A 57,671-nucleotide genomic window follows, 5' to 3' on the forward strand; every position below is an offset into this window, starting at 1 on the left:
GCGATCATTCGTTATGGTAAATCCAAAGCCAATGTACTGGGTATTCAAAATCCGGACGAAAAAACCATTCGGGATTTAGGCGTCGCTGTAGTCTCTGAAAAATATGGAAACCTGTTTGAAATGTATGAAAAAATCACAGGTGAAGATCCTTACGTTTATCCAATGAAAATTTATCCAGCCGTTCATTATACCATGGGAGGCTTGTGGGTCGATTACAATCTTGAAACCAATATTCCTGGGCTGTTTGCCATCGGTGAAGCCAATTTTTCTGACCACGGTGCCAACCGGCTGGGAGCCTCCGCTTTGATGCAGGGATTGGCAGATGGCTATTTTGTTCTTCCTTACACCATTGGCGCCTTCCTGTCCAATGAAATCCGAACGCCGATGATTTCAACTGCTCATCAGGCATTTGAAGACGCTGAAAAACAACTTCAAAACAATTTGAACAAACTGGTCAGCATCCGGGGAAACCAATCAGTAGAATCCATGCACCGCAGATTGGGAAAAATTATGTGGGATTATTGTGGAATGGCCCGAAATGAGGAAGGTCTGAAAAAAGCCAGAGATCTCATCCGCAGCCTACGCAAAGAATTCTGGACTGATGTTTTTGTACCTGGAACCGTTGATGAATTTAACCCTGAACTGGAAAAAGCCATGCGGGTAGCGGATTTTATCGAACTCGGCGAACTGATGGTGGTGGATGCGCTCAACAGAAACGAATCGTGTGGAGGCCATTTTAGGGAGGAGTACCAAACTGAAGAAGGGGAAACGTTGAGAGATGACATCAACTATTCTTATGTAGCTGCTTGGCAATGGATGGATCTGAATACGGAACCACAAATGCATAAAGAGCCTTTGATTTATGAAGAAATCAAAATTGCCTCAAGGTCTTACAAATAATCTCTAAATAATTCCAACAGCTGTTCAGAATTGGAGTTTTATTGCATTGTCATCAACTGGGATATACACCATGAATTGGAAACATGGTTACCAAAAGCGATCATAGCACGTTGCAGTCCTCAAGGAGAATTGCTTTATTACGATCGGGAATACAATCAACATACCAAAGATTCAGATGTGCATTGGATAAAGAATACCCACTCTGATGAAATCCTTGCGCTTTGCTCAGAACTCAATCCCGATGAAATCTTATTAAAATTTTCAAAAAAAACAAAGGCAAAAATCTCATTGAAAAAATTGATCAATGATGAAAATCAAAAATCATTGATCCTAAAATACATTGAACAAAAAAGAGCTCATTTTCTGCAGAAGTGTCAAGTAACAAATTTTCCGGCTGTTATTCAGATGGAAAGAAAAGTTCATTTGCAAAAAAACCAACTTTACTATGGCCAAATAGTTCCGGATCTTTTATTGAGCTTTTACAAAACCGAATCAGGACTGAATTATAAACTTCAGCTTAAATTTGAAACGGAAGTGATGGCTCCTTGTAAAGTGAACATTATAATCGTCAACAACAAACCAGGATGGATTATTCTAAACAAAATCTTTTATCCGATTTATAAACTGAATGCCAACAAACTAAGTCCTTTTTTCCAAAAAGAAGTGATTAGCATTCCCAGAAATTTAACGCGCACTTATTTTGAAAAATTTGTATCGGATCTGCTGACCATTGCCGAAATAGAAGTGGAGGGGTATGAGATTATTTATATCAAAGATTACCAAAAAGCCATTCTGAGAACAAATTTTGATTTTATAGAAAACAAGTGGATGCTGGAGCTGAGCTTTGATTATGGTTTGATCCAATTCAATTACTCTGACCTTAGAAAAGGAAAAAATTTTATTCGGCCCACTTCTGAGGAAGATGTAGAAGTGACAAGGGTAGAGAGAAATCAAAAAACTGAAAACCAAAAGGCAAATGTCTTGCAGATGCTTGGTTTGTTGTGCTCAGGCAATCAAAGATTTTATTCCAAAGAAGAAGACCCATTGGCCATTTTCCAGTTTATCCGGCAAAATAAAACATTGCTGGAATCTGAATTCGAATGTTCTGAATTTACGGTAGAAGGAAAAGAAATTCTATTTGAAATTCCAAGCATCTCTCTGCAAAATCGAACTGGTGCAGATTGGTTTGATGTGTATGGTGAAATTTCGATCGGATCTCATCGCTTGCCATTTACTTCCTTGGTACGACATCTCAAATCCAATCAAAGATGCTATGAATTGTCAGACGGCCGAATTTTTATCATTCCATTGGAGTGGTTTGCCCGTTTTGACCAGATCATCAAATTTGGTGAGGAGCACGAGGACCAAATCAGGATGCCCAAATCACATCTTGAAAGATTGAGGCAAGCGGAACCAAGCTTTGAGCATGAATCGCTTCAAATAGAAACCAAAAAACCGAAAGGATCTTTTCAGCTGCCATCCGGACTGCTCGCTAGCCTTAGACCTTATCAACTCGCAGGTTTTGAATGGCTCGCCAATCACCACGCCGACGGCTTGGGAGCTTGTCTGGCTGATGACATGGGACTTGGCAAGACCCTCCAAACCATTGCAGTACTCTTGCATGCAAAAAATGAAAAGGAATTGCTTTCAGAATTTACCGTAAAGAGATCCGGCTTGCCCAGAGATTTATTTGCCCTGGATCAGGCAGAAGAAAAATCAGATTTTTGCGCCTTGATTGTACTTCCTTCATCGCTCGTTTACAATTGGGCTGCAGAATTGGAGAAATTTGCTCCTTCTCTCAAGGTGCTGCAACATGTAGGAGCGATGAGGGATCAAAAACGCATTCCGTTTGAACAATCCGATGTGGTTTTGACCAGCTACTCAATCATTTTAAGAGATTATCCGCTTTTTCAACAAAAGAAATTTGATTATATTATTTTAGATGAAAGCCAACAAATCAAAAACAAAGATTCCAAAACATTCAGATTACTGCACGCATTGCAGTCTGTAAATCGGATTTCTCTGAGCGGAACACCGATTGAAAACAGTCTGGCAGATCTCTGGTCACAGATGGAATTCATCAACCCAAAAATTTTAGGAAGCTTCAACTTCTTTAACAACCATTTTATTAAACCCATTAAAAATCTAAAAGATGATTCCGTATTGGGTGAATTAAAACAAATCATCTCTCCTTATCTGCTCAGACGTACCAAAGAGCAGGTGGCTCAAGATCTGCCAATACTCACTGAGCAGGTGTTTTATTGCGCGATGACGGATGCACAATTAAAATTGTACGAAGAAGAAAAATCCGCTGCAAGAAACTCCATTTTGCAAATCGATTGGAAGAATCAGAAAAATCAATTTGTCGTATTAAATTCACTACTTCGATTGCGCCAGATCGCAAATCATCCCTCCTTGATAAAAGACAAAGATTGGGTTTCAGGATCGGGTAAATTTGATGATGTGAGTTCACAAATGAGGGTGTTGTACCACTCGAAGCATAAGACACTGGTTTTTTCATCATTTACCAGCCAGTTGGATTTGTATGAAAAATGGCTAAAAGAAGAAAAAATTGCTTTTGTCAAATTGACGGGTGATACTCCAGGCACCGAGCGACAAAAAATCATTCAAAGGTTTCAGGAAGATTCCGAGATCCTATTTTTTCTGATTTCCATCAAAGCGGGTGGGACAGGTTTGAATTTAACTGCAGCGGAATACGTATTTATTTTAGATCCATGGTGGAATCCATTTGTTGAAAAACAAGCGGTAGCACGTGCCCACAGAATTGGACAGGAGAAAGCCATCCAGGTCATTCGATTTATTACAAAAGACAGCATTGAAGAAAAAATCCATCGTTTGCAAAAAGATAAATTGCAACTTTCAGGAGAAATCATTGAAGATATGGAAATGCCGGCCTGGCTTTCTGATAACTTAAGTCAACTATTTGATTAATTGGTATTCAGGAAAGTTTCATGTACTGATCGATCACATCAGGATCTACATAATGGGTATATTCACCAAGGTCATTTCTTACTATAACAAATGGTTGATGATTTCTAAAATACTGAATCACTACCGCCAAAGGTGCAGCTGGATGCATCAAGCCATATTCCTGAATCAATAAATCTTTGATTTTGATCTCAGGATCTTGTTTATTGGCGAGTACTATTTTTTGTCCGGAGACAAAGCCAATCACAGAACCGTTCAGGTCAATCACTGGAAGGCTGCTTTGTCCTGAGGAAATGAGAAGATTCATTGCCTCTCTGGCAGTATGGTATTCCGGGAGATAATCGGTTATTTTTCTTGCCACCATTCCCAGCGTTCTGTTTTTTATCATACTTTCCATGACGACTGATCTGTATTCCTGACCGGCGCTTAGAAAGATGAAAACTCCGATCAGAGCCATTGTCCAGGCATTTTGCCAGATACCAACGATGACCAGAAGAACACAAATAAATTGACCGATTCTTGTTGCCCATTTGGTGGCATTTAATTTTCCAAGCCACATGGCCAGCAAGGCCCTGAGTACCCTACCTCCATCCATCGGAAAAGCAGGAATCATATTGAAAACCAAAAGTGCAATGTTGGTGACCATCAGGATAGGAAAAAAGTGATCCCAGCTCATCGTCAGACCTTCAGACTCTACAATATTGTTCCAATATTCAATTCCTGAATTCATGGTAATGGCTGTAAATATGAATAGGGCGATGATCAGATTAACCATGGGTCCCATCACAGCGACCAGCAATTCTTGTGTGGGTTTATCGGGCATGTTTCTCAGTCTTGCCACACCCCCGATGGGGAGGAGTATGATATCTTCTGTTTTGATATTAAATCTCCGGGCTGTGAGTGCGTGACCGAATTCATGAAGTACAACGCATCCAAAAATGGTCAAAACAAAAACCACTTCAACCATTATCATTTCCCAACTATGTCCTGCTACCAATCCAGATATCACGAAATAGGCAATAATCAATAAAAAGGTCCAATGGATTCTTACCGGGATTCCAGCAAAGGTTCCGATTTTTAATGCTTGTTCGATCATGCCTGTATTTTCCACATGGGTTGGTAAAGCTGACCTTGTAGAATCGCTCGGGATACTACCATGCGTTGCACTTCTGAAGTACCTTCATAGATCTGAGTGATTTTGGCATCCCGCATCAGTCGCTCGACATGATATTCCTTGACATATCCATAGCCTCCATGGATCTGAACTGCCTCTACCGTTTGCCTCATTGCTACATCTGAAGCAAAAAGTTTTGCCATACTGGCAGCCACTCCAAAATCAAGATTTTGATCCTTCATCCACGCTGCTCTCAAAACCATCAATCTTGCTGCTTCGATTTCTGTGGCCATATCCGCCAACTTGAAGGCAATGGCCTGGTGCTGCGAAATTGGTTTGCCAAAGGTCTTTCTTTCTTTGGCATAATTCAAAGCCAGATCGTAAGCTCCCGATGCAATGCCAAGGGCCTGAGATGCAATGCCAATGCGACCACCTGTAAGGGTTTGCATGGCAAACTTAAAACCGCCACCTGCCGGGCCCAGGAGATTTTCTTTGGGTACTTTGACATCGTTGTACATGATCGTATGGGTATCAGAAGCGCGAATACCCAATTTGTCTTCTCTAGCCCCAACGACCACACCCGGCCAGGATGTCTCAACAATAAAAGTGCAAATGCCTTTATGTCCGAGTGTCGGATCAGTTTGAGCCATGACCAGATGCAATGAGGAGCTCCCTCCATTGGTTATCCAGTTTTTGGTACCATTCAAAACATAGTGATCTCCATGGTCAATGGCCGTGGTTTTTTGTTGGGTTGCATCACTTCCAGCTTCTGGTTCTGACAAACAAAATGATCCAATCCATTCGCCAGTTGCAAGCAGGGGAAGATATTTCCTTTTTTGTTCTTCTGTCCCCATTTTTTCGATTCCCCAGCACACCAGACTGTTGTTGACGGACATGATGACAGAACAAGAATTGTCTACTTTGGAGATCTCCTCCATGGCCAGTACATAGGAAATGGTATCCATTCCTCCACCCCCATATTCTGGAGATACCATCATGCCAAGGAAACCCATTTCACCCATCTTTTTACTTCTTCTTTGGGAAATTTCATTTCTGAATCCCTTTTTATGACCCCGGGTAACAATTCTTGCTGGGCAAAATCTCTGGCTGCCTGCTTCACCGCATCGTGTTCCTCTGTTAAATGAAAATACATATCAGTTTTGTTTTAGTGTGCGAAGATAGAAGGAATATATGATTCTTATTTCAAATCCTTCCATTAACAGCTCAATTGCCCAATGTGTTGGCATTTGAACCAAACAAGCTGATTTGCAATGATGATAATCAACCCGGTTTCTAATGGATATCAATGAATATACACGTTCAAAGCAATTACCTTGCTACAAAATTTGTAGTAAAATGATAAAAGAAGTGGAAGGAGATATCCTCCTCAGCAAAGCAGAAGCCATCGCTCATGGTGTGGCTCCAATGGACCATTTTGACAGCGGATTGGCATTGTCGTTGCGCCAGGATTACCCATCGCTGTACAAGGATTTTAGACATTACTGCCAAACCTATCATCCAAAAACAGGAGATGTTTGGCTTTGGCAAGCTTCGGATAGAAAAAAAATATTTAACTTGCTCACGCAAGACCCTCCACCGTCAGACCATAGTCATCCTGGGAGGGCAAGCCTTAGCGCTGTAAGGCATTGCCTCAGATCATTGGCCAATCAGATGATAAAAGAAAACATTCAAAGTTTGGCCTTGCCAAAACTTGCAACAGGTGTAGGGGCATTGGACTGGGACAAAGTAAAACCCATCATTCTGGAGCAGCTTGGAAGTCTTCATATCCCTGTCTACGTGTATGCAAAATTTATTAAAGGGCAAAAAGCGGTTGAATAAACATTGTATTCAGAGTTTTTTGTTTGTTGGCACATCTTGTTTATCATCTGATTTTAAATGAGATGTGCTTTTTTTTATTGGGATGTAGTGAAAGACTTTTATATTAGCCGTTGATTTAAATGAATTGTATAAATGCACAAACCACAAGAATTTTATGAGAAGTTGGCATACCTGTTTTACTCTGTGGCAGGTATTGATGGCAAAGTAGATCACGCTGAAATAAAAAAACTACATGAAGAAGTTTTATTGATATGGAGCAAAACCGATAATGATCTCCATGAATTTGGTACGAATGGCGGTATTGAAATTGAGGCAATATTTGAATGGCTGGAAGAGGAGGGTTACGAAAGCAGAGATGCTTTGAATGATTTTAAGGATTATGCCATTGCAAATTCATATTTGTTTGATTTGAAAACCAAACAATACATCATTCACACCTGCAAAGAAATTGCCGCCATCTATTACCACATCAATAAAAATGAAGAAATATTACTGGAAAAAATCAAGTTATTTTTGGACGAATTAAAATAAAGCGAGGGAATGATTTATTGGTATTATTCTGTGAAAATTAATTTAAACAGCAAATGCCATTGAATGAATTATCACTTCAAGCAAACGGAATTGTATTTTGCTATATGAATTGATACATCAATATTCTCAATAAGCTTTAGTGCTCTGAATGATAGCGGTACTTATTCCTGTATTGACTTCTCGCGAAAAATCCTGCCACTACACCAAAAACAAATCCTCCGATGTGAGCCCACCAGGCTACGCCGGTTGACTCTTCTGTCAGACTACCAAGAGACCCAACTCCAGCCAACATTTGCTGAACTATCCAAATGCCAAGAAAAAAAATGGCCGGCACATACACTACTGTAAAAAAAATGAGGATAAGAACTTTTATTCTGGAAGCAGGAAACATAATCAAATACGCACCCATCACCGCTGATATCGCTCCACTTGCTCCAACCATTGGAACCTCACTGTATGGGTTAAAAAAAATATGGACTGCGCTTGCGGCCAATCCTCCCATCAAATAAAAAAGAATAAAATTAAATGTCCCGATGACGGCCTCAATATTGTCCGCAAAGACCCACAAGAATAACATGTTGCCTATCAAATGCATCCAACCACCATGCAAAAACATGCAGGTGAGCATTGTGTACAAATCCGTACCAGATAAAACCTCGAATGGTATTGCTCCATATTCATACACAAAAATCTGGTTCAACTCAGGTCCAAGACTCAGTTCATAAAAAAAGATAAGTACGTTGAACACGATCAATGAATAAGAAAACAAAGGCTTGTGTCCTCCTTTTACCTGATCATCTCCAATGGGGAAAAACATCTCTTTTAATTTTTGATTTATACAATACCTTCCTTGATCAGGTCATGGATGTGCACCATGCCTAAGTATTTATTTTCATTGCTCACGATTAATTGTGAGATTGAATGATCCTGCATCAAGCGAAATGCCTGTACTGCCAATTCATCAGGTTCGATGCATTTAGGATGATGATTCATCAGATCTGAGGCTTTTGATCTCAAAATATCTCCTGATTTTTCAAAAAATCTTCTCAAATCTCCATCTGTAATTATTCCCATCAAAAGTCCATCGTGATCGACGACGGCCGTGGCACCCATTCTCCCTGAACTGATTGTGATTAATACTTTTTGAACTGTGTCATCGGGAGAAACTTTCGGTGTTTTGTGCTGCAAATAAAAATCACTCACCCTGAGATAAAGTTGTTTGCCCAAAGCTCCTCCGGGATGATATTTTGCAAAATCTTCCGGGCTGAATCCCCGCAAGGACAAAAGACCAACAGCCAATGCATCTCCCATTGCCATTTGAGCCGTTGTGCTGGCAGTTGGTGCTAAATTATTGGGTTCTGCCTCCTGACTTATGGGAGTCAATAAACAATGGTCAGATTGTAAAGCCAAATAAGAATTAGAATGTGCGGTAATTGAAATTAGCTGGATATTCCTCGCTTTAATCAATGGTACCAGGGCTTTGATTTCAGTGGTTTCTCCACTTTTTGACAAACAAATTACCACATCCTCTGATTGAATCATTCCCAGATCTCCGTGAATGGCGTCAGCGGCATGCATAAAAAGGGAAGGAGTTCCAGTTGAATTCATGGTGGCAACAATTTTTTGTCCAACGATGGCACTTTTTCCTATTCCTGTAATCACCAATCTTCCTTTGGATTGAAAAATCAAATGGACGGCACCAACAAATGCATCATTCAGTTGATCCAATAAATCATGTACAGCCTTGCTCTCAATTCTTATGCAATCGCTTGCCAGACGAATGATTTCTTCCTTTTGATCATTGGATAGCATGGCCCAAAGTTAGACAAAACTGCCTAAACCCGCTCAGAAGAGAATCTCAATCGTGTGGTATCCAGGCTTGGAGCGATGTTTTTCTTTTTTGGTTTTAATCCAGTTCCCTCGTTATGAACGATTGGACTTTTACCTTAGGGTTTAGAAATTATTGAAAACATTCATCCAAAAGATTGGTGTTCATAATGCACGCAATAGTCCAGATCATTTAAAAGCTTATCCGGCTAAGTGGAATCAATACCATTTTTCAGTTCCAAAGGAAGATCTATTAACTGCATAAATTCTCCTTCCTACTATTGATCAAATCAATTTTCTACAAAAGAATTTGAATGTGAAATATAATCTTATCCTCTAAATCGGCTTAATTGCTACATGATGCTTTAAATGCAGTGATTTGGGCTCAATCCTTGGTGGCTATTCGATACAAGGTGTAAGCCATTCCAACAAAAAAGCATACTCCCAATAAATAATATCCTCCTGTCCCAAGGGCCTGAGTCAATCCATGTTCTGCGCTGTATCGGGCGATGGCAGCTGCAATGCCTTCGTCCACGGTCAACAATGCAACCACAACTCCGGCCAGAGCGCCTCCAGCCACCAATCCAGTGGCAAATAAGCTGCCCTTTCCCAATTCGGAATCCTCTTCTTTCTTATTTTTTTTCTTGGCTCTCCAGTCCACAATACCTTTGATCACTCCTCCAATAAAAATCGGGAGGGTGGTGGAAAGAGGTAGGTACAAACCTACCGCAAAGGACAGCGCTTTGACCTGACAAAGTTCCAATACGATGGCAATAAAAACACCACACAATACGAACACCCAGTCCAAATTAAAAGACAACAATCCTTTGATCAGGGTAGCCATCAAAGTAGCCTGAGGTGCTGCATATTTCTCGCCAATGGCATGGTTAATTCCTTTGGACACCATATCAGCGGTGGGTGTATCCAGGTATTTGACGGTAAAACCAATTACAAGTGAAGAAAAAATTGCCCCAATAAACAAGGCCAATTGCTGGTATTTGGGAGTGGCACCAACGAGATAACCGGTTTTCAAATCCTGTGAAGTTGCTCCTGCGTTGGCGGCGGCAATACAGATCATTCCACCGATGACCAGGGCCATGGGTTCGTACACTTGTCCGGTCCATCCCACTGCAATAAAAACAAGGGCAGTACCCATGATGGTTGCGATTGTCATGCCAGATATGGGGTTGTTGCTGGATCCGATAATCCCTACAATCCTACTGGAAACGGTCACAAAAAAGAATCCGAATACAATCACAAGTACACCCAGCAATAATTTACTGACGATAGAAGTACCCGGTACCTGGGGTAGAATGGCCAACAACAATATAAGGGCCAAGGAACCAAATAAAACTACTTTAAATGATAAATCCTGCTCTGTACGACTCACCGCAGCCGTTGATTTTTCTTTCATGGATCCAAGACTGTCTTTGAAGGAAGACACAATGGTAGGAATGGTCTTTATTAAGGTAATGAAACCACCAGCGGCCACTGCACCTGCCCCTATTTGACGGATATAGGCTCTGTACACCGCATCGGCAGTTTCTCCAAAGGTATGGGTCACAGGATCCCAACCAAATCTCGCACTTGGCAAGGCAGGATCCAGCAAATTAAGTTTGGCCAATTGTGCCGCAATAATGTCTGGATGAACCAGATAGGCCAGTAGGGGAATTAATCCCAAGGAAGCCAAAACTCCTCCGGCCACCAAAACTCCCGCTATCCTTGGTCCGATGATGTAACCAACTCCCATGTATTCTGGGGTGATTTCACTGCTTACCACCGCTGATGGAAAAAATTTATTGACCTGTTCCGTGCCCCATTTTGGCAACTCAGCAATCACATGAAAAATCTTTTGGAGAATGGCATACAACATCGCAAAACCGAGGCCATAGTATGCACTTTTGGCAAAATCACCTCCCTTTTCTCCTGCTATCAATACTTGTCCGCAGGCGGTACCTTCCGGATAAGGAAGAGTGTCGTGTTCTTTTACAATCAGAGATCGACGGAGAGGGATCATCATCAATGTACCCAGGATTCCACCGAAAGTGGCAAGGGTAAATATTGTCCAATAATTAAAATAGGAATCACCCACTTCTTTATCGGTCAGAAAAAGAAAAGCAGGTAAGGTAAAGACAACACCCGCAGCAATGGATTCTCCAGCAGAACCAGTGGTTTGGATAATATTATTTTCAAGAATGGTGGTACCTAAAAACCGCTTTCCCAATGAAATAGCCAATACAGCAATTGGAATTGATGCCGACACAGTGAGCCCCGCTTTAAGTGCCAGATACACGGTGGACGCACCAAAGAGTATTCCAAAGAGAATACCCAGGATGATGGCTTTTATCGTAAACTCAGGAACGGATACATTGGGATCCACATAAGGCTTGAATGTGGAAGCTGGTTGATTTTCCATAAAGCTTTGTTTGTTTGTTTAAAGCTTAAAGGTAAACCAAAGCTGAAATTTTGTATAAAAATCATGGATTGAATCAGAAAAGGATGTATAAACTCCTTTATATCAATTTGCTAGCAATTCTTTCACCATTGCAGACATCACTTTTCCATCCGCCCTACCGGCCAATTGCTTGGAAGCAGTGCCCATTACTTTGCCCATGTCCGCCGGCCCTTTTGCACCAACTTCTGAGATGATTTTTTCAATGGCTTGACGAAGCTCTGACTCAGACATTTGGGTCGGCAAATACCTTGATAACACTTCAATTTCTTCTCTTTCTGTTTGAGCCAGATCTTCCCGACCCTGCTTTTCATATATTTCGAGAGATTCCTTGCGCTGTTTGACGAGTTTGGTGACGATCTGCAGACCCCGCTCTTCATTCATTTCATGACCGCTGCCATCTGTATTTGCCAACAATATTGCAGCTTTGATGGCACGGATAGACCTCAATGCTTTTTCATCTTTAGCCTTCATGGCCTCCTTGAGGTCATTGTTTATTTGATCCTGAAAACCCATGTTTTGATTTGAATTTATGGCAGAATAACTAATTATAATCAGAATTGGTTTAATCCGGATAAAAGAGAGCAGCAAGTCTAAGGTATTCTTCTGGACTGATTTGTTCCGGTCTCTGGTTGTAATAGTCGTTTTTCAGCAATTCTGAACTTCCCGGTATCGACTTTAAATTATTTCTTAAAGTCTTTCTTCTAAACTGGAAAGCTGTTTTTACCAATCGATGTACTTTGCGAAAGATCAAATGTTCGGGTAACAAATCTTTTCTGACCATCTGAATAAATGAAGACATCACCTTGGGGGGCGGATTGAAAGAGGTTGGAGCAATATCAAATAATATTTCACTTTTATAATTTAGAGAAGAAAGTACAGATAGAATTCCATAGTCTTTGGTTCCTTCAGTTGCCACGATCCGCATGGCCATTTCTTTTTGAAACATACCGAGTAAAATAGGTACTCTCTCCCTGCATTCGAGCATTTTAAAAACAATCTGTGAAGAAATATTGTATGGAAAATTTCCAAAAATTACAAATTGATTTGCTGAAAAAAGTGGATTCAAATCCATTTTCAAAAAATCAGAATGGATAAATACATCTTTGTGATTGGGATATTTTCTAACAAGAAATTCGAACATATCCCTGTCAGAGTCTACAGCCCTGAAATCAGAAATTTTATCCAACAAATGTTTTGTAATCGCGGCCTTGCCCGGACCAATTTCCAATACACTTTCGTTTCCACAATTGAGAACCAAATTTGCAATTTTCAGAATTACCTCCTGATCTGTCAGAAAATGCTGTCCGTATGATTTTTTGGCTTTCAATGCTGGAATATAAACTGAGTCCTTTCAGATCTTAAGTCCTTGTTAAAACGCCAAAAGTAGGTTTAGTTTTCAAAAGAATGACATACCTTGTGATAAAATTAAATATTCCCTTATGAAAAGATTTTTACTGCTTTCAATGTTGTGCTGCGCTTATGGTTTGATGGCTCAGCCTATTTACATCTCCCATCCTGAAATAGGTCAAAGGTTAATTTCAAGGATTTTGGACGAAGATTACATCACCCCGATTGACATGGAGTCTGTGGGTACAGATTTAAATTGGAACATTACCCCCTCAGACATCATCATTCAAACTCCTGATACTGCCTGGGTGGTCAGTCTGGATAATATGCCCAAAAAAGAATTTTATCCGGCGGGAACATTGGCCATCCGTTATGGCAGTGACAGCTCTGCATATTTTGAAGTTTTCAGACACTCTTCTGCAAGATTAGAATTATTGGGTGAATCAAATTATTTTGATGAAGCTCCAACTGTGCTCAACAGTCCACTCACCCAGGTGGAATACCCTTTGATGTATGGCGATTCATTTGGAGATACCTGCACGTACCATTTTAAAATCGAAGAAGACTTATTCCGCGGAGAAATCGAAATTTTTTGCAGAGCAGAAGCCTGGGGTAGAATGAAAACCACCAATGGCACATACGACTGCATCAAACTGGCATACAGGTCCACGATCCAGTTTTATGTCAACAATGTGCCTGAAGGCAGCGTAACCCTGCACGAATTTAGATTTCTTTCTCCCGGATATAGCGCTCCGGTAGTGGTTTACAGTGCATCTGAGCTTGAATTTGGCGGTGATATCACCAACGACACCACCGCATATTATCTGACTGCGCCTCCCATAGCTGCCACCAATGAAACTGCAGGTATTGAGATTGGTATAAGTCCAAATCCTGTAACCGACTTGTTATATATTTCTATTCCTGAAGAACTTACTATGGGATCAACAATGGCCATCATAAGTCCTGAAGGTAAGAAGATGGTCGAAAAACAAATGACCCAAGCCCATCAAACCTTCACTGTACAGAATTGGCCTTCAGGTGTTTACCTTGTTCAAATTGTATCCAAAGAAAAAAGATGGGGAATGAAATCTTTTGTATTAAAGTAGGTAAACAAAGCATCCTAGAAAAAAATTAAAGGATTTAGGACCCAACTTTTCAAGAGGTTTATATCTTTGCACACCATTTCTCGATACGCCTCTTTAGCTCAGTTGGTTAGAGCGTCGGACTGTTAATCCGCAGGTCCTTGGTTCGAGCCCAAGAAGGGGCGCAACATATACTTTAAGCCTTGCTTTCGAGCAAGGCTTTTTTAATGCAAAAACCTTATCATGAGCATTTTAACCGTAGGCACCATGGCCTTTGACAGCATCGAAACACCTTTTGGAAAAGCGGATAAAGTCATTGGTGGAGCCTGTACTTACATTAGTTGGGCAGCATCTTACTGGTATTCACCCATTCATCTGGTATCCATTGTTGGAAGGGATTTTCCGGAACACGAGGTGGTTGCATTGGAACAAAGGGGTATTTCTATGGAAGGTTTGGTCAGAAGAACAGATATGGATTCCTTTTTCTGGGCAGGGAAGTACCATGCTGATATGAACAACCGGGATACTTTGGTGACCGATCTGAATGTGTTGGCAGAATTTAATCCTGTGCTTCCAGTCTCTTATGTTTCCAGTCAGTATATCATGTTGGGTAACCTAACCCCGGCGGTTCAAATGTCAGTTCTCAATCAACTCGATGGCAGCCAGAAAGTAATTATTCTGGACACGATGAATTTTTGGATGGACATCGCCATGCCTGAATTATTGGAGGTCTTAAAGAAGGTGAATGTCCTGACCATCAATGATGAAGAAGCTCGTCAGCTTTCCGGAGAAAGGTCATTGGTCAGGGCTGCGCAAAAGATTCATGAAATGGGTCCTGAATACCTTGTCATTAAAAAGGGAGAACATGGTGCTTTGTTGTTTTACAAGGATCAGGTCTTTTTTGCCCCTGGTATGCCAATGGCCGATGTTGTAGATCCTACAGGAGCCGGTGATAGTTTTGCGGGAGGTATGATTGGTTATCTCGCCCGAACCGGAGAAATCAGTTTTAAAAATTTGAAAACCTCACTCATCTATGGTTCCACCATGGCTTCTTTCTGTGTGGAAGATTTTAGTCTGCAGAAATTGAGGAATTTGAGTCAGGAGGAAATTCACCAAAGAATTCGACAATTTGAAATGCTCAGTTCTTTTGATGTAAATGAGCTACCAATTAATAAGGTCTAGCATTATCTGATTTATTTAAAAATACTGTGTCTGAAATTTTCTCTAATTTTCAGCCATCATGACAAAAAGCATTCTTTCCTACAACGTGAATGGCTTGAGGTCTGCCACCCAAAAAGGTCTCAACGAATTTTTGAAATTGCATTCTTTTGATTTGGTTTGTTTTCAGGAAACTAAGATGGATCAGTCTTATGCTGATCCAGATATGTATTTTTCTTTGGGCTACAAGGCGTATTGGCATTGTGCCGAGAAAAAAGGCTATAGCGGTGTTCTTATTTTGAGCAAAGAAACTCCTGATAAAGTGATTGCAGGTTGTGGCATGGAAGAATACGACCGCGAAGGAAGGATATTGAGATTGGATTTTGGTGAATGGACGATACTCAATTGCTATTTTCCTTCCGGCTCGGTCAGCGAAGAACGGCATGCTTTCAAAATGAAGTTTCTTCAGGATTTTTATCCGTGGATCAAAACATTACTTTATGAAAGGAAAAAACTCATTTTGGTAGGTGATTACAACATTGTGCATCTTGCACTGGACATTCACAATCCCACGCGCAAAGACAATCCCAGCGGATACCGACCAGAGGAAAGAGCCTGGCTGGACGCCTGGTACAATGAACTTTTTGAGGACTCTTTCAGATGTAAGTATCCAGACAGTCAGGAATTTTCATGGTGGTCCTATCGAGCGGGTTCCTATCAAAAAAACAAGGGATGGCGCATCGATTATCAATCTATCAGCAAACCACACGGACAATTGGTCAAAGATTACAAACATTACCGTGACATCCGATTTTCAGACCATTGCCCGATAGAAGGCCTGTACAATTTTTCCTTCTAGATATGTTTTATGGCATTTAATGCGTCTTTTATTTCTTTCTACTATTTCCCTATTGGATAATGATTTTTTGTTGAAAAATTCCCTTGTTGGTGTTGATTCTTGCAGCATATACACCACAAGGAGCATTGGTTTGGATGTCAAATCGAGCGCTACCCAAAAGTTGCCGATTGAAAATTTGCTTTCTTCCATTTAGGTCGATCAATTCAAAACTTGATGCACTTACATCTTGTGGCAACTCAATATTGAAATCACCATTCCCTGGTACGGGGTAAATTTTGAAATCTGTCCTTACCTGGTCTTTGGTACTAACAGCTGAATATAAATTAGAACTCCAAACTCCTCGACCGTATGTGCCAGCCCATATTTTTTTGTCCTGATAGGAAATATCCAAATCAGCGACTATCACATTGGGCAATCCATTTTGGAAAGGCTCCCAATCGTTTTTGGAACCATCGGTATAAAAGACTCCAATGTCTGTACCAACATAAAGTCCTTCATTGGAACCTTTTTCGTAGATAATGCAATTGACCGGTACGTTGGGTAATCCAAATGTATAATTGACCCAGTTTCTGCCTCCGTCGGGAGTAACAAACACTTTTTCACTGGCGTTGTATCCACCAAGAGCGATATAAACTCTGTTGGGATCAGAAGGATCCACTGCAATATAATTGATAGGAGAATTGGGCGATTGTGCAATCAGAGTCCAGTTTTGACCTGCATTGGTGGTAGCAACCAAGGCATCTCTTGTTGCTACATAAATGAAATTTGGATTGGAGGGGGCAATAGCCATTGCAGTCAAAGGAACTCCACCTGTCAAATTAAAAGAGATCCGAAACCAGGAGTCTCCACGGTCTGTCGAAGCCCAAACATCGTCATAGGCAGCATAAATGATATTGGGTCGCTGTGGATCAATCGCAATCGGGGTCAACCATGCCCCGTTTTTTTGTCCGGGAATATTATTACTGATCACTTTTACAGCATCCTGATTCGACCAGCTATCGTCGGTCCTGTAAATAACTCCATTCACATAACATCCATATTGAATATTGGGATTGGTATAATCAACTGCGCAGTCCATTCCATCACCACCTGTAGCAAAGTACCATTGATTGTTGTTGTGACCTCGTGAGCCGTTGTCCTGCATCCCAATGATCAAATGGTTATTGCGTGTCTGGGATACTGCAATTCTGTAGATCTGACTAATGCCCAAACCATTGGATTTATCCACCCATCTGTCTCCGGCATTGGTAGATGAGTACAAACCACCATCATTGCATTCAAAGACCAGATTGTTAACCCTTGGATGATAAGCAATAAAATGTTTGTCGGCGTGGACCACTTGAACATTATTTGGATTACCGCCTGCATCGGGACTCCAATGACTGTTGAGAAACCAAGTAGATCCTGCATCCGTTGATTTCCAGGTATTGACTCCACCCAATAAGATTTCATCCGGATTGTTGGGATTGATGGCATAAGCCAGATCATAATTGCCCTGACCTCCTTCGCCAGATGCGTTGTGGGAAGGGTGCAATAGGTTGCTACTCGCGTCAGAAGTGAAATATCTTTGCCAGGTTTCACCGCTGTTTTCTGAATAATACAAGCCATCCATTCCATCATCGACGTTGACTCCAATCGCATCCACCAAATTGGGGAGACTCTTGGAAACAGCCAGTTTGATTCTGCTGACACCCGGTACAGTAGCTTTATTGATCCAGGTGATCCCTCCGTTGCTTGACACCCAAATGCCAGCTCCTCCTTTGGGCTCATAAGTGGTGGCATATAGTATGGTGGATACATTTGGCTTTTGCTCAATGTCCATAAAATGACCAGTTTGCGTTCTCGTCCAGTTGGCTCCTGCATTGGTCGTGCGCCAAATGCCATCCGAACTGGCGGCTACTAGGGTTCTAGGGTCATTGGGATTAATCCACAACCTTCGAATGGTTTTTCTTTCACTCACGGTCCAGGTCAATCCGGTAAAGGACCAGTTTTGACCACCGTTGGTGGTTTTCAAAACCCCAATGCTTTTGGTATCTCCTCCCCCATCAAAATCACTGTTTGGACCAGAAGCTAAATCACCATCTCCAGTTGCAATATAAAGAATGTCCGGATTGGTTGGATCAACAGCGATGTCGCTAACCCCAATAACAGGTAGATAATCCGTGTTGGTGGTCCATGTCTGTCCGTTGTTGGTGGTCTTCCACAATCCACCCGCAGGTGATCCTACCCAATAGGTATTGTTGTTGGTAGGGTGAAATGCAATGCAATTTAATCTGCCCAAACCCTCATATCCTCCCGGAGTGGAGGTTGGTCCAAAAAATCTCCAATTGGCGGGGGCTGGATTTTCTTTGCTTGTTTGGTGATATCTTTCATAGAAATTTTTTGTCTCTTCATGAGCTTTGAGCGGAGACATGGGCCTCCTGTTTTCATCCAAACGGGTGGACCAATAATATTCCCATCTTTTAAACTGTTTGTAACCTTTGCCTTTTTCTTTGGGTCTGTCTTTCCAATATTCATCAAATGCTTTCACTACTTCATCATAGCTTGCATTTTCGGGAAGATTGGCTGCCCATTTCTGACCTGATAAGGTCCAGAAGCTTATCACAGCTAAAATAAATAAGGTAAATTTAATTTTCATCTCTGTATGGTTTTGTTTGTATGAAAAAAATTACTGCATGTTTTTTTGAATGGATTTTATGGCGAGATATTTCCTCTTGTTCTTGTAATAGTAGGACAAAACAGCCTCTGCATCGGCTTTAATCGGAAAGGCCGCCATTTTGGCTTCATCGTTTTTTTGAAGATGACTCGCTCTGACCGTAATCGTGTCTCCTTTACCAAATTGAACGGGATTGTCCGACACCGCAGCTTTCGTTCTGGCTACATGGGTGGCGAGTTTTACTTTGTTCACCCACAAAGAATCAAATCGCAAATCATTGTGCTGCACCAGAATTTTAAAAAAATATTCATGGGCCACCGGCAGATTGGGTTGCCCCGGTGTAAGTTTTTTCTGATAAGATTCCAACACTTTAAAACCCTTGGGTTTGTTCTTCGAATTGCAACAGAAGTGGTTTAAACCAGACATGAGCTGGCTCATCGAAACCAGAATTCCCAGACCAATTGTCAAAAATCCAAGTTTGCTAACTCTGATAGATTCAAATATTCTATGTTTTAAATTCATATATGAGGCTTGTAGCTATTGTTTAAATCGATCCAGGGATTTGATGATTTGGATTAAATCGGGGGCTAAGTTAATAATCTTGCCAAAAATCTTACGAATATTTGAAAAGAATTTTCCAATTTTTTATTCTGAGGGGTTCAGATCAATCCATGCTCAAAAGAAAAATGATGGCTGGATGCCTTTATTTTTGAGCTTAGTCATCCTTGGCTTTCTGTTTTTTGAGGAAATGAAAGGGGTGCCTTCACATTCATTTATTTGCGATTAAAAAGTGAATGGTTGATTTCTTCAAGCACATTTGGAGTGCGATATATATTACTATAAAAGGTAAATCTTATTTCAGGATCCCTATGGCTGGGTCAATCGGCGAAACCAGCGGATTGAAAAAACAACAAATAACAAGGCAATTGTATTTCCCAGCAGTAAATTCATCCGGAGATTGCCAAAATAATCGCTTAAAAAAAACCATGACATGCCTCCTGCAAATGCCAGGCTTAAAAACATGGGCAACAATCTGTAAGGAATGGGATAATGTTTCTGACCTTGAAAATAGGACCAGGCACACATCCAAAAATACACCAGGCACATGATCCAGGCTGAAGCATCTAATCCATAGATGGGCAACCATAGGAAATACAAAATAGTATTTAATATCAAACCTGAAAATGAAATTCCGGCTGCTAAGAGGGTTTGGTCCGTTAACTTATTCCAGGCAGAAAGATTGTAATACATCCCCGAAAAGATATTGGCCATCAATAAAATGGGTACCAGATGCAGTGCATTTCTGTAATTGGGTCCCAACAATTGGGAAACCAAACTCAAATTGGCAGTGGTAAATAAGTAAATTACACAACAACTGAATACAAAAGCCAGGGACAAATCGGCAAAATGCTTTTTTCCATCTTGCTTCTTAGCTTGTCTGAAAAAGAAGGGTTCTGCTGCATAATTAAAAGCTGTTAAAAACAAATTCATGATTACAGCCAAACGAAAAGCTGCATTGAGCGAATCACTTGCCACCAAATTTGATTTTGCATCATCAGAAAGTAAATATTTGAGATAACTGGTGTACCCACTTTGAATGATGATGAATGAAAAGGTGACCACGACAAGCGGCCATGCAAATTGTATCAAGGTTTTCACCAAACTCCATTCCCTCACTGGAGCAAAGGCTTCTGAAATTTCTTTATATAGTAAAATCAATGTCATCAACGAGGCCAACAAATTGGCAAATAAAACGTAAAATAATTTTTGCTCGCTTGATAAATGATGAAGATTAAATTCTTCATTCAGCAGAGGTATTCCTTCAAAGAAAATTAAAACCAGAACAACATTGATCATTAAGCCTGTCAATTTAATCCAAGCATATCGGAGTGGTCTCTTATCATATCTTATTTTTGCAAATGGCAAGGAAATTAAAACATCCATCACAAGAATGAAGGAGGCTATCATCAGATGTGCATCAAGATTATCTTCATACTTCATCCATGCCAAAATCTGATTTTTCGCCAAAAAAACAATCAGTAAAAAAATTGCTGAACAAAGCCAAACCAATCTGGAGGCGATTGGATAAATAATCTCACTGTAGCGATCATCCGTAACAAATCGAAAATAGCTGGTTTCCATTCGAAGGGTCAGCAATCCCAAAAAAAGTCCCACGTAAAAATAAAGTTCCTGGTAAATGGAAAAGTAACCATCCTCCGATACAAATACCCGATAGGTCAAATAGGAAGTAATCAATAAAAAATTGATGACTCTACCCAATGAATAACTCAAACCGTAGATGAGCGTTTCCTTGGCCAATGATCGGATAACTGACAATTGTTTGATTTCTTAAAAGCGTAAATATCATCATTTTAAATGGCTTGATTCTTCAAAATTTTAAATTCTAAGCCAATGCTCAAACTCAATTTTGAAAGGATCAAATCAGTTTGTCAATTACCTTTGTACAAGATAGTTGATCCATGGAAGGAATAGAAACTCTGCGTAAGATTTGCGCACTCCCCGGTGTCCCCGGCTACGAGTCGGCCATAAGAAATTATATTAAGAGCCAACTTGAGAACATTGCAGACCGGATCGAAATTGACCCAATGGGAAATCTAATTGCTTTTCACCAGGGCAGAAACCATAAAAAACTGATGCTTTCTGCGCACCTGGATGAAATTGGATTTATGGTTCAGCACATTGATGAGGATGGCTTTATCAGATTTGTTCCCCTTGGAGGTTTCGATGCAAAGACTCTGACTGCGCAAAGGGTAACCATCCATGGAAAAAAAGATGTAATTGGCGTAATGGGTTCTAAGCCCATCCATCTGATGACTGCTGAGGAGAGAACGAAAGCACCACAGGTCAAAGATTACTTTATTGATACCGGACTTCCTGCTGAAGAGGTAAAGAAACTCATTCAGGTCGGAGACCCAATCACCAGGGAAAGAGAACTGATCCAAATGGGACCCTGCATCAATGCAAAATCCCTGGACAACCGAATTTCAGTTTTTATTCTTCTCAAGATTTTTCAGGAGATAAAGCGTAGAAATCCAGATTTGAATGTATTGGCTGTTTTCACGGTGCAGGAGGAAGTAGGATTGCGCGGTGCCAAAACAGTGGCTCATAAACTGGCTCCAGACCTTGCTATAAACATCGATACCACCATCGCGTTTGATGTGCCTGGTGCTCAATCCCATGAAATGGTGAGTCGGCTTGGGCAGGGTGTCGGCATCAAAATTATGGACCACAGCGTGCTATGTGATTATCGAATGGTTCGATTGTTGAAAGAAACTGCTACCAAACACAAGATAAAGTGGCAGGCTGAAATTTTGCAGAAGGGTGGCACGGATACTGCCTCCATTCAAATGGCCGGTGGTGGATGCATTGCAGGCGCAGTTTCCATACCTACCAGACACATACACCAGGTCATAGAAATGGTGCATCAGGCCGATGTGCAAGCATCCATCGATCTGGTTCTAGCAGCCATACCTGAAATCGAATCAATGGATTGGAATCACGCTCAACATTAAAAATAAAAACGATGTGGTTAGAAGAAAACAATCGACTTTCCTGCGAATTCATCTTCAAGGATTTTGCAGAAGCCATGGGATTTATCAATGAGATTGCGCTAAAGGCAGAAAGGATGAATCATCACCCCAATTGGTCCAATAGTTTCAATAAAGTGAGCATCCAGCTGTACACCCATGATGCGGGTAATACCATTACTGAAAGGGACCGCAAGCTAGCTGAGCTAATTACCAGAGTTTTCGAAAAATACAAAAAATAGGGTGAGGGATGCTCTGTTTCTATCCTTCCAATTCCATGATTAAGTCATCTACCAGCACCCGACCGCAGTGTTCACAGGCGATTATTTTCTTGCGAAGACCAATCTCGAGTTGTACCTGGGGTGGAATTTGATTAAAACATCCTCCACAGGCATTTCTTTTGACCATGACCACTGAAAGACCATTGCGATATCGATGTCTGATGGTATCATAAGCGTGAAGCAACCTTGTTTCAATTTTTTTTCTGAGCTTATCCGCTTTGTTCCTGAGGGTATTTTCTTCTTTGTCTGTTTTTTCCAATATTTTTTCCAGCTCCGCTTTCTTTTCTTCCAGTTCCTTCTCTTTTTGGTCGAACTTTTCTTTCACCCCATCAATCGCGAGCTTCTTTGCCTTCAGCTGATCCGCAGATTCTTTCATTTTTTTATCAGAGAGCTGTATCTCAAGCCTTTGCAAATTAATTTCTTTGTTCAGGGCTTCGTATTCCCTGTTGTTTTTAACGCTGTCAAGCTGCTTCTCATATTTTTTGATGGCATCTTCGGACGCTTTTACATTGGCTTTATGGTTGGCAACCTCTTTCTCAAGTTCGCTCAAAGAGGAAGACATTTTATTGATTTTTACAGTAAGACCTGAAATTTCGTCTTCCAGATCACTGACAATCATAGGGAGCTCACCTTTTAATATTTTTATTTGATCTATCTCAGAATCAACAATTTGCAACTCAAACAACTGTTTTAATTTGATCCCTATCGGAACTTCGGAGACTGGTGCAGTTTTTGCCATAAATCAGAAGTATTTAATTGGATTTGTAATGACTTTTGTACAATGGGCCGCAAAGTTAGAAAAATTCTCAGAAATCCGATCTTTTAATAATTCAATGGTATATTGCTCACTCTCATAGTGTCCTATGTCAATGAGCACTATTTTTTGGTCTGCATCAAAGAAATCATGGTATTTGAAATCTGCAGAAATCAGCACCTCTGCTGACTGACGAATGGCCTCTTTGGTCAAAAACGAACCCGACCCACCGCACACAGCCACTTTTTCGATGGGTTTGCCCAGATCCCGGGTGTAGCGAATCACCCCTGTCTGAAATTGCAACTTGAGGTGTTTTAATAAATCGAACAACAACACAGGAGTCCTGAAATTTCCCAGAACTCCGGCGCCAATGTCTCCTGTATTTTCAAAACTTGGTTTGAGAATGCGAAGATCTGTAAGACCAATTTTTTGGGCTATTTTTTGATTGACCCCTGATTTCAGCACATTGTCCAGGTTGGTGTGAATCGCGTAGATGGCGATTCCTTTTTGAATGGCTAAAATGATGGTACGCTGCACATAGTCTTCACCCGTCAAAGACTTGATTCCTTTGAATATAACCGGATGATGACAAACCACTACATTGCACTGCATTTTTTCAGCTTCCAGCAGGACCTCTTCGGTGCAATCCAGACTGCACAGCACTCCGGTGACCATCGCTTCACGACTTCCTGTAAGCAATCCGCAGTTGTCGTAGGATTCCTGCAAATGCAGGGGTGCAATGCTTTCTAAAAATTCGCAGAGATCTTTTATCAAAATTGCCTGATTCATTTCTTTTACATTGGATCTGTTATCGTCTGGTCATTTCCCTTCTTCTGTTTCTATTGTAAAAATACATAATAATCAATGCCGTTATACCCAGCACAAGATTGGTGGCAAACTGTGCACAAAAGAATGAAATATTGGCAAATGAAAAAGCATTCACCTGATCAATTTGATAATAGGCAAGACTCAGCATGACCAAATAATGATAACTGCCAATTCCGCCAGGGGTAGGAATCAGCATCCCCAAAGAACCAAAAACATAAACCACAAGGCCTGCCCCAAAGGATAGATGCGATGTGGGTTCGAAAGCCTGCATGGCAGCAAACAGCATCACATAAAACCAAAACCAAATCATAAACGTATAAAAGAAAAATGCCTTTGGCTCTTTGATTTTTTTAACCGACGAGACCCCTTCGTAAAAGCCTTTGACCTTGTGCTTTATATCCCTGATCAGCGGCCAATTTTTCCATTGATGTCTCGTCAAAAATATGAGCAGACTCATCAACAGGCCAAGGATGGGCAAAACCAGTTTTTGATACACCGGAACGGATGCCAAATGAGCGTCATACAGTGATTTGAAGGCTGGTATTTGGGTCAAAACAGTGAGTACAATGATCAGGGCCATGGCAATTAAATCCAGGACCCGGTCAATAAAAACAGTTCCCAGTGATTTGTCGATGGGTATCCGCTCATAACGGCTAATCATGGCAGCCCTTACGAATTCTCCGCTGCGGGGAAAACCAAGATTGGCAAAGTAGGAGACGAGGATGGTCCCAACGGTGTTTATTTTATGTGGTTTATAACCAAGGGGCTCGAAGATAAGCAACCATCTGAGCGCCCTGAAATAGTTGCTTAGATAAAATGCAATAAAAACGACCACCACAAAAACCCATCTGATTTCCACCAGATCGTTCAAGAGCTTTTTCCAAAGGATGCAATCGGCAGAAGCTATATTGTTGAGCTGACAATAGGCTTTGTAGGATTCATCCTGTTTTTGATACAACCACCACAAAATGGCAACGCCAAGTGCCAGAAAAAAAAGAAATTGTACAAATTTTTTAAGAAAAGGGGCCAAAATCAAAGTTCTTTGATCTGGTTCTTGTCATCTACAAAAATAGAAATGGGGTGGAAGTTCTTGGCTTCCTCAGGGGTCATGATGGCATAGGAGATGACGATAATAATGTCTCCTATTTCCGCTTTGCGTGCGGCTGCCCCATTGAGACAAACCATGCCCGAACCCTTTTCACCTTTGATAACATAGGTTTCAAATCGCTCCCCATTGTTGTTGTTTACAATCTGGACTTTTTCGCCTTCGTAAAGATTGGCTGCCTCCATGAGGGTTTCGTCGATGGTGATGCTGCCCACATAATGAAGATTGGCCTGCGTGACAGTCGCTCGGTGAATTTTTGATTTGAAAAACTGCAATAGCATGGCACAAAGTTATTTAATCTGATTGAAACGATTATGTTAAGTCAAAATCCATCCAAAAGGTTCATTGTTCGGGTCCTTTTAGCACAACATTATCGATCAGTCGAATGTCGCCCGCCCAACAGGCTACACAAGCCACAATATAAGAATGTGAATTTGGATCAGACACCTTCTCTAGATTGTAAGCATCGACGATCTCCAAATACTCTACCCTCAAGCCCTTGTCTTCTATCATTTGAATGGCTCTTTTTATTGCATTTGGAAGGTCCTTGGTTCCATTGATTTTCATTAATCTCTTCAATGCCTGAAAAATGACGGGTGCTTTTGCTCTAAATTCTGGTGTAAGTCTCATGTTTCTGGAACTCATCGCCAGACCATCGGATTCTCTTAAAGTGGGGCCTATGATCAGCCGGACCGGCAAATTGAGTTTCTGAATCATGTGCCTGACCAGGGTATGCTGTTGGAAATCCTTTTGACCCATGTAGAGTTCATCCGGTTGCACCAGGTCCAATAATCTTTTGACAACTTGCAACATTCCTTCAAAATGTCCGGGCCTAAATATTCCTTCCATGACCAAATCCAATCCATCCAAATCAAGTCCTGAAAATGGTACAAAATCATCGGGATAAACTTCCTCTACGGAAGGAATAAAAACAAGGGCGCAATTGGATTTGGTCAGCAATTCGATGTCCTGAGAAACCATCCTTGGGTATCTCTGAAAATCCTCTTTGTTGTTAAATTGGCTGGGATTGATAAAAATGCTGACGATCGGAATTCGCCCTGCTGATTTGGCCGCACTGACCAAACTGAGATGGCCTTTGTGGAGTGCTCCCATGGTAGGCACAAATGCAATTCGATGTCCTTCTGCCTTCCAGCCATTGGTCACTTTTTGCAAGTCCTCTGTTGTTTCAGCAATGATCATTCAAATAATCAATTTGTACAGCAATGATTGGCAAAAGAATCGAACTTACCTCATTCTGGGCATCCTTCTTTTGCCGCCGGGTCTAAACATCATTCTCTGGTCCATTTGTCCCATAGACTTTACCTTACCTTGCTGCGACATCACCTGATCAATCATTTTGACCTGATCCTTGAAAAGTTCTTTGGAATAATTTAGTTTTTTGAATTCCCGGTAGGTATTGTTTGCCTGGGTCCACCGATTTTTCTGGATGTGGATATTGATCATCTGTATCAGAATCATGGCTTTCTCATTGTCGGTGGGAAGCTTCAATGCAAGCGCCTGATTAAACCACTGTTCGGCTTCTGCCACGCGGTCTCTTTGCATGTCCATTGACCCTTTGATGAGAAAATAATAGGCGCGATTGGTCACGTACAATAATTTAGGACTGAAGGTCAGATTCAATCTTTTCTCACATGCATCAAAATCCATGGTTTGCATCATCTGAGCAGCAGATTGGATGGTGCCGAGCAGAAGGTAACTGACCAGCAATACCAAACCAATTAAAATCAGAGGAAAGGCATACCAAAAGCCAAGGGTGAAAGCAAGTACAGTCCCTCCGATTAAAAACAAAGCAATCAGAAAAAACTTAAGATAAATATGGATGGTAAACATAATATGGCATCGAAATTGAAAAGCAAAGGTATAAATATTTGGAGACCATTAATTTTATGGGGAAACTTATAACAAAATAAGCCGAGTTCCGTTTGTATCTGTTTATCCACAGTTGCCTTTTGAGGCGTTTCAAAACCTGATGATGAAGAATATTAAATCTACTTTATTTTTAATTTGTAGTCTGTTTGTATTCACCCTGTTTGGGCAAAGCATTCCATCCATCATTCCTAAGCCAAAGTCCATCAAAATGGCGGGCGGACAGGTGACCGTTCGCGACATCCAGACCATTGTGATACCAAAGAAAAATATTGAAATTAAAAATCTGGCCCTTCAATATGCAAGCGCGTTGGGACTTGATAAATACCAGATCACAGAGCAACAAAAACCAGAATTTGCAAAAAACAAATCCCTTGTGTTTCAGCTGGTGAATCAGGAAAATCAAAACGATTATTACTCCTTCACGGTCACAAAAAATGGAATCCTCGTGGCCGCCAATGGACCCAAAGGAGTGTTCTATGCTTTACAAACATTAATCCAGCTGTTGGAGTCTTCCAATCAAACTGAAAAAACACTTCCATTTATTTCGATTGAAGATGAACCAGTTTTCGGATACAGAGGAATGCATCTCGATGTAGCCAGACATTTTTTTCCGGTGGCTGCGGTCAAAAGATATCTGGATTTATTGGCCAGGTACAAAATGAATTACTTCCACTGGCATCTCACCGATGACCAGGGATGGAGGATAGAAATAAAAAAATTTCCTAAATTAACTGAAGTCGGGGCTTACAGAAAGGGTACTGCCTTGGGTCATGCACATGATGCAAAAGATCAAAAAGACCAAGAAGATTACGGCTCGTATTATACCCAGGAAGAAATCAAAGAAATCATCCAATACGCCAAAGAAAGACATATTGAAATCATTCCTGAAATTGAAATGCCGGGACATTCTTCTGCTGCATTGGCTGCCTATCCGGAATTTGGATGTACGGGTGGGCCCTATCATGTGGCATCTCATTGGGGAGTATTCAAAGATGTGTTTTGTACCAAGGATACTGCACTCTGGTTTGTGAAAGAGGTGCTCGGCGAGGTCTGTGATCTTTTTCCGGGTAAATACTTCCATGTAGGTGGAGACGAAGTACCCAAGGATCGTTGGAAAGCTTGTTCCAACTGTCAGTCCATCCGAAAAAGACAGGGACTGAAATCAGAAGACGAACTTCAAAGCTATTTTATAGAGCAGGTGGGTATTTATTTATTCAACCGTGGTAAAAAACTCATCGGATGGGATGAGATCATGGAAGGAGGTTTGGCTCCAAATGCAACGGTCATGTCCTGGAGAGGTACGAAAGGCGGTATTGAGGCCGCAAAACTCAAACACGAGGTGATTATGTGTCCGGGATCCCATTGTTATTTTGACCACTATCAGTCAGAATCTTCCAAAGAACCTCTTGCCATTGGTGGTTATACCAGTCTGGAAAAGGTCTATGGCTTCAAGCCAATCCCGGAAGAATTAAAATCCGATGAGCGGAGATTTGTATTGGGTGCGCAGGGCAATTTATGGACGGAATACATTCCAGGTGAAGAGCATTTACAGTACATGGCCTTTCCAAGAGCGATTGCATTGGCCGAGATTTTGTGGTCAGAATCGAATGCGTTGGACTATAAAAATTTTGTGGAAAGGCTGGCGCAACACAGCAATTGGTTTAAGAAAAATAAATTCGGATTTTGCAACGCCTACCTCGATTTGGCGTATCAGACATCGACGGCTTCCGATGGGGTTAAATTCACTTTTGTCAAACCACCAGTCGATGGTCGCATACTGCTGGAATCTGAAAAACCGGACGAAGGAATCGTACAGGAATATCCTGTTTCAGATTCTTTCCTTTTGGAAAAAGATTTAGAATTTGGGGCTTGGTATCAGTTGCCTGATAAAACCCTGGGCAGGGCTCTGCGGCTTCATTTCCAAAAGCATCTTGCGGCTGGAAAAAGTATCCAATTAAAATACAATCCTTCTGCAAAATATCCGGGATCTGGAGCACAATGTCTGGTCAACGGATTTTCTGCTCCTTCCCATAAATTTGGTGGTTCAGAATGGATGGGCTTTGAAGCTGATGATCTTGAAGCAGATATAGATCTGGGTACGGAAAAAGACATTCAAAATATTTCTATTCAATTTTATCAGGCCAATGATTCCTGGATTTATGCGCCCGAAGAAATCCTTGTTTACAGTTCTCAGGATGGTAAGCAATACGATCAGATCCAAAAAGTGCAAGTCCCTTTAAGTCCTAAAAAAATCATCCTTCAGGAGATTGCATTAAAACAAAAAACTAAATCCAGATACCTCAGGATTGTTGCCAAAAATGCAGGACGCATCGCTGAAGGTCTTCCCGGTGCAGGACACAAGGCCTGGTTGTTTGTGGGGGAGATTAGGGTGGAGTAAGTCTTAATTAAGTTAAAAAGCAATTAGTCATTACTTTAGGATGTCACAATTTACCCAATTTAGCATATAGTTCTTTATACCATCTAAAATATACCATTAGGTATAGGAGATCAATTAAACCATTATATCAAGATATGTTTGTGTATTCGCAGGGATCAAGAATGGCAAATCCATACTGTTAAAAATTTAAATTTTTATAGCTTTAAGAACCGTAAAACTTTATTATTCAGCAATTCATTTTCTACCACTACATAATACATTCCTGCTCCAAAATGACCCACATCTATTCTCCAATCATAGGTTTCCATCACCAATTTTGAAAGTTGATTGTAAATTTTCAATTTTGATTGAACCGGTTTAAGGACATATAGTGCATCAGTTACAGGATTGGGATATAATGAAAACTCAAAATTCATTGAATGATCATTGGTGTCACTTAGCGGGCCTAATCGGTAATTCGGGAAATAAGGCATGGTGAAAGCATTGTATGTGGGTAGTTCAAAATCATGTTGTTTAAACATACATTCTTGTCCTTCTAAATCCGGTTTATGAATGATGTGAAAGTAATTATCACTATTGGTACAATTCATATAAATTTTACCATCAGGTGCTAACTGATGTCTATAAAATGTAGTACCAAAAGGTGATGCAAATCCATCAAATGTATCAATTAATATTCTTGTAGCACCCACATCTTCGGCGCTAAGATCCATTTGCCACAAATGTATGGGACTAGATACATAAAGAAACTTAGAACTAGCTGAGACAGATAATTCTAATAACTGTAAATTATTCACTTGATCGCTTGGTATCCAACTTGGGTAATATTTCTTGTTACTTACCCGACCTTCCTTTCGGTCAAACTCATAGATTGTCAAGCCTGAGCGGATATCCACTCTAATGTACTTACTACCGTCAGGACTGAACACAGAGTTTGATCCCCAGTCATATTCCCCGGTTGGGATATCGATATCTTGATAAAAAGGACCTGTTACCTCTCCCGATCGAAACAAAAACGTAATTAAACTATCTGAATTATAATTGGTCAGTAAAATCCAATAATCCAATCCATTGGCATGCTTAACCACCTCAAATGATCTTCTAAATATAAATTGATCATAAAGCATTTTTCTCAATTCTGTAATTTGCCATTCACCCTGCCTATATTCTAAAGTAGTCATATAAAGTTTATTCGTAAACCATCCTCTTAATCCGGCCATAGTATCACTTAAATGCAAAAGGATTAATCGGTTTTTATCCTTGTAATCCTCCAAAAAGCAACCATTTTTAGGAAAAGAAAACCCAAATTCAGGACAATCTAAATTATAAGTTTGGCCAGGATTTAAAGTATCCCCCATTTTAATTACCCTATTTTTTGAATCGTACAATCTACAGCCTTCGCTAAACATAAGCAATTCTCCCGTGAATGGGTCACTGACTGAGATCGATGCTCTGCCAAATTCTACATTTCTCATAGAATAGGAAGTATCTAAATACCCGCTTGTAAAATTAATAGTGGTATTACCCCACGGTCTTCCATCACATTCTCTGCAATAACCAAGAATCCAAGTATTATCGAATTTCTGTGAAAACAAAGCTTGAGAAAAAATGCAATAGAATAGTATTAACTTTTTCATTATAGGTATTAAAATAAATTGGCCAATCAAACTAGATTGGCCAATCTGGCTGGATAGAATTATAAAATTATCTTCGTAGTATAGCTACTGGTCTTTTCTCTACTTTGCACTTCCAATATATAAACACCTTTAGGAACATCTACAGTATTCAATTCATTGGAATTAACTTTATAGATTATCCTACCTAGCATATCAATGAGAATAATAGAAGAAATTGTTCCATCCTTATCTTCTACTACCACTTTTTCAGGCATATAGCTTATGGCATACTTCTGAGTAGAATCAATTATATCTTTACTTTTAGTGATTGGAAGGGGACAATGATCTTCCAATAGATCCAAAGTTATATCCTCTCTATCCAATAATTGTACCGCCCTGAGTACAGGAGATCCATAAGTATCATAACATAAATAAGCGATGTCCAGAACTTCTGCATAATCTGATGAACTTAATACAAAGTCTGCATCCAACATTTTACTTATAATCCTTTGATTGATCCATTGCTCATACTCATCAAATGTTTCGGTAGTAGAAATTAATTGGTTATAATCCAATGCCTCATTTAACTTATGTTCTCTGTAATTTTCCAGACTATCTGAATGATAAGTGATATTTAACAATATAGAATCATACTCATTTGCAAAAATTAACTTTTGGGTTTCAAGGTCTTGGTTCGGACCAGCTTGAAGTTGTTCATTGATATCTGCTATTAATTCGTGGAGAACTACTAGTTGATCATATAAGCTGTCCAAAAAATATTCAAAAGAAGGATGATTCTTAGATTCATAAATCAATTGGTCTCGCTTAGAAATGTACTCTACGTTGGTTTCAAGTTTTGAATTATAATAATCTTCAACTTCAGGGTCAGATAATAAATCTGGATTTGCATCTATTTTACTCCAAGTCGCTATGGTCTGCAACCAGTTATTTAATTCGGTTGACTGATATTGACCTCCAATTTCCAATACATCGATGTCAGTCAATTCTTCTGCCAAAGCAGGAACAATGGATCGTGGACAAGATCTTACGTTCTGATTTTCAGAAAAAAACCAGCCACTTGTAGGTATTCTTGTCGCTGGCAGGTGGGATGAATTAATAGAGGGATTTACATAAAAAAGCGATTTATCTGGATCACCAATGCATTCAGCACTTGTAGTATTGTTATTCTCCCAAATATTTCCTAAATGATACTGTCTGCCAATATCAGATTTATCAATTAACAATCCTCTGTTAGTCCAGTTTTTAAACGTGTTAATCCCCATTTGAGCAGCATTATTCCCTACTCTAAAGTTTAACCCAATTCGACCATTTGAAATAGTGTTTTGACCATTGAAGACGTTATTGCACAATTTATTATTAAATCCCTGATTTATTCTAAGAGCATATTCAAAATCTGAATTATCTCCTGTAAATGTATTATCATGGATGTCATTTCCACCTTTATTTAAAAGCAGATCAGTACTATATCCTTCAAATTTATTGTCAATAATAAAGTTTCGAGGTTCTTGTGACCTATTAATACATAGACTATTGCATTTAAATTCATTTTTGTCAAGCAATGACAGTCTCATGGTACCGAATGCAAAAAAACCGGTTCCGCTCTTGTTTCTTTCGACAATATTTTTTACTAATTTGGTATTGGATATATCTACTGAAACAAAGTCACTTTGGTTAACAAGATTCTGAGTATAATCAATTGTATTTATATACTTATTTTCATTTAGAGCTATTTCAGAATGAAAAATAGCCCTAACCCCAAAACGACAATCATTAAAATGACTTTTTGAAATCTTAAGCGTATGTTTAAGTACTTCAGCGCCATACAAACATCTATTAAATGAATACTGTGATGGATCATCTATAACCCCTTCATAAAATATTGACCCATTTACATCTTCACCTGAAGCTGTCCTGAAACCATTTCTACAATCTTCAAAAATGGACCTATTGACAAAAAGAATACTCTTATTGGTATAAATGCCATATCTGCAAAATGAAAATAAATTATTATTGAATGAGTAATAACCAATACCTAAGCTTTGACAATTGTAAGCTTCAATCCCTTTTTCCAAATTTTGAAAATAATTTTCTGCAATAAAGCATCGATGCATGCTATTGGAATTAACATTCATTAAGCTTATTCCAGTGATTGTACCTAATGACCCCGTGCTAATAAAATGATTTCCTTGAACTGTAAGATGAAAAGGATTTGTAGACATCAAGGCAGTTGTGAAGTTGCTAAAGTAATTGTTCTTTAATGAAACAAAATTATTGGACCCTGCGAATATTCCGTTCCATGACCCACACCTTAATTCAGAATCGCTTATTGTTAATCCTACTGAAGAATTAACAATAATACTTGCCCCAGATCCAAAACTAAAAAAACAACATCTAAAGGTAGTGCTTTGATCGATGATTAGTTCACCTAAAACTTTTATCGTCTTTCCTTGATAAAAAGTTCCTGAAGAACTAATTTGGTGTCCATCTTGAAAAGTAAAGTCGAATGTCGTGAGGGAGCAAGAATAAGAAGAAGTGTTGCATGGATTTTGGTTGCCCGGATTATTATCGGCTCCCTCAAATCCGGTCTGTCCATTTAAATTAAAGGAATTGAAACAACACATTAAGAAAATCATATATATATATATATATATGATAACCTGTTACTTAGAGAATTAATTCTAAGCCGTCCGGGGAAAGAAATTTTTGAAAACATATTCTTCATTTTTGTTGGTTACAACTTAATTGAGGTAGCAAAAGATCCGTAAAAAAAGCAATGGATTTATAAAAATCGAATGGGAATGATACTTCTCAGAATTTTGAAAATCCAAAAGTACAAGTCAAAGATAACATCATTTTGTCAATTTTGCAACCAATGAGTACACATATTTATTATCATCATGTGCTAGTAATAAATTAGGATTGCCTAAAGTTATATTTTGAATATTATTGCCACTCAATTTATTCAGGCTTATGATTCCTGGATTTATGCGCCCGAAGAAATCCTTGTTTACAGTTCTCAGGATGGTAAGCAATACGATCAGATCCAATAAGTGCAAGTCCCTTTAAGTCCTAAAAAAATCATCCTTCAGGAGATTGCATTAAAACAAAAAACTAAATCCAGATACCTCAGGATTGTTGCCAAAAATGCAGGACGCATCGCTGAAGGTCTTCCCGGTGCAGGACACAAGGCCTGGTTGTTTGTGGGGGAGATTAGGGTGGAGTGATCAGGGATTTGGATTGAGTCTCTCAAATCGATCATTTACAAGATTTTTATAGGCGGTTTTCATTTCGTCATTTAAGAAACTGATGTCAATGAAATCAAACCAACTTGGTTTAGCCCTTTCCATTTTTTGAAAAATGTTTTGTTGTTGTTTTGATTCCAATCCAAGTGTATTAAATGCCGAAATAAAATCATTGCGGTTGATTTTTTTCTTTCTACCGTTCAATGTTAATGCCAAATCTTCATCATCGGTCGGATTTACCAATGCAGTTGCTACCAAGTCGTAGGCCGGAGAAAATACCGGACCCAATCCAGATTGATGAATCAGGGAAAAGTTTTTCAGGTGCATGTCCGCATTACCTGTGAGAAAGGAAAACAAAACCAATTCAAAAAAATTAATTACATCTAAACCAGGCGTTGCAGAATATTTTAGGATGGTCCTGGCCACTTGTTCATAAGACCCTCGGTACTTGTCTTCAGTGAGTCGTTCGGAAAGCTGACACATATCTTCCATGTGGAGTTTCTCTTTCTTTACCCTGTCTATGCGTTTTGTGATATAGGCGAGATTACCAGATGCCAATCGGATAAGGCTGTGCGGCACTACTTTGATTTTAGCAATGCTTGCCAAATGAATGGTCAGGTCTTCTACTTCGGGTAATTGGTGGTAATGAGGAGATGGTGGTTTTAAAATATAGCCTCCCCGCATGCCCACTATGGTAAACCTCCTGGCTAGGTTTGGTTGTTCTGCTGAAGCCAGATGAAGGGATAATTTTGCTTGCACTCCGGTAACAGCGGTTTGAGACTGGATAACTTGAGCTGCCAATTCATTGATATTATTTTCTGAAAAAGGGAGAACCGGAGGAAGCTGTATTCCAAATATCTTTTTGCTACAAGTGGAATGAAAATCAATTTCGTTTCCATTAAGGGATTTATAACAGTATAGACATTGTTTGTTCATACTTCATTTTCTTCTAATGGATGAACAGCTACTGCACCAATGCAATCTTTACAACAGGCCAGCAACAAGCCCATCCTATCTCTGGAATTGAGTTTCCAATTCTTTTCGGCAATGTCCAACAACAATCCTTCAGGAATTAATCCGTCAAAAAACGAAAACAACACTTTACTTGTAAATTCCTTCTCCTGAAGAGGTAAAGTGAGGCTAATTGGCATAGGATCCTTTGTCCGAAGGTAGGCAGCTGCATATTGAAAATGATATCCATTTTCATCTTCTTTCAACCAACCTGCTAAATCATTGTGCATTTTTATTTCAGCCCTTCTCATATTATGATGACTGGATGTTTGTGGTGGGTTGTTCGGATTTAATCGGTCCCATTTTGTACCCGAAAAGCTTAAGTACCTGATTCACTTTATCAAGCCTTAAGGTTTCTTTTCCTTGTTCTAATTCTCTAACAAATCGCAAGCCTACACCTGCCTTTTCAGCCAAAACAGGCTGCGTGAGACCGGATGTATTTCTCATTTGTTTTACAAAAGAAGATAGATTCATTTTATACCTTTTAGGGTACAAATATACTTATTTTTTTAAATTTTATACCACATAGGGTATAAATTTGTTTATTTTTATTGTTTTGTACCCTATCGGGTATATTTTTGGACTTTTAGTTATAATTATACCTGTTGGGGTATAAATTTACCAAAAAGTTACCTTTACCTATGAACTAAAGCGGAATTATTTTACTTCATTAACCCCAGTGCGGGCCACAAGGCCTGGCTGTTTGTGGGTGAGATCAGAGTGAAATATGCATTGAATAGGAAACGAACTTAGAAGATGCTTCTTCGAAAGGTGAAAGCCTCAATTAAAATTTGAATTCAGGATTTAATACAATTCTTAGCTGGTTAATAATAAATATTTAGTTTAAAATTTACTCTCCAATCACTCGGATCTTTTCTTCCCAGACCCCCTGCTCTGATTGAATCTTAAGGATATAAACTCCCTCGGTCAGATTGGGTGGAAGCGAATAAATATATCATATTCTCTGATCTAAATTCGAACATAAAAATTTAGCCATTTATGATAGAACCAGCCCTTCAGTAAGACTGCATTTATGTTTGGCTACACCAACTCCTTCCTCAATCTTGCTACAGGAATGTTGAGTTGCTCGCGATACTTGGCGATGGTGCGGCGTGCGATGTTGTATCCTTTTCTGAGCAACATTTCTTTGAGCTTTTCGTCGCTCAGGGGTTTGCGCTTGCTTTCTTTCTGGATGAGTTCTGAGAGAATTTTTTTGACCTCAATGGTAGAGACCTCGTCTCCTTCCTCATTTTGCAATGACTCCGAGAAAAAATCTTTTAATCTTTTGGTTCCGAATTCAGTCTGCACAAACTTGCTGTTGGCAACCCGCGATACGGTGGATATGTCCAGACTGGTAATGTCTGCGATGTCCTTGAGGATCATCGGTCTTAGTTTTTTCTGATCCCCTGTCAAAAAATATTCTTTCTGGAATTGCATGATGGCGTACATGGTCCTGAACAAGGTGTCCTGTCTCTGACGAATGGCGTCGATAAACCACTTGGCACCTTCGATCTTCTGTTTGATAAACATGACCGCTTCCTTCTCTTTTTTTCCATTGTTGCCGGCTTTCTTTTGGTCATTGTAGTCGCGCAGCATGTCAAGGTAGTGGTCGTTGATCTTAAGGTCCGGGGCATTCTTGGAATTGACCAGTAAATCCAGTTCACCGTCTCGGTTTTGTACGGTAAAATCAGGAACGATGTAATGACCCATCACAGAATTAACGGACAAAGGATCGACGTATCCGGACGATGGTTTTGGATTGAGTTTTAATATTTCATCAAGGGCGGCTTTCAACTGTGTTTCAGTCAAATTGAGTGAACGCTGCAGGCGTGTGTAGTGCTTTTTGGTAAACTCCTCAAAATATTTTTCCAGGATGGTCTCCGCAAGCTTTAAAATTTTGTTTTTAATTTTTTTGGTTTCCGTTTTGATCTTTGCCCTGATTTGCAAAAGCAGACATTCTTGCAAATCTCTCGCTCCTACACCCGGAGGATCAAAAGATTGGATCATTTTCAATATCTGGGTGATCTCCGCTTCGTTGGTATCTAAATTTTGTGCAAAAACCAAATCGTCGATAATGGCAGAAGGCTCTCTTCTGAGATAGCCATCATCATCAATAGAACCCACAATTTGCAAAGCGATCTTGTATTGGTCCTCCCCTCTTAAAGGCAACAATCCAATTTGCTTTTCCAAATGATCGTGAAAGGTATTTTCAACCGCATAGGGAGTGCTTTTCTGTTCTTCAATCTCCCCATTGTACTCATCGGTTCTGTACTTATAGGAAGCGGTATCGTCTTCTAAGTATTGATTGAGGTATTCATCAAAATCATCTCCGGAAGATTCCAGCATCGGATCTGTCTCTTCAAAATCCTGTTGGTCAGCGCTGAAGTCATCTGCAGACAATTCTGCATCATTTTCTATTTCAAATTGCTCTGGTTCTTCTCCGGATTCATTGCCCTCTTCCAGGGCAGGATTTTGCTCCAATTCTTCTTTAATTCTCTGGTCCAATATAGCCGTTGGAATCTGAAGCAGCTTCATCAATTGAATTTGCTGAGGAGATAATTTCTGGAGTAGTTTTTGACTGAGTTGTTGTCTGATCATGATTAAAGCCGATAAGTTAAAACAATCGTTGTAAAATAATGGTTCCGTTAATGTTCATTTCTCCGGAAGGGCAAATGTATAAATTTTTAAACATATTATAATTTTTTTTAATACATTAATTATTTTATATGAGCAGAAACGAAGCCATTCAGGCCCTCCGGCAGAAAATGTCCGTCCACGGAATCGATGTTTATATCATTCCCACCGCCGACCCCCATCAGAGTGAATACGTACCCGATCATTACGGAGGCAGGGCATGGATTACCGGATTTAACGGCTCCGCAGGAACTGCCCTCATCAGCCAAAACCACGCAGGATTGTGGACGGATTCCCGTTATTTTTTACAAGCAGAGTCAGAATTGGCAGGATCTGAGTTCGTTCTGCATCCACTAAAGGTACAGACGCAGGCTGAGTATCTGGATTGGTGTCTGGAGCATCTGAGTCCAGGACAAGTGGTAGCTTGTGATTTCTGGTCTCTGTCCTTTGGTCAATTGGCCTCTTTTGATCAAAAACTAAAGGATGCTGGCTTACAGCTAAAGGATAGCGGGGATTTGTTACAGGGAATCTGGGCCGACAGGCCGGACCTGCCGCATGCAGCTGTTTACGAATACGAAGAAAGATTTGCCGGAGAAAGCCGTAGTTCCAAACTGGAGCACATGCGAAAACAAATGGCGGAGCGAAAGATAAAATACCTTCTGGTCAGCGCGTTGGATGAGATCGCCTGGTTGCTTAATCTGCGCGGCAGCGATGTGCACTGCAATCCCGTATTTATGGCTTATGTCCTGATCTCTGAAAAGGATGCCTGCTTGTTTATAGAAGAAGGTAAACTCAGGGCAGACTCCCGAACTGCACTTCATTCTGCCGGAATAAGTCTCAAACCTTACGATCAGATTTTAGAGAGCATCCGTCAAATTAGTCAGGATCCAATCTGGATCGACCCTAACACATTGAATGCCAAAATCAGTCTGCAAATTGGAAAGGGACAAATGCATTCCGCTCCCAGTCCGGTGATGCTTGCAAAGGCCGTAAAAAATCAAGTGGAAATCAATCACATTCGCAGGGTGATGGAAAAGGATGGTTGTGCCTTGATCAAAGCTTTTATGTGGCTTGAAGAAGCATTGCAATCCGGACAAAATCCCAGCGAATACCAATTTGCACAAATGATAAAGTCTTTCAGAGCCGGCCAAAAAGATTATGTGGGCGAAAGTTTTGATGCAATTGTTGGGTATGAATCCAACGGTGCCATCATTCATTACAGGCCCGATGCCCATCAGTCCAAAAAAATACATCCTCAGGGTATCCTTTTGGTGGATTCTGGAGGTCAATACCTGGACGGAACCACCGACATCACACGAACCATTGCTCTTTCTCCTCCGATGGAGGAAGTCAGGAAAGCCTATACGGCGGTTTTGATGGGAAATATTGCATTGAGCAGAGCCGTTTTCCCCACAGGCACCAAAGGCATTCAATTGGATGTATTGGCCAGGCAATATCTGTGGCAGCATCATTTGAATTATGCGCATGGCACAGGTCATGGTGTAGGATTTTTTATGAATGTACACGAACCTCCACAGGGATTTGTAGCTGTATGGAATCAAAGGGGCAGTGCCGATTTGCTGCCGGGCATGCTCACTTCCAATGAACCCGGATTTTACAAAGTGGGATCTTATGGAATCAGAATTGAAAATTTGGTCTTGACCACTCCAGCCACCCAGACGGAAGAGCTAGAGTTTCTCAAATTTGAAACGGTCACCTTGTTCCCTTTGGATACCCAGCTCATATCCTTCGCAGATTTGGACAGGCATTCCATCGATTGGATCAATGCCTATCACACAGAAGTCTTTCAAAGATTGTCGCCTTATTTGGATGAAAGGGAAAAAACATGGTTGGAAAATAAATGCAAACCATTGTAACGATATCAAATTATCCACCAACACAACATAAAATGTCAAAACAAAACACTTTGTATTTTTTATGCTTTTCGGCATTTCTTTTATTAAATGCATGCAAGAGCAAACAAAATCAAGCCCCTCCTGAAAATGTAGATTTTCGTGGAGCCAAAGATTATTCCAGGTATGGAACCAGATATGTGATGGATACGGTCAACAGCATTGTCAGATGGCTTGGTTCAAAGCCTACCGGTACTCACAACGGAACTATTTTGCTCAGCAAGGGAGAGGTATTTACCCAAAGCGATGGCAGCGTATTGGGTGGGATGGTCTGGCTAAATATGAAAACCATCGAGTGTACTGATATCACTGATCCGGATGATAAAAAAGACATGGAAGAACATCTCAAATCGGATGAATTTTTTGATGTGGACTCTTTTCCGATGGCAGAATTTTTTATTGATTCCTTCCAAATCGTGAAAGAAGAAAATACAAATACCCATGTTTTTGGACAGCTGACCATTAAGGGAATATCCCATGGTCTGATCATTAAAGCTCAAATCAGTATGGCAGAAGATTTGATGATGATCGAGGTGCCGGAATTTACCATTGACCGAACCAAATGGAACATTAACTACAAATCAAAATCTGTTTTTCCGTCATTGGCCGATCAGTTTATATCCGATGAAATTACAGTGTCCATGACCTTGCTTGCCATTCAACAATAACCAACAAATTCAATCCATGAAAGCTCTGATCACCGGCGCTGGTAAAGGAATAGGGAAAGCCATTGCCTTCAAACTTGCCAAAGATGGTCTGGATCTTGTGTTGACCTCAAGAAATAGATATGAACTGGAGGAGTTGAAAAATAAGCTTCACACATCCGCTCCAAAAATTCAAATCGACTTGATGGTATCTGATCTCTCTCAACAGGATGAAATACAAAAATTGATCTTTCATATCCGAACAGCTCATTCAGATTTATCTGTTCTCATCAACAATGCTGGAGTTTTTACACCCGGCACCATTGCTGACGGAGAAGAAATGATTTTGAAAGAAATGATGTCGGTTAATTTTTACGCCCCCTTTTATCTGACCAGAGGATTGTTGTCTATTTTTCTTGAACAGAAAAAAGGTCACATCATCAATATTTGTTCGATCGCCGGTCTTGACCCATATCCCCGTGCAGGAATGTATTGCATTTCAAAATTTGCCATGCAGGGATTTAGTCGCTGTCTCAGGGATGAATTAAAAGACAAGGGAATCAAGGTCTGCACGATTTATCCGGGAGCCACCTGGTCCAATTCCTGGGAGGGCTCTGAGCTGCCAGAATCCAGAATTATGCAGGCATCGGATGTAGCAGAAGTGGTTTCTTCCGCCATCAAATTAAGTCCAAACGCTGTTATGGAAGAAATTGTATTAAGACCCCAATTAGGCGATCTCCCATGACAGAGCATCCTTTTATTCCTTATCATCCCTTGCAGTGGGATGAAGAAACAATGCTAAACAGGGCAAAAGAGTATTACCAACTTTTAAACCACCGAAGGAGCATTCGCCATTTCAGCGATCGGGAAATACCTGATCAGCTGATTGACTTCATCATATCCACAGCAGGAACAGCCCCATCCGGAGCGAACAAACAACCCTGGACCTTTTGTGTAGTGAAAGATCCTGTCATCAAATCAAGGATCCGCATCGCTGCAGAAAAAGAAGAATACGAAAGTTATCAATCGAGAATGTCTGCCGAATGGTTGGAAGATCTGGCGCCATTGGGCACCGAATGGCGGAAACCCTTTTTGGAAATTGCACCTGTATTAATTGTCGTCTTTAGAAAAACACACGATCTGTACGGCGATCAAAAAAGGAAAAATTATTATGTCCAGGAGTCGGTTGGAATCGCATCAGGAATTTTGTTGTCAGCGATCCACCAGGCTGGATTGGTGTCGCTCACACACACCCCCAGTCCGATGAACTTCCTCCAGGAAATTTTGCAGAGACCAGAGAACGAAAAACCATTTTTACTCATTCCAATAGGTTATCCTGCGGTGGATGCGATGGTACCGGATATCCGCCGAAAAGCTTTGGATGAAATCAGAATTAAATACCCATGAAACTTTCCTCGTTGATGCTCCAGCAAACCCTGACCGGACATCTGGGAGGAGTATATTGCCTGGTCGATGGAATGCGTGATGGATGTTTTTACAGTGCAGGAAGTGATGGACACATCGTCGAATGGAATCCTAAGCAATCATCTCACGGCAAAGCCCTTGCCACGACGGAAGACGCCATATTTGCAATGTCCGTTGATCCTGAATCTTCGAAAATCTACGCCGGAACAAAAAGTGGATTTTTATTTGTGATCCAATTTGGAGAAAATGCCTCTCCCAGAAAAATGGTTTTCCACCAATCTTCCATTCACAGTCTCCTTAAAATTAAAGAACATCTCTATGCTTTTTCTGCAGATGGCAGAATGTCTGTTTGGTCGGAAGAAATGAAACTCCTCCATGCATTTGAAGTGGGTCCTTATAAATTGAGAAAAGCCATCTACATCCAAGAATTGGATCAAATTGTTTTTTCAGATGGGTCTGCACATCTTTGGTCCTATCATTTGTCCCATCAAAAGCTGCAAAAAGAAATTCTGATTCCAGGAATCAGGATGGCCTTTAGCCTATTGTACGATGCGAAGAATAAAATCCTATTGGCAGGTGGAATGGATGCCCGGATCCACCGATTGTCTTTGCCTCCAATCAGAACCCTTGGCAATCCTGTTAAAGCGCATTGGTACACCATCAACGAGCTGGTGGGTATGGAGCCTTATGGATGGATGGCCAGTGCGAGCAGAGACAAAAGCATCCGAATCTGGAACCTGTCAGACCTAAGTTTGTTAAAAGACCTTGCGGCTTCCAAAGAAGGGAGCCATACATTCTCTGTCAACAGCCTGCTCTGGATCAGATCTCTTGATATCCTGGTGTCAGCGTCAGACGATGGAAGTATCAAATGCTGGAAACCTGTTATCGAATTATGATTCTTACGGATAAAAAAATATTGGAAGCCATTGACCGCGGAGACATTCGGATTGATCCCTTTGATCCAGCTTGTCTGGGCACCAATTCTTATGATGTGCATTTGGGAGAGACCCTTGCAGTGTATGCCCAGCGTGAATTAGACGCCAAATCACACAATCCAATCAATCATTTCCGCATTCCCGAATCTGGATTTGTGTTGCAGCCCGGTATCTTGTATCTCGGCGTAACCCTGGAATACACGGAAACACACAGCACAGTGCCCTTTTTGGAAGGAAAATCAAGTGTGGGTCGCTTGGGAATAGACATTCACGCCACGGCGGGAAAAGGTGATGTCGGTTTTTGCAACCACTGGACCCTGGAGATCAGCTGTGTCCAACCGGTGCGGGTGTACAAGGGCATGCCCATCGGGCAGTTGATTTACTTTCAGGTCGATGGTGAGATCCATCATTTTTACAATAAAAAGCCGGGTGCCAAATACAATCAGCGCACCGATAAGCCGGTGGAAAGTATGATGTGGAAGAATAAGTTTTGATCGTATGGCTCATTTCGAGTAATTTTGCAATCCATGTGGTATAAAACCAAACATAAATTTAAATCCAAAAAAAAATCGGACTTTCGGAGTTTGATATTGATTTTGGTTTATGTGTTTGGTTGGTCCTTATCCACCCTTTCATTTCTCCACAACCACCACCATCATTCCTGCGATCATTCGGTGGCTCACGATATCACTGCAGAATCTGATCCATGCCATAGAAGTATTTTCCATGCTGACAAAGTAAATGGATGCAAGCACGACGGGCATTTTCAAAATACAAAGAAAGAGTGTTTTTTATGCAGCGATCACTTTGCATCAGATGTGCTGATATCTAAAATTTTTCTTTTTAGAAAACTGGATTTTTCAAAAGAAACTTATTGCAATTTTTACGACCATAGCAGCTCTCGTACTTCCACCACTCAACTCACCCGAGGTCCTCCTTATCTCATTTGATTTTAATCTATTTCCATTTAGAATGATCAAATAATTCATTGATCTTTTTCCGATGACCTGAGTCTTCGGTTTATTTATTTTTTTACCATTCAAATTAAATCAAATGAAAAATTTTCAATCGATATTCTTTTCTATTTTTTTATGTTCACTGATATTGACAGGCATCTCATCTTGTGGCGATGACTCCGATCACAATGAAGAGGAATTAATCACCACTTTGCGCTATACCTTATTTGACACTGCCGGAAACTCTTCTGTAGTTCTGCTATTTAGGGATGTAGATGGGACCGGTGGGAATCCACCTGAATTTGTTATAACAGGACAATTAAAACAAAACACCTATTATACCGGAAGCTTACAAATCCTCAATGAGTCTGTCGTGCCTGCTATAGATATCACGCCGGAAATACTTCTGGAAGGTGTTGATCACCAGTTTTTTTACGGAATAAGCAGTGGCTTCAATATGTCCTTTTCCTATGCTGATGCTGACACCAACGGCAAACCCATTGGAATAAATACCATTTTGAATACAGGCAGTACATCAAGTGGTACCCTTCGCATATTGTTGAGACACCAACCCGATAAAAATGCGACAGGTGTTTCCACTGGGGATCCGACAAATGCAGGTGGAGAAACCGATATAGAAGTAGATTTTGAAAATTTAAGAATTCAATAAGATCGTGCGATCCATTATTTTTTGGCTCTTGTGCTGCCTGACTTTGGGTTTGGCGGCACAAGAATGCCAAATTAACATCAGGGGCAAGATCATTGACCCTCACGATGAGATCGGTTTGCAGTATGGTCTGGTTTACATTGAGGAAATTCGCCAAAGCCATAAAACCGATGAAAAGGGCTATTTCAACATTGCGTCTTTATGCAGGGGTTCATACCATCTCAGGATCAGTCACCCCGGTTGTGTTGCTTCTAAAATGTATTTAAGTGTAGAACGAGACACTTTTATCACAGTACTTCTCGAACATCACGCCCATCTGTTGCAAACTGTGGATATTTCCGGAGTGAAAGCACAATTTGAAAGCTCGACCAGCAATACCATTCGCATACACGATCTGACACAATTGTCTGCCAAACCTCTGGGATCCATTCTGGAAGAATTCTCTGGTGTAAATACTATTAAAAACGGAACCAACATCGCAAAGCCGGTCATCCATGGTTTGAGTGGCAACCGAATAGGAATTTACAATCAAGGTATTCAGCTTGCCAGCCAACAATGGGGTGCTGACCATGCACCCGAACTCGACCCATTTTCTTCGCAATTGATCTCCTTGGTCAAAGGAACAGATGCGGTGGCCTATGGTGGGAATCATTTGGGAGGAGTGGTTTTGTTGGATCAGGACAAAATCGCCAAGGACCCGCATTTGCATGGTTTTCATACCCTATCCTATCAATCGAATGGACATCAGCTGGGTTTTCATTCTAGCCTCCAAAGGTCCGAAAAGAAATTTGACTGGAGGGCCAATTTTGGATTAAAAGCCGGGGGAGATCTCAAAACACCAGAATATTATTTGAGCAATACGGGCGTCCGGGAAATGTCTGGATCTCTTTATGTTTTTAAAGAACCGACACCAACCAGCATTGTCAAAAATTACTTCAGTTTTTTTCACACCCAATTGGGAATTTTGAGAGGTTCTCATATAGGAAATCTAAGCGATCTCAAAGCTGCAATAGGCAGAGACACTCCTTTTTTTACCGAAGCCAATTTTAAATACTCCATCGAATCACCTTCTCAGTTGGTGAGTCATTTTTTGAATAAATTTTCCTGGCAAAAACAGCAAGGAAGTTTATACAAAGAATTCAATCTGGCCGCGCAAATAAATTCGCGGGAGGAATACGATGTTCGGAGAAAAAAATACCGGGATGCTCCTTCCCTGCACCTTTTGCTGCAATCCTATTTCGCAGAGTATAAGATCAAGCAAGAAAAAGGAAATCGACATTGGCACACGGGAATCCAGCAAAAATTCAACCACAATTACAATGTTTCCGGTACGGGTGTTTCTCCATTGATTCCCAATTATGGTTGGTGGAACTCAGGCGCATTTGTTCTCTACAAAATTAAAAAAGAAAATATCTTGTATGAGGCCGGGGCCCGATACGATTTTATATATTACACCGCCAATATTCCTCAAAGAAGTATTTCTCAACCCGCCAATATTAAATCAAAAATCAATCACAATTTGAATTCGGTGTTTGGTATGAGCTCACAAATCTTTAAAAATTGGGAAATCAAATTGCAATCGGGATTTTCTACCCGCACACCAGAAATCAACGAGCTCTTTGGTTTTGGATTGCATCAAAGCGTCGCAGGCATCGAAGAAGGAAATCCGGACCTTCAAACTGAACGTTCGTTTAAAACCATTCTGACGCAGTCCATCCACGGAGGAGAAGCCTGGGTGTTTGAGATCAGTCCGTACTATCAGTGGGTTCAGAATTATATCTACCTACAGCCCCAAGCTGAATACAGACTTACGATTCGCGGGGCCTTTCCGGTATTTAAATATGAACAAACGGATGTCCGCATTTATGGCTTGGATCTGACCAACCGTGTAGAGATTTTTCATCACTGGTCCATCCTTAACCGCTTTTCCATGGTGGAAATCGTAAGGCAAGACCTAAAGCAGATTCTGGTGGGTACTCCGGCTCCGCAGATCTTAAATGCACTGTCTTATCATTGGGAAGGAAATAAAATTCTGATCCATCCCAAAATTCAATTGAACGCCCGATACGTTTGGCAAAGAACGGGAGTTGTTTCTGAAGCAGATTTTTTAGATCCGCCAAAAGCCTATTTTTTATTGGGTGCTGAATTTAATTCAGAATTTAAAATATTTAAGCACCGCTTGAATTTCATCCTGCGTGGAGAAAATCTACTCCATCATACCTACCGCGATTACCTAAACCGATTGCGTTATTATGCCAATGATGTGGGAAGAAATGTATCGGTGGTTTTGAGGATGGAGATTTAGTGTCTTTAGGCATTGCAATTACTGCAATAATAGCTTTAAGCCATTGATTTGGAATTTTTCGAAGAATCATTCTTATAAAATTCCAATTTAAATGACAAAGGCTTTTGCTTTTTAATGTTTAATTTTGTTGCGAGGCTTTTCCATTGGATTGTCATAGGAGGAGTTTAAAATGTAAAATTATGAAAATGAGTCTATTCATCCTGATGGTGATATTGTCCCCAATTGTCAAAGGCCAAATGATCATCAACCACCATTCTGTTGAGGACTTTGACCGGATTCCCGCTAAATATAAAGCTCTTGGAGAAAATACACGTCTGTATTTTATGGATCGATCGGTTGGGGCAAACATTTCTCAATCGCTTGATTGTTTGGCTTCTGATTGGAGCAGTGCGCGATCTTATTGCAAAAGATATGAGCACCGTGATCCAAAATACGCGGTTGATCCTCAGGAAGTCCATTGGAATGGGGTTTGGGACCGAAGCAAATGGATTTATGAGACCTGGCCTTCCGGTTGCTCCGAAGATGTTGATTGTTTTATCCGGACCATTGAACCCCGCTTGGATTCCTTCGACGTGGTAGGCTGTCAATTCAGTTATCTGGCGGTGACCCCGGGTTCTAAAGTGGCTGATCCACAGACCGGCTTTTTTGGATCGGGCATCGGCAAAAATCATGCAAACACCCTCGACGCTTTTGAACAAAAATACCCCAATAAAAAAGTGGTCTGGTGGACCACTTCTCTGGCAAGGGGAATTGGTACCCCTGAGTCACAAGAATTCAATCAACAAATGAGGGAATATGCGATCTCCCATCAAAAAATTCTTTTTGATGTGGCGGACATTCTCAGCCATGCTCCGGATGGAACTGAATGCTATGACAACCGGGATGGAATCGAGTATTTGACAGAAAATCATCCGGACGATGGATTGGCCCTGGCTGCCATTTGTCCTCAATACACCACCGAAACCGAAGGTGGGCATCTGGGATCAATTTCTGCGGGAGGAATTCGGGTGTCAAAGGCTTTTTGGGTTCTGGTGGCTAGGATCAATGGATGGAATCCGCTCAGTCAGTCAGATGATCAGGAACAAACTTCATTAAATCCACTTTCTATTCGACCCAACCCTACGAAAGATTTTCTCCAAATAACCATTGATGACCAAATCAAATTGCCAACTGAATATGAGATTCTCAATTCCAACGGACAGCGGGTCTCCTGCGAGTTGCTCAGTAGGGATATGCCATTCATCGATGTGCGTAATTTGATTCCTGGCTTATACCTGATCCGTCTGCAATTATCTCCTCAACCGCGGTATGCTCGCTTTGTAAAACAATAAGGAGAGCAAGTCCTGCCTACCCACCGACCGTTTTGTTCGATACTTCGGATCTGTCAGGTCGAAGTTATATGATTCGAGGGGATGATCTGGCCACAATCAGGAAATCCTTTACCTTTGCGGCGCAATCAACAAAAGCAATATGCAACGCACTCAGGTATCCGAAGCCTTGGAATTAATTCCCTCAGCCCAATCCATCACAGTCATGGGCTGGGTCAGGGCCTTTCGCAGCAACCGGTTTATCGCCCTCAATGACGGATCCTGTATTCACAACATTCAGGTGGTGGTCGATTTCGAAAAATTGGATGAGAGTTTGCTGAAAAGGGTGACTGTTGGCGCTGCAATTGCCGTGCAAGGTAGTTTGGTGGCATCTCAAGGCACTGGTCAAAAACAGGAGATTCATTGTTCAAATCTCCAAATTCTGGGGGATTGTGATCCGGGCGAGTATCCCCTCCAACCAAAAAAACACAGCCTGGAATTTCTGCGCAGCATTGCCCACCTGAGGTTTAGAACCAATACTTTTGGGGCAATTTTCAGGATCAGGCATCAGGTTGCGTTTGCGATCCACGAGTTTTTTCACCAAAAAGGCTTTTATTATTTGCATTCACCGATTATTACGGGTTCTGATGCAGAAGGTGCCGGAGAGATGTTTCGTGTGACGAGCTTATCTCTTACAAATCCCCCTAAAACTGAAGCTGGCGAAATTGACTACCGCGAAGACTTTTTTGGAAAATCAACCCACCTGACGGTGTCAGGACAATTGGAAGCAGAGTTGGCAGCGCTTGCTCTTTCCAAAGTATATACTTTCGGTCCAACCTTCCGGGCTGAAAAATCCAACACCCCTCGCCACCTGGCTGAGTTTTGGATGATCGAACCCGAAGTCGCCTTTGCCGATCTCCAATCCAACATGGACCTCGCTGAGGATTTGCTGAAATACGTCATTCAGAAAGTATTGACCGTCTGCAAAGACGATCTGCAATTCCTGCACGACCGCGAAACAGAAGAAGAAAAGTCAAAACCTCAAAACGAGCGCAACGAAATGGGTCTGCTCGATCGTTTGAAGTTCTGTGTCGAAAATGAATTTATCCGCATTGGTTATACCGAAGCCATTGAAATCTTGCGCAATTCCAATCCCAATAAAAAGGGGAAATTCCAATTTCCGATTGACAAATGGGGTGCGGATCTTCAGTCAGAACACGAGAGGTTTCTTGTCGAAAAACATTTTAAAAAGCCCGTCATCCTCAGCGACTATCCAAAAGACATCAAAGCTTTCTACATGCGCCAGAATGACGATGGCAAAACCGTTGCCGCAATGGATATTTTATTTCCGGGGATTGGTGAAATCGTAGGTGGTTCTCAAAGGGAAGAAAGACTTTCTCTATTGGAACAAAGAATGACAGAGATGAACATACCACTGGATGAGATGTATTGGTATCTGGACACCCGCAAATACGGAAGCTGTCCTCATGCCGGCTTTGGTCTGGGATTTGAGCGACTTATTTTATTTTTAACGGGTATGACCAATATCAGAGATGTCATACCATTTCCAAGGTTTCCTGGCGGCGCTGAATTTTAATTGTTCAAAATATAAATCATTGTATGAAAAATATCAACTGGATTTTACACGCAGTATCTCTTGTAGCCATCGCTTTTTTACTGTACAAAAATGTGAACCAATCTTCTTCTGCCACAAATAAACACGTGCAAGAGGACAACAATACAAATGTTGACAGCAATTCATTAGCTGGTGGATATCCCATTGCTTATTTTTTATCGGACAGTCTATTGGCCAATTTGGATTTTTTCAAAGCAAGCGAAGAAGAGTTTAAGAAGAAACAAGAAAATATGATGGGCGAAGTGAAGGCCAAAGAAAATGCCTTACAAAAAGAATTCCAAAAATTGCAGGACAATGCACCCAACCTCACCCGCAATGAACTCGAACAAGGACAGCAAAAATTGGCCAAAATGGAGCAGGATCTGTTGATGAGAAGAGAAAACCTGGCCGGACAACTTGCAGAAGAGACTGCAGAGTTCAACGAAAAACTACACAACAAAATCAGCGCCTACCTCAAAGAAATGAACACAGACGGCCGCTATAAATTTGTATTTTCTGTACAAAGAGAAGGCAATATTTTCTATGCGGATTCTGCATTGGACATCACCAAACAGATGATTCAAGCGCTGAATGAGAAATATGGAAAATAAGATGGTTTAATCTGATTCTGATGGATTAAGTTTAAAACTTAATCCATCAGAATCAGAATCAGATCAAACATCAAATTCAATTTGGACTGTCCGGCCGTTGTCAGAAAAAATAACTTTTTTACATAGTTTTTGCATAAGAAAAACTCCTCTGCCGCCGCATCTTTGAATGTTTTCCGGAAGAGTGGGATCTGGTATTGCAGATGGGTCAAAGCCGCTGCCCTCATCTGAGATTCTGAAAGTAATGCAGCGACTGTTGTGTTCAGAATTGATCTGAACAAACTTCTTTTCATCTTCCTGGTTGCCATGGGTGATGGCATTGTTGACTGCTTCGGTCAAAGCGATCAGCACATTGTGGTAATGGGCAGGACTGATTTGATACTCTGCAAAAACATGGTTGAGATATTCTTCAATCTTTACAATGTTGTGCGGTACTGAAGCGATCCTGATCATCCCTGTTTCCTCGATTTGTTGAAGTATTCCTCGACCAGTTTTTTGTAAAAAGGCCGAAGATCCGGCGATATGTATTGGAACCATTCTGTTTCTGCCTGGCGCTGTTTTAGGTATTCTTCCAGGCCTGCAGGTAACTTCCTTTCAATTTTCGTACCAGTTTCTGATTTTCGCTCTTCCTTATATTCTCTTTCTCTCTCCGCCTTGTCTGCTTCAAGCAGGCGGGTGGTAATTTCCTGCTGTCGTTTAAGGGTTTCATTGTTGAGGCGTTTATTGACCAGATCGCGCTCATTTTTGTTCATTTGTTCGATGGCTTCCTGAAGTTCTTTGGACATTCCCTGTCCCTGTTCTTTTTTCTCTTTTTCAAGGTCCTGCAATTGCTTGCGCAGTTTGGCCTGTTCTGCCGCCATTTGTGCAAACTCCTGGCTCATTTGTTTTCCCTCTCCCTTTTTCATTTGCTCCTGCATCTTCTTCAGGCCTTCTCCCATCTTCTGTTGTCCCTCGGTGATTTTGTCCAAAGGCACTTTGCCTTTTTTCCCTTTGGGACTTTTGCTTTTCCCGGGTTTTTTACAAGACTTGCTACCGGGTTTGTTGCAGGTGGCGTTGTTTTGCTGTTGCTTTTCATTCATAGTTTCTGACAACATCACCGCGAGATCGTTGACATTTTTCATGATCTTACCCTGATGGGCAGATGCTTGCTGGCTGTGTCTTTTTTCGAGAAATCCAAGCGTCTTTTCAAAATTGTCGTTTATTTCATTGACCTTTTCGGTCACATAACTCTCTATTTCTACAACCCTCTTGCTCAAGGCATCCAATGAATCCTGAACAAGTCTGAAATTGTCTTTTAGTCTAAACTGTTCGCGCACATAAGCCACATAGGCAGGTGTTTGCGCCGGGGTTTTTTCAAAGTTTTTGATGAGATTTTCCTGATCATAAGAAAGAACCACCAGATTTTCGAGCAATTGACGCAATGCTTTGATGTCTTCCTCCTGCTCCTCTTCTTCACTGTCCTGCATTTGTTGTTCCATTTGATCGGCCATCTCGTTCATCTTGTCAGCACCTTTCTTTTGTTCTTTACCTGCACCCTGGTTGTCATTCTTACCGATCTTCTCTTTTGCGTCTTTCAGGTTCTGCTCTGCTTCTTTGGCATTCTCCTTTTGATCTTCGATCTGCTTAGGTCTTTCAAGCTCTTTGTTTTTCTCCTGAATTTCTTCCTGTTTTTTCTTCAGCTCATCAAATTTTTTGTTGATGTCCTCTTGCTGTTTGTTGAGTTCTGAATTTTCTTCAGATTTATTTTCTGTTTTCTCTTTTAGCTCTTCCTGCTTTTCAGCCAGCTCTCTCAATTCATTGATCTGATCTTTGATTTGCTTTTCAAGTTCAAGTTGTTTAAAAAGTTCGAGCAATCTCTCCATTTGCTTTTCCATGTTTTGGCCCTTGTCTTCAAACTGCTCTGTCATCTGGATGGCCTGATCTTTGTTGAGTTCCTGCATTAGTTGTTGAATCTGGTTCATCAACTGCTGCATTTCATTTTGCATGTTTTGATTGAAAAGCTTCTGAAGATTCTCCTGCTTTTCTTTGAGTTCATCATCGGGTTCGCTAAACTGTTGTTGTTTTTTCAGATTTTCGTCAAACTTCTTTTTGGCTTCATCCCATTTCTTCTGAATGTCCTGCTGTTGTTCCAGCATTTTGTCGAGATCTTTCTTGTTTTGCCATTCCAAATCCTTTTTCTGACGAAGTTTGTCTTTATAATCCTTCAGCTTTTCCTGAAGCTTGCGGGCATCTTTCAAAGCATCTTCCAAATTCGATTTGATGTCTTCGTTGTTTTTGGTTTCTTGTTGGGCCAGTTCTTCTTTTGTAGCCATGTTAAATTCCATCACAGAACTCTTTGAGGACTTGCTTCCATTCACCCCATCGTTGTCCCACACTTCAAAATAATAACTGAGTTTATCTCCGGGTACGAGTTGCATTTCTTCAATGTCTAAAATGTAACGGAAGGTGGCTACCTTGTTGCCGTCAAATTTAAGCGGGATACTTTTTAATGCTTCCGCTTTTCCGGTCTTGTTGATTTTTTGAAAGTTAAAACTCAGATTTTTCAAACCGTAGTCATCGGATAGCTCTCCCGCAAAATATTTCACATTGGCATTGCTGCTGTCTTCAAAAGATTCCAACTGAATCAATGGGTACTGATCCGGAATGACACTGATTTGGTATTGCACAGAATCCGGTGCCGGCATTTTCCGGTTGTTGAGGTAAAGCGTATAACTTTGGTCTTTCAGCGCTTTTAGCTGGTGGTGAAATTCCGATTCTGTTCTACGGGACAGCTGCACCAAATTGGGAGAATTGGAGAATCGGATGGAAAGTTCGTCCGTGTGGTCTGCCAAAAAGTCCCAGCTGATCTTTGTTCCGGCAGGAACCACCAAACCACCTGTGTTCTTAAGCGTCTCTGCCTTTCTGCCGATATAGGCCGGATAATCAAGTTTTGTTTCAAAGGCAGTGATCTGTGGTTTTAAAATAACCTCCAGTTGATGCTCGTCAGTGCTTACATCCCCAGAAAAGATACGAAACGAGGTGTTTTTTACTACATTGCTAAAGGTATAGCTGTATTCATGATTGGTCTCTTTGCGAAGTCGGTATTTAAAGTGATCCACTTCGATGTAAGCATCAGCAGGCAAGTATTTTCCTTCTACTTTTATTTTTAGATCGAATTGTCCGTTCTGCAGGACTTCCAACTTTTCGTTTTGAACAATAAACTGAAAAGCGGCCTCCCTCACAAAATCTACATCGTTTTTGATCAGTCTGGTAGAAGAATCTCTGATCAGGCTGGGTGCAACGAGCAGAATACTGATCAACATCAACAAGGGCAAAATGGCATATCTGAGATATCGTCTGTTTTTGTGAAGATCAATGGCTTTGACAAAAGGAACCGGATGTAATTCCATTGCTTTCTGATGGATACTCGCCTCAATTAATGTCCTGTCAGAATACTGAACGGATTGGGATTTGAGCTGAAGTACATTGAGAAGTTTGTCCTTGACATCAGTAAAATGTCTTCCTATAATGGTAGACGCTTCCTCATGGCTAATCAACTTTCCGAGTCTGAAATAATGCATCAATGGGCGGAACATCCAATAATAGAGCGTACCGGAACCTATGGTCAAAAAGGAGTAAAAAAGCACTTTGCGGACGCCTTTGCTAAAATAAAACCAGGATTCAAGGAGATTAAATGCAATGAAAACCGCTGTGAGCATACCGGTAAACCAAATCAGCCCTCTCAGAAACTGATTTAAATAATACTTTCTGGTAAATGAATCGATCTTGAGGATCAACTGATCGTAATAACTCTCGTTTTTTTGCATAACCGCCCGTTGAATATGAATTATAAACGTTCCTAAGCCGGGTTTAATTCCAACTGACTGGAATTAATTCCGGTAATTGCTAACAACAAATTGAATGATCGCTTGGTTTATTGGAGGTTTGTCCCAAAACAACAAAAGATAACTTTAGTGTTAAATTTTGTGGTTTGTAAAATCTCAGATACGATCGTCTAGGTATATTGTAAAAAAGAAATATAAATTTGAATATGCGCAAAAACTTATTCCTATTGTGCTTGGCAGCCGCCTTTATCTCCGCGGTCTATGTCCCCAATAATCCTGAATTGGAGCTTACTGCGGCTCCAGGCGAACTGACTTGCATGAAATGCCACAGCGGAGGGAGTTTTAATGGTATGGTCTTATTGGAGGGCATTCCAGATACGGTGGTAGCTGGTCAGACCTATGATGTCAAACTGATTCACCGCTCCAACGCCCGTCGGGCTGGATTCCAGCTAACCAGTCTGGATCCCCAGCATGAACGGATAGGAAACTTGATCCAGGGAACCGGAACGAATGTAGCAGTAGGAAGGACTTTTGGAAGGCAGTACATCCGTCAAACTTCTGCCAGGGTTCTCAACAACGGAGAAACTTCCTGGGATTTCAAATGGAGGGCTCCGGATAGCATGTCTGGTGATAGCATTTACTTTTATTTTGTGAGTCTTGCTGCCAACAGTGACGGCAACAATACGGGAGACAATGTATTATTGGGCAAGCGGCCTTATTTTTATTTCAATCCCACCAGCGGCACACAGAATATTTCTTCAGAATTTAAGCCTATCGTTTTTCCAAATCCTGTTTCACATACCCTTCATATTTCAGGGCTTCCAGAGACCCATGGTTTGGCTGAAATTTTCAATTCCGATGGTCAGTTGGTCAAATCCTTCAAGATAAAGGGGGCACTGGAAGTAAGTCTTGAAGGTTTGATCCCCGGCATTTATCATCTCCGGTTTTCGCATCCACATTTTGTGTGGCAAGATAAATTTATGAAGATTTGATGATGGTTGATCAGGACTAATTTCTTATTTGCCCACCCAAGTATCTCTTGATCTGGTATTTTTCAGCAAGCAAAAGATATTTCTGGTGGAGCGCGAAATCATACAATTTTTTGTCATTTGAAAAGATCGGTTTGGGATCAAGAATCCCGGAATTCCTTTCAAAGATTTCATTTTTTTGAGAAAACAAAGTTGACCATTTAGTCTTTCCATTTGGTGTTGACCAACTACTACTACAACATTTGAAAAATCACACTAACGATAAATCTGACCTTTTTCATTTTCAAAAAATTGGAGCTTGAGCGCATTTCCATCAAATACTCCATAAGATTGATGACTTAGCCAATCTCCCAAATTGATATATCGCGAAAAGCCATTTTTCAATGGGTAATCTATGGGGATATGTCTATGCCCAAAAACAAAATAATCTACCGCGTCTTGTTGTTTGTAATTTTCTACAAAATGGATCAACCATTCACGATCATGTCCCAGGTAGGTTTGAACCATTTCTTGCTGCTCTCTGCTGGTTTTGGAAAAGTAATTGGCCAGCGCAATTCCAAGGTCTGGATGGATCCATCGAAAAAGCCATTGCGCCATTGGATTCCTGAACAATTTTTTTAGCCGCTTATATCCATGATCACCTGGTCCGAGTCCGTCACCATGGCCTATCAGGAATGTTTTTTCTCTTATTTTGATCTTTTGGGGTTCGTGCCAGATCTGGATATTCATTTCCCGGAAGAGGTAATCTTTCATCCACATGTCGTGGTTGCCGGTAAACAAATGGATGGGAATTCCAGCATCGCTCATTTCAGCCAAGACCCCCAAAAGCCGGGTGTGACCTCTCGGCACCACATGGCGGTAATCAAACCAAAAATCAAAAAGATCACCCAAAAGATAAATGGCCCCGGCATCCGTGGCTATGGTTCGAAACCATCGGACAATCAATTTTTCCCTTTCCGCAGAGCTCAATCTTGCGGGGGCGCCTAAATGAAAGTCAGAAGCAAAATATGTTTTCTTCAAAGGCTGTTCAACTTGTAAATCTGGGATCGGCTTCCATCTTTGCTCCGCATTGGCTACAAGTTCTCATTTCTTCTGAATTGTAATATTCTTTAAATCTGGGCAGAAAATCCTTTTCAATATTGGTCAGAGGAAAATAACTTTCATGAAGTTTGTGGTTGCAGTTTTCACAAAACCAAAGCAATCCGTCCTTCTCACCTGCTTTTCGCTTGCATTCGATCACAAGACCAATGGTGCCGGCAGGTCTCATGGGTGAATGTGGGGTATTGGCCGGCAGCAAAAACAACTCGCCTTGACGAATTGGAATATCCACCGGTTGACCCTCTTCCTGAATTCTCAGATTCATATCACCCTCAATTTGAAAATACCACTCTTCTGTCTCATTGTAGTGGTAATCCTTGCGGGCATTGGGACCTGCCACAATCATAACGATGTAATCATCTGATTCTTCATACAGATTGCGGTTACCTACCGGAGGCTTGAGCTCAGCGCGGTGTTGCTCAATCCATTGATAGAGGTTAAAAGGTCTGCGGATAGCCATTTTTGGTCATTTTATGGAAGATTGATTTTTCCGGGATAAAGATAGTTAATTTTGAATTTCCGTGGCCGGCTTGTATTTATTCAGACCTGCATAATAGATCAAACCCCAGCCATCAGCGGCCTTGGAAAATCGACGGATCATGGTCAGGCCATATTTCAGCTCATGGATCCTTTCTTCGATCAATACATCGGCCATCAGATCATATTCTGTTCTGTATTTATCCTTGTCCGGGAAAGCGATTTTTTGAAAACTCCACTGATCCGCTGACCAATAATAGGGTTCGTCACCAATAAATTCGGGATCTGCCTGTTCGGGTAAACCCTGCAATGGAAAAGTGATTCTGGAAATTTGAAATAAACTGTCCTCATGAAATTTGAGATAAAATTCCTTAAAGTCATTTGGCAAATCTTCGAACAACAACATTCCATTGGTTTGTTGTGATTGCTGTGATTCCATGGAGCCTGACTTTCCTTCTGGACCCTTGCAAGAGAAAACCAAAGGGAATAATAAAATAAAAATGTAGGCTTTAATCCAGATGCCTTGCGATAAGCCAAACAAAATCTTCGTGTATTTCATAATATAAATGATAATCTTTTCTCTGATTGGTCCAGCTAAGAGTAGCCGAGCCCGAGCCCTTCAAGCCAAATCCGTCTTTAAAATACAAACGAATTTGTTCTTTAAAATGTATATTCCTCTTACCGTGCGCCTTGTAGACTGCCTCCTTTGCACACCATGCCAAAGTGGCTTCTTCAATGGACAAGGTACCGGTTTGTTTGAAAAAGAGCTGATCCTCAGGATGCAAGAACTTGGGAAGGATGTGAAGCACTTTGGGTAAACAGACTTGCAGATCTATACCGACCTCCCGGATTGACTTCACATA

Annotated in this window: 51 protein-coding genes, 1 tRNA gene and 1 pseudogene (2 of these 53 running past the window's edge); 25 read left to right on the top strand and 28 right to left on the bottom strand. The window is 40.8% G+C overall.

Features of this window, described 5'->3' with window-relative positions; translation table 11 throughout:
• Positions 1–900 carry the end of a fumarate reductase/succinate dehydrogenase flavoprotein subunit gene (locus tag IPM48_04270; GenBank protein ID MBK9270791.1) on the top strand. Its footprint begins 1,098 nt before the window's first position, so only the last 900 of its 1,998 coding nucleotides appear in the window; the start codon falls outside the window, past its left edge; its stop codon occupies positions 898–900.
• 30 nt (positions 901–930) lie between these two features.
• Entirely contained in the window at positions 931–3,852 is a 2,922-nt protein-coding gene (locus IPM48_04275) for a hypothetical protein (protein ID MBK9270792.1), read from the top strand.
• A 7-nt stretch (positions 3,853–3,859) separates the two neighbouring features.
• On the opposite strand, the gene IPM48_04280 is transcribed toward IPM48_04275, so the two are convergent.
• Together IPM48_04280 and IPM48_04285 are read right to left on the bottom strand one after the other, a co-directional pair.
• Entirely contained in the window at positions 3,860–4,945 is a 1,086-nt protein-coding gene (locus IPM48_04280) for a site-2 protease family protein (GenBank protein MBK9270793.1), read from the bottom strand.
• Positions 4,942–6,116, bottom strand: a pseudogene (locus IPM48_04285) (acyl-CoA dehydrogenase). The gene IPM48_04280 and the pseudogene IPM48_04285 overlap by 4 nt, the downstream one beginning before the upstream one ends.
• 203 nt (positions 6,117–6,319) lie before the next feature.
• Here IPM48_04285 and IPM48_04290 point away from each other — a divergent pair.
• Both IPM48_04290 and IPM48_04295 read left to right on the top strand, forming a co-directional pair.
• Complete coding sequence (locus tag IPM48_04290; protein MBK9270794.1) at positions 6,320–6,802, top strand: macro domain-containing protein; 483 nt, start codon at positions 6,320–6,322, stop codon at positions 6,800–6,802.
• A gap of 132 nt (positions 6,803–6,934) precedes the next feature.
• Complete coding sequence (locus tag IPM48_04295; GenBank protein ID MBK9270795.1) at positions 6,935–7,333, top strand: hypothetical protein; 399 nt, start codon at positions 6,935–6,937, stop codon at positions 7,331–7,333.
• Between the two features lie 136 nt (positions 7,334–7,469).
• Here the strand turns inward: IPM48_04295 and IPM48_04300 are convergent, their stop codons facing one another.
• The 5 genes from IPM48_04300 to rsmA form a co-directional block, all read right to left on the bottom strand.
• Entirely contained in the window at positions 7,470–8,150 is a 681-nt protein-coding gene (locus tag IPM48_04300; protein ID MBK9270796.1) for a rhomboid family intramembrane serine protease, read from the bottom strand.
• Between the two features lie 17 nt (positions 8,151–8,167).
• A complete protein-coding gene (locus tag IPM48_04305; GenBank protein MBK9270797.1) occupies positions 8,168–9,145 on the bottom strand; it encodes a KpsF/GutQ family sugar-phosphate isomerase in 978 nt (325 codons plus the stop codon).
• Positions 9,146–9,545: 400 nt separating this feature from the next.
• Positions 9,546–11,576: an oligopeptide transporter, OPT family gene (locus tag IPM48_04310; protein ID MBK9270798.1), complete on the bottom strand. Its 2,031-nt coding sequence runs from the start codon at positions 11,574–11,576 to the stop codon at positions 9,546–9,548.
• Positions 11,577–11,678: 102 nt separating this feature from the next.
• The gene (locus IPM48_04315) at positions 11,679–12,128 is read right to left on the bottom strand and encodes a GatB/YqeY domain-containing protein (GenBank protein MBK9270799.1); all 450 of its coding nucleotides are present in this window, start codon (positions 12,126–12,128) and stop codon (positions 11,679–11,681) included.
• A gap of 49 nt (positions 12,129–12,177) precedes the next feature.
• Complete coding sequence (gene rsmA, locus IPM48_04320; GenBank protein ID MBK9270800.1) at positions 12,178–12,951, bottom strand: ribosomal RNA small subunit methyltransferase A; 774 nt, start codon at positions 12,949–12,951, stop codon at positions 12,178–12,180.
• Between the two features lie 103 nt (positions 12,952–13,054).
• Between rsmA and IPM48_04325 the strand changes: the two genes are divergently transcribed.
• The 4 genes from IPM48_04325 (at position 13,055) to xth (ending at position 16,061) form a co-directional block, all read left to right on the top strand.
• The gene (locus IPM48_04325; GenBank protein ID MBK9270801.1) at positions 13,055–14,068 is read left to right on the top strand and encodes a T9SS type A sorting domain-containing protein; all 1,014 of its coding nucleotides are present in this window, start codon (positions 13,055–13,057) and stop codon (positions 14,066–14,068) included.
• Between the two features lie 87 nt (positions 14,069–14,155).
• A tRNA-Asn gene (locus tag IPM48_04330) sits at positions 14,156–14,229 on the top strand.
• Between the two features lie 58 nt (positions 14,230–14,287).
• On the top strand, positions 14,288–15,226 hold the full coding sequence (locus tag IPM48_04335; GenBank protein MBK9270802.1) for a bifunctional hydroxymethylpyrimidine kinase/phosphomethylpyrimidine kinase: 939 nt from the start codon (positions 14,288–14,290) through the stop codon (positions 15,224–15,226).
• 58 nt (positions 15,227–15,284) lie between these two features.
• On the top strand, positions 15,285–16,061 hold the full coding sequence (gene xth, locus IPM48_04340; GenBank protein ID MBK9270803.1) for an exodeoxyribonuclease III: 777 nt from the start codon (positions 15,285–15,287) through the stop codon (positions 16,059–16,061).
• Between the two features lie 49 nt (positions 16,062–16,110).
• On the opposite strand, the gene IPM48_04345 is transcribed toward xth, so the two are convergent.
• The 3 genes from IPM48_04345 to IPM48_04355 all read right to left on the bottom strand — a co-directional run bounded on the left by IPM48_04345 (position 16,111) and on the right by IPM48_04355 (position 21,054).
• The gene (locus IPM48_04345; protein ID MBK9270804.1) at positions 16,111–18,699 is read right to left on the bottom strand and encodes a T9SS type A sorting domain-containing protein; all 2,589 of its coding nucleotides are present in this window, start codon (positions 18,697–18,699) and stop codon (positions 16,111–16,113) included.
• A 30-nt stretch (positions 18,700–18,729) separates the two neighbouring features.
• The gene (locus IPM48_04350; GenBank protein MBK9270805.1) at positions 18,730–19,239 is read right to left on the bottom strand and encodes a hypothetical protein; all 510 of its coding nucleotides are present in this window, start codon (positions 19,237–19,239) and stop codon (positions 18,730–18,732) included.
• Positions 19,240–19,584: 345 nt separating this feature from the next.
• Positions 19,585–21,054, bottom strand: coding sequence for a hypothetical protein (locus IPM48_04355; protein MBK9270806.1), 1,470 nt, complete (start codon positions 21,052–21,054; stop codon positions 19,585–19,587).
• Between the two features lie 143 nt (positions 21,055–21,197).
• On the opposite strand from IPM48_04355, the gene IPM48_04360 reads away from it, so the two are divergent.
• Both IPM48_04360 and IPM48_04365 read left to right on the top strand, forming a co-directional pair.
• Positions 21,198–22,250 (top strand): M42 family metallopeptidase, encoded by a 1,053-nt coding sequence (locus tag IPM48_04360; protein ID MBK9270807.1) that lies wholly within the window; start codon positions 21,198–21,200, stop codon positions 22,248–22,250.
• An 11-nt stretch (positions 22,251–22,261) separates the two neighbouring features.
• Positions 22,262–22,507: a 4a-hydroxytetrahydrobiopterin dehydratase gene (locus IPM48_04365; protein MBK9270808.1), complete on the top strand. Its 246-nt coding sequence runs from the start codon at positions 22,262–22,264 to the stop codon at positions 22,505–22,507.
• Between the two features lie 19 nt (positions 22,508–22,526).
• Here the strand turns inward: IPM48_04365 and IPM48_04370 are convergent, their stop codons facing one another.
• From IPM48_04370 to IPM48_04395, 6 genes are all read right to left on the bottom strand, one after another.
• Positions 22,527–23,285, bottom strand: coding sequence for a hypothetical protein (locus IPM48_04370; GenBank protein ID MBK9270809.1), 759 nt, complete (start codon positions 23,283–23,285; stop codon positions 22,527–22,529).
• A gap of 3 nt (positions 23,286–23,288) precedes the next feature.
• Complete coding sequence (locus tag IPM48_04375) at positions 23,289–24,089, bottom strand: Nif3-like dinuclear metal center hexameric protein (protein MBK9270810.1); 801 nt, start codon at positions 24,087–24,089, stop codon at positions 23,289–23,291.
• A gap of 19 nt (positions 24,090–24,108) precedes the next feature.
• A complete protein-coding gene (locus IPM48_04380; protein MBK9270811.1) occupies positions 24,109–25,158 on the bottom strand; it encodes a flippase-like domain-containing protein in 1,050 nt (349 codons plus the stop codon).
• Between the two features lie 2 nt (positions 25,159–25,160).
• Positions 25,161–25,514, bottom strand: coding sequence for an aspartate 1-decarboxylase (locus IPM48_04385; GenBank protein MBK9270812.1), 354 nt, complete (start codon positions 25,512–25,514; stop codon positions 25,161–25,163).
• Between the two features lie 61 nt (positions 25,515–25,575).
• On the bottom strand, positions 25,576–26,433 hold the full coding sequence (locus IPM48_04390) for a pantoate--beta-alanine ligase (protein MBK9270813.1): 858 nt from the start codon (positions 26,431–26,433) through the stop codon (positions 25,576–25,578).
• Positions 26,434–26,478: 45 nt separating this feature from the next.
• A complete protein-coding gene (locus tag IPM48_04395; protein ID MBK9270814.1) occupies positions 26,479–27,084 on the bottom strand; it encodes a hypothetical protein in 606 nt (201 codons plus the stop codon).
• A 142-nt stretch (positions 27,085–27,226) separates the two neighbouring features.
• Here IPM48_04395 and IPM48_04400 point away from each other — a divergent pair, with 142 nt between their 5' ends.
• Positions 27,227–29,521: a family 20 glycosylhydrolase gene (locus IPM48_04400; protein MBK9270815.1), complete on the top strand. Its 2,295-nt coding sequence runs from the start codon at positions 27,227–27,229 to the stop codon at positions 29,519–29,521.
• Positions 29,522–29,715: 194 nt separating this feature from the next.
• Here the strand turns inward: IPM48_04400 and IPM48_04405 are convergent, their stop codons facing one another.
• Entirely contained in the window at positions 29,716–30,879 is a 1,164-nt protein-coding gene (locus IPM48_04405; protein MBK9270816.1) for a T9SS type A sorting domain-containing protein, read from the bottom strand.
• Between the two features lie 338 nt (positions 30,880–31,217).
• Positions 31,218–33,791, bottom strand: coding sequence for a T9SS type A sorting domain-containing protein (locus IPM48_04410; protein ID MBK9270817.1), 2,574 nt, complete (start codon positions 33,789–33,791; stop codon positions 31,218–31,220).
• Positions 33,792–34,208: 417 nt separating this feature from the next.
• On the opposite strand from IPM48_04410, the gene IPM48_04415 reads away from it, so the two are divergent.
• Positions 34,209–34,382: a hypothetical protein gene (locus IPM48_04415; protein MBK9270818.1), complete on the top strand. Its 174-nt coding sequence runs from the start codon at positions 34,209–34,211 to the stop codon at positions 34,380–34,382.
• Here IPM48_04415 and IPM48_04420 read toward each other — a convergent pair whose 3' ends face one another.
• The 4 genes from IPM48_04420 to rpoN form a co-directional block, all read right to left on the bottom strand.
• Complete coding sequence (locus IPM48_04420) at positions 34,383–35,336, bottom strand: HipA domain-containing protein (protein ID MBK9270819.1); 954 nt, start codon at positions 35,334–35,336, stop codon at positions 34,383–34,385.
• Positions 35,333–35,662, bottom strand: coding sequence for a HipA N-terminal domain-containing protein (locus IPM48_04425; GenBank protein MBK9270820.1), 330 nt, complete (start codon positions 35,660–35,662; stop codon positions 35,333–35,335). Before IPM48_04425 ends, IPM48_04420 begins: the two co-directional genes overlap by 4 nt.
• 1 nt (position 35,663) lies before the next feature.
• Positions 35,664–35,885, bottom strand: a complete 222-nt coding sequence (locus tag IPM48_04430) for a helix-turn-helix transcriptional regulator (protein ID MBK9270821.1) — start codon at positions 35,883–35,885, stop codon at positions 35,664–35,666.
• A gap of 567 nt (positions 35,886–36,452) precedes the next feature.
• A complete protein-coding gene (gene rpoN, locus IPM48_04435; protein MBK9270822.1) occupies positions 36,453–38,009 on the bottom strand; it encodes an RNA polymerase factor sigma-54 in 1,557 nt (518 codons plus the stop codon).
• 128 nt (positions 38,010–38,137) lie between these two features.
• Here rpoN and IPM48_04440 point away from each other — a divergent pair, with 128 nt between their 5' ends.
• The 12 genes from IPM48_04440 to IPM48_04495 all read left to right on the top strand — a co-directional run bounded on the left by IPM48_04440 (position 38,138) and on the right by IPM48_04495 (position 50,423).
• Positions 38,138–39,922 (top strand): aminopeptidase P family protein, encoded by a 1,785-nt coding sequence (locus IPM48_04440; GenBank protein ID MBK9270823.1) that lies wholly within the window; start codon positions 38,138–38,140, stop codon positions 39,920–39,922.
• 32 nt (positions 39,923–39,954) lie between these two features.
• The gene (locus IPM48_04445) at positions 39,955–40,626 is read left to right on the top strand and encodes a YceI family protein (GenBank protein ID MBK9270824.1); all 672 of its coding nucleotides are present in this window, start codon (positions 39,955–39,957) and stop codon (positions 40,624–40,626) included.
• 16 nt (positions 40,627–40,642) lie between these two features.
• A complete protein-coding gene (locus tag IPM48_04450; protein MBK9270825.1) occupies positions 40,643–41,347 on the top strand; it encodes an SDR family oxidoreductase in 705 nt (234 codons plus the stop codon).
• Positions 41,344–42,009, top strand: coding sequence for a nitroreductase family protein (locus tag IPM48_04455; protein MBK9270826.1), 666 nt, complete (start codon positions 41,344–41,346; stop codon positions 42,007–42,009). The genes IPM48_04450 and IPM48_04455 overlap by 4 nt, the downstream gene beginning before the upstream one ends.
• Positions 42,006–42,923, top strand: a complete 918-nt coding sequence (locus tag IPM48_04460) for a hypothetical protein (protein MBK9270827.1) — start codon at positions 42,006–42,008, stop codon at positions 42,921–42,923. The genes IPM48_04455 and IPM48_04460 overlap by 4 nt, the downstream gene beginning before the upstream one ends.
• The gene (locus tag IPM48_04465; protein MBK9270828.1) at positions 42,920–43,456 is read left to right on the top strand and encodes a dCTP deaminase; all 537 of its coding nucleotides are present in this window, start codon (positions 42,920–42,922) and stop codon (positions 43,454–43,456) included. Before IPM48_04460 ends, IPM48_04465 begins: the two co-directional genes overlap by 4 nt.
• A gap of 33 nt (positions 43,457–43,489) precedes the next feature.
• Positions 43,490–43,912 carry a hypothetical protein gene (locus IPM48_04470; protein ID MBK9270829.1) on the top strand — a complete coding sequence of 141 codons (423 nt, stop codon included), beginning with the start codon at positions 43,490–43,492 and terminating at the stop codon, positions 43,910–43,912.
• Between the two features lie 103 nt (positions 43,913–44,015).
• Entirely contained in the window at positions 44,016–44,588 is a 573-nt protein-coding gene (locus IPM48_04475) for a type 1 periplasmic binding fold superfamily protein (GenBank protein MBK9270830.1), read from the top strand.
• A 4-nt stretch (positions 44,589–44,592) separates the two neighbouring features.
• Positions 44,593–46,890: a TonB-dependent receptor gene (locus IPM48_04480; GenBank protein ID MBK9270831.1), complete on the top strand. Its 2,298-nt coding sequence runs from the start codon at positions 44,593–44,595 to the stop codon at positions 46,888–46,890.
• A 179-nt stretch (positions 46,891–47,069) separates the two neighbouring features.
• Positions 47,070–48,221, top strand: a complete 1,152-nt coding sequence (locus IPM48_04485) for an SGNH/GDSL hydrolase family protein (protein MBK9270832.1) — start codon at positions 47,070–47,072, stop codon at positions 48,219–48,221.
• A 139-nt stretch (positions 48,222–48,360) separates the two neighbouring features.
• Entirely contained in the window at positions 48,361–49,794 is a 1,434-nt protein-coding gene (gene asnS / locus IPM48_04490; protein ID MBK9270833.1) for an asparagine--tRNA ligase, read from the top strand.
• A 23-nt stretch (positions 49,795–49,817) separates the two neighbouring features.
• Positions 49,818–50,423: an OmpH family outer membrane protein gene (locus IPM48_04495; protein MBK9270834.1), complete on the top strand. Its 606-nt coding sequence runs from the start codon at positions 49,818–49,820 to the stop codon at positions 50,421–50,423.
• A 63-nt stretch (positions 50,424–50,486) separates the two neighbouring features.
• Here the strand turns inward: IPM48_04495 and IPM48_04500 are convergent, their stop codons facing one another.
• Positions 50,487–50,873, bottom strand: a complete 387-nt coding sequence (locus IPM48_04500; protein ID MBK9270835.1) for an ATP-binding protein — start codon at positions 50,871–50,873, stop codon at positions 50,487–50,489.
• Positions 50,870–54,226 carry a DUF4175 domain-containing protein gene (locus IPM48_04505; protein MBK9270836.1) on the bottom strand — a complete coding sequence of 1,119 codons (3,357 nt, stop codon included), beginning with the start codon at positions 54,224–54,226 and terminating at the stop codon, positions 50,870–50,872. The genes IPM48_04500 and IPM48_04505 overlap by 4 nt, the downstream gene beginning before the upstream one ends.
• Before the next feature lie 224 nt (positions 54,227–54,450).
• On the opposite strand from IPM48_04505, the gene IPM48_04510 reads away from it, so the two are divergent.
• Positions 54,451–55,236 carry a T9SS type A sorting domain-containing protein gene (locus IPM48_04510; protein MBK9270837.1) on the top strand — a complete coding sequence of 262 codons (786 nt, stop codon included), beginning with the start codon at positions 54,451–54,453 and terminating at the stop codon, positions 55,234–55,236.
• A gap of 252 nt (positions 55,237–55,488) precedes the next feature.
• Here IPM48_04510 and IPM48_04515 read toward each other — a convergent pair whose 3' ends face one another.
• The 4 genes from IPM48_04515 to IPM48_04530 form a co-directional block, all read right to left on the bottom strand.
• Positions 55,489–56,280 carry a UDP-2,3-diacylglucosamine diphosphatase gene (locus tag IPM48_04515; protein ID MBK9270838.1) on the bottom strand — a complete coding sequence of 264 codons (792 nt, stop codon included), beginning with the start codon at positions 56,278–56,280 and terminating at the stop codon, positions 55,489–55,491.
• On the bottom strand, positions 56,261–56,791 hold the full coding sequence (locus tag IPM48_04520; protein MBK9270839.1) for a 3-hydroxyanthranilate 3,4-dioxygenase: 531 nt from the start codon (positions 56,789–56,791) through the stop codon (positions 56,261–56,263). Before IPM48_04520 ends, IPM48_04515 begins: the two co-directional genes overlap by 20 nt.
• A 45-nt stretch (positions 56,792–56,836) precedes the next feature.
• Positions 56,837–57,247, bottom strand: coding sequence for a hypothetical protein (locus tag IPM48_04525; protein MBK9270840.1), 411 nt, complete (start codon positions 57,245–57,247; stop codon positions 56,837–56,839).
• 70 nt (positions 57,248–57,317) lie between these two features.
• On the bottom strand, positions 57,318–57,671 hold the 3' portion of the coding sequence (locus IPM48_04530) for a 4'-phosphopantetheinyl transferase superfamily protein (protein ID MBK9270841.1). The gene runs 294 nt beyond the window's last position; only the last 354 of its 648 coding nucleotides appear in the window; its start codon lies off the right edge, out of view; the stop codon is at positions 57,318–57,320.

This window comes from Saprospiraceae bacterium (assembly GCA_016715965.1).
Lineage (GTDB): Bacteria > Bacteroidota > Bacteroidia > Chitinophagales > Saprospiraceae > Vicinibacter.

What these genes read in the sequence shown, in the direction of transcription:
- IPM48_04365 (MBK9270808.1), top strand. Translation starts at nt 22,262, where the DNA reads ATGTGGTTAGAAGAAAACAATCGACTTTCCTGCGAATTCATCTTCAAG.
- IPM48_04405 (MBK9270816.1), bottom strand. Translation starts at nt 30,879, where the DNA reads ATGGGGGATACTTTAAATCCTGGCCAAACTTATAATTTAGATTGTCCT.
- IPM48_04305 (MBK9270797.1), bottom strand. Translation starts at nt 9,145, where the DNA reads ATGCTATCCAATGATCAAAAGGAAGAAATCATTCGTCTGGCAAGCGAT.
- IPM48_04505 (MBK9270836.1), bottom strand. Translation starts at nt 54,226, where the DNA reads ATGCAAAAAAACGAGAGTTATTACGATCAGTTGATCCTCAAGATCGAT.
- IPM48_04395 (MBK9270814.1), bottom strand. Translation starts at nt 27,084, where the DNA reads ATGTTTACCATCCATATTTATCTTAAGTTTTTTCTGATTGCTTTGTTT.
- IPM48_04390 (MBK9270813.1), bottom strand. Translation starts at nt 26,433, where the DNA reads ATGATCATTGCTGAAACAACAGAGGACTTGCAAAAAGTGACCAATGGC.
- IPM48_04440 (MBK9270823.1), top strand. Translation starts at nt 38,138, where the DNA reads ATGAGCAGAAACGAAGCCATTCAGGCCCTCCGGCAGAAAATGTCCGTC.
- IPM48_04420 (MBK9270819.1), bottom strand. Translation starts at nt 35,336, where the DNA reads ATGAACAAACAATGTCTATACTGTTATAAATCCCTTAATGGAAACGAA.
- IPM48_04470 (MBK9270829.1), top strand. Translation starts at nt 43,490, where the DNA reads ATGTGGTATAAAACCAAACATAAATTTAAATCCAAAAAAAAATCGGAC.
- IPM48_04375 (MBK9270810.1), bottom strand. Translation starts at nt 24,089, where the DNA reads ATGAATCAGGCAATTTTGATAAAAGATCTCTGCGAATTTTTAGAAAGC.
- IPM48_04460 (MBK9270827.1), top strand. Translation starts at nt 42,006, where the DNA reads ATGAAACTTTCCTCGTTGATGCTCCAGCAAACCCTGACCGGACATCTG.
- IPM48_04295 (MBK9270795.1), top strand. Translation starts at nt 6,935, where the DNA reads ATGCACAAACCACAAGAATTTTATGAGAAGTTGGCATACCTGTTTTAC.
- IPM48_04400 (MBK9270815.1), top strand. Translation starts at nt 27,227, where the DNA reads ATGAAGAATATTAAATCTACTTTATTTTTAATTTGTAGTCTGTTTGTA.
- IPM48_04475 (MBK9270830.1), top strand. Translation starts at nt 44,016, where the DNA reads ATGAAAAATTTTCAATCGATATTCTTTTCTATTTTTTTATGTTCACTG.
- IPM48_04290 (MBK9270794.1), top strand. Translation starts at nt 6,320, where the DNA reads ATGATAAAAGAAGTGGAAGGAGATATCCTCCTCAGCAAAGCAGAAGCC.
- IPM48_04360 (MBK9270807.1), top strand. Translation starts at nt 21,198, where the DNA reads ATGGAAGGAATAGAAACTCTGCGTAAGATTTGCGCACTCCCCGGTGTC.
- IPM48_04345 (MBK9270804.1), bottom strand. Translation starts at nt 18,699, where the DNA reads ATGAAAATTAAATTTACCTTATTTATTTTAGCTGTGATAAGCTTCTGG.
- IPM48_04425 (MBK9270820.1), bottom strand. Translation starts at nt 35,662, where the DNA reads ATGAGAAGGGCTGAAATAAAAATGCACAATGATTTAGCAGGTTGGTTG.
- IPM48_04465 (MBK9270828.1), top strand. Translation starts at nt 42,920, where the DNA reads ATGATTCTTACGGATAAAAAAATATTGGAAGCCATTGACCGCGGAGAC.
- IPM48_04500 (MBK9270835.1), bottom strand. Translation starts at nt 50,873, where the DNA reads ATGATCAGGATCGCTTCAGTACCGCACAACATTGTAAAGATTGAAGAA.
- IPM48_04520 (MBK9270839.1), bottom strand. Translation starts at nt 56,791, where the DNA reads ATGGCTATCCGCAGACCTTTTAACCTCTATCAATGGATTGAGCAACAC.
- IPM48_04300 (MBK9270796.1), bottom strand. Translation starts at nt 8,150, where the DNA reads ATGTTTTTCCCCATTGGAGATGATCAGGTAAAAGGAGGACACAAGCCT.
- IPM48_04385 (MBK9270812.1), bottom strand. Translation starts at nt 25,514, where the DNA reads ATGCTATTGCAGTTTTTCAAATCAAAAATTCACCGAGCGACTGTCACG.
- IPM48_04335 (MBK9270802.1), top strand. Translation starts at nt 14,288, where the DNA reads ATGAGCATTTTAACCGTAGGCACCATGGCCTTTGACAGCATCGAAACA.
- IPM48_04325 (MBK9270801.1), top strand. Translation starts at nt 13,055, where the DNA reads ATGAAAAGATTTTTACTGCTTTCAATGTTGTGCTGCGCTTATGGTTTG.
- IPM48_04510 (MBK9270837.1), top strand. Translation starts at nt 54,451, where the DNA reads ATGCGCAAAAACTTATTCCTATTGTGCTTGGCAGCCGCCTTTATCTCC.
- IPM48_04455 (MBK9270826.1), top strand. Translation starts at nt 41,344, where the DNA reads ATGACAGAGCATCCTTTTATTCCTTATCATCCCTTGCAGTGGGATGAA.
- IPM48_04525 (MBK9270840.1), bottom strand. Translation starts at nt 57,247, where the DNA reads ATGGAATCACAGCAATCACAACAAACCAATGGAATGTTGTTGTTCGAA.
- IPM48_04280 (MBK9270793.1), bottom strand. Translation starts at nt 4,945, where the DNA reads ATGATCGAACAAGCATTAAAAATCGGAACCTTTGCTGGAATCCCGGTA.
- IPM48_04315 (MBK9270799.1), bottom strand. Translation starts at nt 12,128, where the DNA reads ATGGGTTTTCAGGATCAAATAAACAATGACCTCAAGGAGGCCATGAAG.
- IPM48_04410 (MBK9270817.1), bottom strand. Translation starts at nt 33,791, where the DNA reads ATGATTTTCTTAATGTGTTGTTTCAATTCCTTTAATTTAAATGGACAG.
- IPM48_04310 (MBK9270798.1), bottom strand. Translation starts at nt 11,576, where the DNA reads ATGGAAAATCAACCAGCTTCCACATTCAAGCCTTATGTGGATCCCAAT.
- IPM48_04350 (MBK9270805.1), bottom strand. Translation starts at nt 19,239, where the DNA reads ATGAATTTAAAACATAGAATATTTGAATCTATCAGAGTTAGCAAACTT.
- rpoN (MBK9270822.1), bottom strand. Translation starts at nt 38,009, where the DNA reads ATGATCAGACAACAACTCAGTCAAAAACTACTCCAGAAATTATCTCCT.
- IPM48_04370 (MBK9270809.1), bottom strand. Translation starts at nt 23,285, where the DNA reads ATGGCAAAAACTGCACCAGTCTCCGAAGTTCCGATAGGGATCAAATTA.
- IPM48_04445 (MBK9270824.1), top strand. Translation starts at nt 39,955, where the DNA reads ATGTCAAAACAAAACACTTTGTATTTTTTATGCTTTTCGGCATTTCTT.
- IPM48_04495 (MBK9270834.1), top strand. Translation starts at nt 49,818, where the DNA reads ATGAAAAATATCAACTGGATTTTACACGCAGTATCTCTTGTAGCCATC.
- IPM48_04485 (MBK9270832.1), top strand. Translation starts at nt 47,070, where the DNA reads ATGAAAATGAGTCTATTCATCCTGATGGTGATATTGTCCCCAATTGTC.
- xth (MBK9270803.1), top strand. Translation starts at nt 15,285, where the DNA reads ATGACAAAAAGCATTCTTTCCTACAACGTGAATGGCTTGAGGTCTGCC.
- IPM48_04430 (MBK9270821.1), bottom strand. Translation starts at nt 35,885, where the DNA reads ATGAATCTATCTTCTTTTGTAAAACAAATGAGAAATACATCCGGTCTC.
- IPM48_04450 (MBK9270825.1), top strand. Translation starts at nt 40,643, where the DNA reads ATGAAAGCTCTGATCACCGGCGCTGGTAAAGGAATAGGGAAAGCCATT.
- asnS (MBK9270833.1), top strand. Translation starts at nt 48,361, where the DNA reads ATGCAACGCACTCAGGTATCCGAAGCCTTGGAATTAATTCCCTCAGCC.